The sequence below is a fragment of the Pseudomonas brenneri genome, assembly GCF_007858285.1.
Lineage (GTDB): Bacteria > Pseudomonadota > Gammaproteobacteria > Pseudomonadales > Pseudomonadaceae > Aquipseudomonas > Aquipseudomonas brenneri.
Map to the genome: position 1 here is coordinate 398,693 of NZ_VFIL01000003.1, position 57,671 is coordinate 456,363.

The following is a 57,671-nucleotide window of genomic DNA, read 5'->3' on the forward strand; positions in this document are numbered from 1 at the left end:
ACATGCAGTATGCTTCATTGGCCGACTTGACCAGTAGCGCTTTGGAGAGGGCGCGCGGACAGGTCCTCAAGGCCGAGTTATCCCCCGCGTTCTTGTGTTTTATTGCACAACTGTCTTTCTGGAAAGTCCATCTCAAACAGCAGTTTCCCCGTGAATTCGGATTGGTCACCGAACCGTTTGATGTGCAACAGCAGACGATCTTCGAGAACGGTCAAAACCTCACCGACGGGGAGTACCGCAGGCAAATAGAAGCCCTGCGTTCTCCTCGCCAGCAGGCGATAAACGAAGTACTGGAGCGCCTGACCCAGCAGATGATGAAGCACCAGGATCTGGGTATCTGTCATGTGTCTGAGGGCTGACCAACAAGCACGGCAATTGATCCACGGCAAGCCGTCTGGAATTGCTTGCCCGGCGTGCTGCCCAATCCGCTAGTCTTGATCCATCTTGGAAGGGAGTCGCCCATGTTCGAATCCGCAGAAATTGGTCACGCCGTCGATAAGGACACTTACGACGCTGAAGTCCCGGCGTTGCGTGAAGCCTTGCTGGAAGCACAGTTCGAGTTGCACCAGCAGGGACGCTTTCCGGTGATCGTGCTGATCAACGGCATCGAAGGGGCCGGCAAGGGCGAGACCGTCAAGCTGCTCAATGAATGGATGGACCCACGGCTGATCGAGGTGCGCACCTTCGACCAGCAGACCGACGAAGAATTGGCCCGCCCACCGGCCTGGCGCTATTGGCGGCAATTGCCGGGCAAGGGGCGCATGGGGGTGTTCTTCGGCAATTGGTACAGCCAGATGTTGCAGGCGCGCGTCCATGGTCAGATCAAGGACGCCCGCCTGGACCAGGCCATCGCCGGGGCCGAGCGCCTGGAGCAGATGCTCTGCGATGAAGGGGCGCTGATCTTCAAGTTCTGGTTCCACCTCTCCAAGAAGCAAATGAAGGCGCGGCTCAAGTCCTTGCAGGATGATCCGCTGCACAGTTGGCGCATCAGCCCGCTGGACTGGCAGCAGTCCGAGACCTACGACAAGTTTGTGCATTTCGGCGAACGGGTCTTGCGTCGCACCAGTCGCGACTACGCACCCTGGCACGTGATCGAAGGCGTGGATGCCCATTACCGTGGCCTGACGGTGGGCAAGATTCTTCTGGAAGGTTTGCAAAATGCCCTGAAGCTGGCCAAGGTCAAGGCCAGCGGAATTCACCCTGCGCCACTGCCGACTGCCGTCGATCAACGCAGCCTGCTCGATAGCCTGGACATGACCCAGCGCCTGGAGAAGGACGACTACGAGGAGCAGTTAATCACCGAACAGGCGCGGCTTTCCGGCTTGATGCGTGACAAGCGCATGCGCAAGCACGCGCTGGTCACCGTCTTTGAAGGTAACGATGCGGCGGGTAAGGGCGGGGCGATCCGTCGGGTGGCGGCGGCGCTGGATCCGCGCCAGTACCGCATCGTGCCGATTGCCGCGCCCACTGAAGACGAACGCGCCCAGCCGTACTTGTGGCGGTTCTGGCGGCAGATTCCGGCACGGGGCATGTTCACCGTGTTTGACCGCTCCTGGTATGGCCGCGTACTGGTGGAGCGGATCGAAGGCTTTTGCACCACGGCGGACTGGATGCGTGCTTACGCCGAAATCAACGATTTCGAGGAGCAACTGCGCGACGCCGGGGTGATCGTGGTCAAGTTCTGGCTGGCGATTGATAAGGACACCCAACTGGAGCGTTTCCAGGCCCGGGAAGAGATCCCGTTCAAACGCTTCAAGATCACCGAAGACGACTGGCGCAACCGCGACAAGTGGGATGCCTACCGGGCGGCCGTGGGTGACATGGTGGACCGCACCAGCACCGAGATTGCGCCCTGGACGTTGGTTGAGGCCAACGACAAGCGCTGGGCGCGGGTCAAGGTGCTGCGCACCATCAACCTGGCGTTGGAAGAGGCGTTTGCCAAGTCCGACAAGCACGACAAAAAGAAGAAGCACAAGTAGGAGCGAGCTTGCTCGCGAAAATCGTCAACGATAACGCGGGCATCCTGAATGAACGCGCAGCCCTTGCGTCTTTCGTCGGAACGCCGCCCGGAGCCAAGCTCGCTCCTACAGGGTTCGAGCCATGCTTTTGCATACGTCAGGTGAATGATCATCGCGATCACCCGGCGCTGGATCTATCCTCGATCTGTCTCCCAACAACGACAAGATTGAGGTAGTCCATGCGTGAAGTAGTGATCGTCGACAGCGTGCGAACCGGCCTGGCCAAGTCCTTTCGCGGCAAGTTCAACCAGACCCGTCCCGATGACATGGCGGCGCATTGCGTGAACGCGTTGCTGAGCCGCAATGGTCTCGACCCGGCCAGCGTCGAGGATTGCATTGTCGGCGCCGGTTCCAACGAAGGTGCCCAGGGTTACAACATCGGTCGCAACGTGGCAGTGCTGTCGCGCCTGGGCACCGGTACCGCGGGCATGACCCTCAACCGTTTCTGCTCCTCAGGGCTACAGGCGATTGCCATTGCGGCGAACCAGATCGCTTCCGGGTGCAGCGACATCATTGTCGCCGGCGGTGTCGAGTCCATCAGCCTGACCATGAAAAGCGTCAACACCGATAACCTGATCAACCCGCTGCTCAAGGAGCAGGTGCCGGGCATCTACTTCCCCATGGGCCAGACTGCCGAAATCGTCGCCCGGCGTTATAACGTCAGCCGTGAAGAGCAGGACCTGTACGCCCTGCAAAGCCAGCAGCGCACCGCCCAGGCCCAGGCCGACGGGCTGTTCGACGATGAAATCGTGGCCATGGCGGTCAAATACAAGGTTGAGGACAAGAACTCCGGTGAGGTGCAGATCCTTGACGGTGTGGTCGACCGTGATGATTGCAACCGTCCGGACACTACCCTGGCCAGCCTAAGTGGGCTCAAACCGGTGTTTGCCGAGGACGGCTCAGTGACGGCGGGCAACTCGTCGCAATTGTCTGATGGCGCGTCGATGACCCTGGTGATGAGCCTGGAAAAAGCCCTGGAGCTGGGTCTCAAGCCAAAGGCGTTTTTCCGCGGCTTTACCGTCGCCGGCTGCGAGCCGGACGAGATGGGCATCGGCCCAGTGTTCTCGGTACCCAAATTGCTCAAGGCCCGTGGACTGCAAGTGGCCGATATCGACCTGTGGGAACTCAACGAGGCATTTGCGTCCCAGTGCCTGTATGCGCGCAATCGCCTGGAGATCGACAATGCCAGGTACAACGTCAACGGCGGATCTATCTCGATTGGCCATCCGTTCGGCATGACCGGCTCGCGGCAGGTGGGGCATCTGGTGCGTGAGCTGCAACGGCGTAATTTGCGCTACGGTATCGTCACCATGTGCGTCGGCGGCGGGATGGGCGCCACCGGTTTATTCGAAGTCGTGCGCTAGTACATTGATAGTTTCCGCACTCCGGGTCGCTCGTATCCGGTGAAGATCCGAGGGGGAGTTTGCTCCCCCTTTGCATACCTGCTGTTTAGCAATCATCAGATCTTTCAGATTCGACTTTTTGCTTGTCTCCAGTTGCAGTCGTGTTTCATAGAGGTCTTAGTCGCCTCTCGTGCTTAATGAATTAATTATTGAGTGGCTTCCCTCTTGTAAATGTTGTTATTTTTTAGTGTGTGTAATCTGCTTCTTACGGATATGTGTGGCTATGAATTATTCTCATTAAATCACGCGTAGTCCAATTCCTTCAGCTACTTCTAAAGTTTTGGCAAAGTGCCATAAATTTCCTATGTCTTTTGGTGTAAAAGAGCTACGACATTAAGCGAAAAGGGTGGCTTCCTTATTCTTGTGGTAAGTGGAAACTTACCTGGCATTGGACAAGTTCTGACTTGCAATGCAAATAGTTGGAAAAGCCTGAAATAAAACAGTCGGCTAATGAGACTGGTTATGACCGCTTGTTTTATACGCCTTGCGCGCACCTGCGGTGGGGCTCCTTTAGTGACGTTTGTTTATGTGGGAATCTTTAAATGAAAGCAAAAATCAAAGCTGCGCTGTTATCTATCGGGTTGTTGGCGGGTTCGATCTCCATGGCTAATGCAGCGGATGGAACCGTTACGTTCTTGGGGTCGGTCCACTCGGGTGCCTGCTCTATTAAGCCTGACTCGGTAGATCAAACAATTCACCTAGGGGCGATCGCAAAACATCAGTTGCAATCGGGAGGCAAGTCTGAAGCCCGTCGTGTGCTTATAGAGCTTGAAGGCTGCAGTTTGTCTGACCTCACTGATAACACTGTGACAACCACCTTCACTGGTGCGCCATCGAGCGCTGTGCCGGGTGCATTGGGTACTGTCGGTAGTGCTGGCGGCATTGGCATCATGATGACCCATGCTAATGAACTCATTGAGTTGGGTGTCGCTACAGCCCCGCAGATCATTGGTGCTGGTGATAACACGCTGGAGTTCGGCGCCTATGTACAAGGTGCTGCTACGGATCCAATCATCCCCGGTGATTTCAGCGCGATCACCAACTTCACCTTGGCTTATCAGTAAGTTTTCCCCCCGCCACTTAGTGTGGCGGGGGGAACTGGCGGGGGATAGAGGTGAAAACATTTATAAGTCTCGCGGTTGCCTCTTCATTGACGATATTCATCAGCCCTTGTGCTTTTGCACAGGCCGCTGCGCAAGGCGAAGGGATCGTCACGCTGGGGGGGGAAGTCGTTGATTCAGCCTGCGGGCTGGAACTGGTCTCTGTCGATCAAACCATCGAGATGCCTCCCGAGCCAATAGGCCGGATTGTGCGAAACGCAAGGGGAGAACCACACCCCTTCCAACTGCGTCTGGTCAATTGCTCATTGACTCGCCCAGACCCGTTGCGTCCTGGTGAAACCCTGCCTGACTGGCAGCACCTGCAAGTGACGTTTGACGGCCCTACTGATAGGGACGGGCGCTCCTTTGCGGTCTTTGGTGGCTCGCAGGGAGTTGCGCTGCACATTGTGGACTCTGCTGGCCAGGAGAGTGTTCCGGGTGAGCGAATGGCACCGGCGCCATTAGCTGAGGGTGACATGACGCTGCACTACACCTTTCGCTTGGTGGGTAACGGATTGCCGATGGCCGTTGGAGCCCACAGTGCCGCTGTGCGGTTCAAGTTGGAATACTTCTGAATATTGATGGGCTGCTTTCATGTTGAATACGTTGAAGGTCAAAAATACGCTACGCCCAAGCCTCTTTGGCGGGTTGCTATCACTGGCAGGAACTGTAATGGGGGCCGGAGATATCGAGTTTAATACCGATGTTCTTGATCTGAGTGATCGCACTAATATTGACTTGTCTCGGTTTGCGCGCAGTGGCTTTATTCTGCCGGGCACCTACTTGATGACAGTGCAGATAAATACCCAGCCTATTCCAGAGCAATCGGTGGCGTTCTATCCTCCCGATAAAGATCCCAAAGGCAGTCAGGCATGTTTATCGCCCGGTCTTGTCGAACAGTTGGGCCTGAAGGCGTCTGAAGCCGACAAACTTGTGTGGTGGAAGGGCGGGCAGTGCCTGGATGTTAAAAGCTTGCCTGGCATGGAGGTCACGGGTGATCTGGCCACCTCCACGCTGAACATCAATCTGCCCCAGGCCTATCTTGAGTACAGCGCCATCAATTGGGATCCGCCCTCTCGTTGGGACGAGGGGGTGCCGGGATTGCTGATTGATTACAACATGACAGCGCAATCGAACTATCAAAAGAATGACGGGACCCGCAATAACCTCAGTGGTAACGGAACACTTGGAGCCAATGCCGGTGCCTGGCGCCTGAGGGCGGATTGGCAGGGGCGTGTCGAGAATAGTCGCGAGGGGGCGTCCGATTATCACAGGCTGGAATGGAGTCGTTATTATGCTTATCGAGCCATTCCTGCGCTGAAGGCACGCCTGGTAGTGGGCGAGGACTACCTGTATTCGGACTTGTTTGACAGCTTCCGTTTTACCGGGGCCGCACTCAAGTCGGATGAAAGCCAGTTGCCACCCAACTTGCGTGGTTATGCCCCGGAAGTGGTTGGGGTGGCCAAGACCAATGCAAGAGTTGTTATCAGCCAACAGGGCCGTGTGCTGTATGAAACCCTGGTGGCGGCAGGCCCCTTTCGCATTCAAGATCTTCAGGATGCGGTGACGGGCTCGCTGGATGTACGGGTGGAGGAACAGGATGGCTCGGTACACAGCTTCCAGATCGATACGGCAGGTGTTCCCTACCTGACACGCCCTGGACAAGTTCGTTACAAGTTGGCTACCGGGCGCCCGTCCAATCTTCAATATGGCGCTGATGGCGACTTTTTCGGCAGCGGAGAGTTTTCCTGGGGGATCAGCAATGGTTGGTCCCTGTTTGGTGGCGGTATAACAGACAACAACTATCGTGCGTTATCCATTGGTGCCGGGCGGGACTTGCTGATGTTTGGGGCTGTCTCACTGGATGTTACCCAGTCACGTGCAAACGTGTGGAACGAGACGCTCTCGGGTAAATCCTACCGCCTTCAATACTCGAAGAACTTTGAACAGTACGACAGCCAAGTAACCTTTGCCGGTTACCGGTTTTCCGAGAAGAACTTTCTGAGTATGAGTGAGTACCTGGATGCTCGTCATTACGGGTTGAACGGCGAACTCGGCGGGCGTGGAGAGGGTGATGACTGGAAGCCTATTGGTGCGAGCAAGGCCCTTTATACGGCGACGGTGAGCAAGCAGTTTCGTGATTTAGGGACCAGCGTCTACGCCAGTTACAACAAACAAACCTACTGGGATCGACCGGACACTCAGCGCTGGAACTTGTCGGTGTCGCGTTACTTCAATTTAGGGACAGTTAAAAACATGAGCCTGTCGCTGAATATGTACCGTAGCCAGGAGTACGACTATAAGGATAACGGTATGGCGCTGACGGTCAGTCTGCCGTTGGGGCGCACCGGTACATTGTCGTTGGATGCCAATAGAGCGGCAGGTAGCAACACGTTTTCAACGCGCTACAGTGACCGTCTGGATGAGCGCAATAGTTATCAACTCGGTGCAAGCAACAACGCCGTCAATGGTTATCTGAGTCATATGGGTGACCAGGTTGATATTGATCTGAGCGCCAGCCAGCAAGAAGGGAGTTACAGGAGCCTCAGCGTGTCTGCACGCGGCGGCGGAACACTCACGCCTTACGGTGCAGCCTTGCATCGGACCAATGGTACGGGTGGAACCCGCCTGATGGTTGATACCGCAGGTGTACCCGGTGTGCCAGTGCGGGGTTACGGTTCACCGACTCGCAGTAATGTCTTCGGCAAGGCCGTCATCTCCGATATCAGCAGTTATCAGCGTACGGCTGCCAGTGTCGATCTGGAGAACTTGCCGGGCAATGTCGAAGCGACTCAATCAGTGACGCAATTGACACTGACCGAAGGGGCTATTGGTTATCGATCACTGGAAGTGATTTCCGGTGAGAAGGCCATGGCTGTTCTTCGCCTGCAGGATGGTAGTTCACCGCCCTTCGGCGCGACGGTGAAGAACTTAAAACAGCAGGACACCGGGATTGTGAATGACGCTGGCAATGTCTACTTGAGCGGCATTAAAGCCGGCGAGCAGATGATCGTCAGTTGGGCTGGCGATGAGCAATGTGTCCTCACACTCCCAGGCATTTTGCCGGCTGATGGTTTGACGGATGCCCTGCAACTGCACTGCCAGAGCGTAACCACTGTTCAAGCTTTACCTGAGCCGGCAACGTTGCCCGGCAAGCATCCCGATACGGAGAATATATCCTCATGATGTTGAACCCACGTCTCACCCCCCAGGCTTTCGTGCTGCTCGCTCTAGGCTTGAGCCAGAGCGCTGGTGCCGCTGTCGGCCTGGATCGTACCCGAGTGATTTTTGATGGCGGCAAAGATGCCACCAGCGTGAACATCACCAATAACAATACCCAGTTGCCGTATTTGGCTCAGGGCTGGATTGAGGATGAAGAGGGTAAAAAGATTTCCACGCCCTTGATTGTGCTGCCACCGGTTCAACGGTTGGAGCCAGGGAAACAAAGCCAGGTGAAAGTTCAGGCGTTGCCGGCTGCCAAGTTGCTACCGCAGGATCGAGAGACGGTCTACTACTTCAACTTGAGGGAAATTCCTCCGCGCAGCGATAAGTCCAACACCCTGCAAATTGCCCTGCAGACCCGGATTAAATTGTTCTATCGGCCGCAAGCCATTACGCCAAGCCAGCAAGACTTTTCCAGCCCCTGGCAAGAAAAGCTGACCCTGACCCGCGAAGGCGACCGTTATCAGGTGAACAACCCTACGCCTTACTACGTGACGCTGGTGGATGCGCGCAGCAGCAAGGACGGCAAAACCGTGCAGGGTTTCGAGCCGCTGATGGTACCGCCCAAAGGCTTGCTGATCTTGGGCCCTACAGCCAAGGTCCTTGGCACCACACCTTATCTGGCCTACGTGAATGATTACGGCGGACGTCCGCTGCTGGCCTTCACCTGCACTGGCGATACTTGCAAAGTGAATGCGCAGGCGTCACCGCCTAATCAGTAGCGCCTGTTGGGGGAGAAACTCATGAAGTCGCAAATTGTGAAGGTCTTGGGCGGCCTGTTGCTGGCCTTGGGGGGAGGCGTTCATGCCCAGGATATCGATGGTCAGAATGGGCTGCTGAATGTTACCGGGTCCATGCATGAAACCCCTTGCAATCTGGAAATGGCATCACAGCATCAAACGATTGACTTGGGTGTCGTCTCGGCCAGTCAGTTGCAGCGCCCCGGTGACCAGGCGCCCGCCAGGCTATTTCAGCTGCGTTTTACCGATTGCCAGCGCACCGCCGGCAGCATCCGCAGTGAACGTACGGGGAATCTGACATGGAGTGCCTATCAGCCGGTGCTGTCGGTCGCGTTTATCGCACCGGCCGATGCCAATGACCCACGTCTGGTCAAAGTGCAAGGCATCACCGGCATGGGCCTGCGCTTGACTGATGCACTGGGGCGGGATGTACAGCTGGGCTCAAGAGGCGAGCCGTTATTTTTGACCCTCGGCAGCAACACGCAGACATGGAGTGTTCGGCCCACGCGCACCTTGGCGCCGTTGACCAGTGGGGTATTTCGCGCTGTCGTGGATTTCAGGCTCAATTATGAGTAAGGGCAAAAGAATGGCTAAGGCAACCGGCTCATGGGCCTTTCTTATTGCTGGCGGATTGCTGTGGGCCGTCAGCCAAGGTGTGCAGGCTGAGGTCAGTCTGATCATCCGTGCGGTGATCATCGCACCTCCACCGTGTGTCATTAATGGCGGCAGTACGCTCGATGTGCCTTTTGGGGCTGACCTTCTGACATCACGGGTTGACGGGGTTAATTATCGTCGGGATGTGCCTTACACCGTCACCTGCAGCGCCCCGTTCAGTAACGCGATGACCCTGGAGCTCAAGGGGCCGGGGGCTGCGTTCGATAACCGCGTGCTCTTGACCCGCAAACCGGACCTTGGGGTAAAGCTGTTCGTCAATGGCGCCGACTGGCCTCTGAATACGGCGGTGAATTTTACGTACCCCAACTTTCCAGTGGTGCAGGCGGTGCCTGTCAAACGCGTGGGCAGCAGGCTGACGGGAGGGGCGTTCGATGCCGCTGCCACCCTTGTGGTCGAATACCAATGAAGAGGAACGATCAATGACCTGTTGGCAGCAGCGAGCGTTGCTCGCCTTGTGCTCCATCGGCCTTTGCAGTGGTGCGTCGGCCAACTTAACGTTCAGCGGAACGCTTAATGAGCCTCCCCCCTGCACGATTGATGCTGGGAACACGATTGAAGTCGATTTTGGGGATGTCGGGGTAAAGCGCGTCGATGGCGTGAAATACCGCCGGGGCGTTGGTTACACCATCAGCTGTGGTACCGACACGCTCCCGTGGGAACTGAAGTTGAGTGTTAACGGTACATCCACCACGTTTGATGGCTCCGCGGTGCAAACCAGTGCGCCGGAACTGGGTATTCGGATTTTTCAGAATGGCGTGCCGTTTCTACTCAATACGCCACTGGACATCACCTTGTCATCACCGCCGACATTGGAAGTGGTCCCCGTCAAACGGCCAGGTGCAATTCTGACGCCCGCAAGGTTTACGGCGGTGGCCACGCTGTTGGCCGAATACGAGTAGGAGTTGAGTCCATGCGACACGCAATTGTTCATAAGTGTTGGTCCTGTGCCGGGCTGATATTTCTGCTCACCTTCGGTCTGATGCCCACAGGAAATGCGGCGGACAACCTGAGTTTCAAGGGCAACCTGGTTGAGCAGGCCTGCACCATTCGCCCTGGCGACGAGGCAATCACGCTGGAGCTCTGGGACTTGACCAGCAAGCATCTCTACATCAACACCCGTTCGCGGGGGAAGGCTTTCCGCCTGCACCTGGACGACTGTAATACCACGATCGGCAACACGGTCACCATCACGTTTGGCGGTAGGGAAAACATGGCGCTTCCTGGATTGTTCGCGCTGGATGGCGGCAGTGGTGCCTCAGGTATTGGGATTGGCCTTGAGACGCCGAGCGACAAGCCATTGCCCCTGAATGTCGTCAGTGACGAGCAGGTGTTGAGCAATGGCAACAACGTGATTGAGCTCAAGGCCTATGTGCAGGGTGAGCCGAATGCCATCAGGGATCAAACCATAGGGCATGGCCCGTACACGGTGACCTCTACGTTTACGTTGGATTACCCGTAGCGATGAACCGTCATTCATAGGCTGAAAACAGCCTCGGACAAACCTCAAACCTCCGCCGGGTGGCTTTAACACACGAACCGCGTGTTCGATGGGCCGTGCCTGGGTGGAGGTGCAACGAGAGATCGAAATGAAACGACTATATGGGGCCTTTGTGCTTCTTGTCCTGACTGCTGTGACTACGACTGCGCAGGCTGTTGATTGTCGGGTCAATGGAGGGCCTTGGCAAAATGGCAATCCAAACCTGCAAGTCCCCGTTACGGTAACCCTGAGTGCAGACCGCACCAGGGTATTGCTGGAAGGGGCAAGGCTGGAATGTCGATTTACCTATAGCGGAGGCCCTGCTTGGCATGCGGACTATTGGGTAAGTGGGAGTGCAGCAGGTACCGCTTGGACTCCGGGACCAAAATTTGCCGGCGAAGGGACCGGTTTGCGAATCAACGGAAATTTCCTGAACACGCCGGTGCCGTCTGCTATTGGGATAGTTACCATACCCAATAATGGGATCTCTTACTTGATCAATGTCACCCCCTATATTCTTCTGCGTAACTACCCGTCCAATCCGTTCGATGTTCGAATAGGCGACAACTTAGGTCTGTTACGCCTTACTAGTTCGAACAATTACGACAGCACCCGACCACAACTCACCGTCACATACACCGCTGCCAACAACTTCACCATCTCCCCATCAACCTGCACTATCAACAATAACAATCCAATCGAAATCAACTTCGGCAACGTACACCAGCGAGCAATCGGCACTGACCCGCTGACATCGACCATCGTCAGCAACCGCAGACTCACTTACTCATGCCCGGATGGGGGGATTAACACACCGATTACCATTACCTACAAAGGCAATTCCTCGGCGTTCGACTCACGCTTACTGATGATGACTAACCCTGACGTGGGCACGGCACTAGTGCGTGCAGGCTCTGCGGTTCAAGTGAACGGTTCGTTCCTGACCCGCATTACCAACAGCGTAGGAGGCGACGATGTGACATTTTCTCTCGTTCGGCGAGCCGGATCCCTGCCGACTCCCGGAGCCATTAGCGGCAGCGGTGTCCTCGTGATGGGGGTGCCATAAGGCCGAGCCTTGCTAAAGGCTCGAAGCTCCGAGCCGGGCACGCCTGCCATGGGTGCCCGGTCAAAATCAGAGGGCCTTCAGTGCGTGGGAATGATCGATATCCAAAACGCACCGCATCCCCCTAGAATGCCTGCTCCTCCACCTCTGGTTTTTTTGGGGCGCTCATGCACATCTCCTCCGGCCGCTGGGTTTACGGTTTATCCCTGACCCTGCTGACCGCGCTGCTCTGGGGTATTTTGCCGATCAAGCTCAAACAGGTCCTGCAGGTGATGGACCCGATCACCGTGACCTGGTTTCGCCTGATGGTGTCCGGTACGTGCCTGTTTGTGTACCTGGCCGCCGTCAAACGCCTGCCCAGCCCGAAAGTCCTGGGCAAGCGCGGTGGCTGGCTGGTGGCAATGGCGGTGTGCGGCCTTGTGGGCAACTATGTGCTGTACCTGGTCGGGCTGAAGATGCTGAGTCCCGGTACGGCGCAACTGGTGGTGCAGATGGGGCCGATCTTCTTGATGATCGCCAGTGTGTTCCTGTTCAAGGAGCGTTTCAGCCTGGGGCAGGGTGTGGGCCTGCTGGTGCTGATCATCGGTTTTGCGCTGTTCTTCAACCAGCGCCTGGCAGAGCTGTTGACGTCCCTGGGCACCTACACCGCCGGGGTCCTGACCATTCTGCTGGCAACCACCATCTGGGTGTTCTATGCCCTGGGCCAGAAGCAATTGCTGACGGTGTGGAATTCATTGCAGGTGATGATGGTGATCTACCTGTGCTGCGCGTTCCTGCTGCTGCCCTGGGTACATCCCATGGAGGCGCTGCAATTGAGCCCATTGCAAGGCTGGCTGTTGCTGGCGTGCTGTTTCAATACGCTGATTGCTTATGGCGCGTTTGCCGAGGCGCTGGCCCATTGGGAAGCATCGCGGGTCAGTGCGACCCTGGCGATTACGCCGCTGGTGACGTTCGTGGCGGTGGCGATTGCAGCCTGGCTGTGGCCCGACTATGTACACGCCGAACAGATCAACGGCCTGGGGTATGGTGGTGCGGTACTGGTAGTGCTGGGGTCGGCATCGGTGGCGTTGGCGCCGTCCTTGATCGCGGGGCTCAAGGCCCGGCGCGCAAGGTTGATACAACCCTTGTAGGAGCCGGCTTGCCGGCGAAAAACCCGAGGGCAACGCGGGGCATCAGACACCCCGCGTTATCGTTGACGTTTTTCGTCGGCAAGCCGGCTCCTACAAGGAAGGTCAATGCCCCGCTTCGAGCATATTCTCCGGACGTACCCACTGGTCGAACTCGGCATCGGTGAGGTAGCCCAGGTCCAGCGCCGCTTCGCGCAGTGTCAGCCCCTCGGCATAGGCTTTCTTGGCAATCTCTGCTGACTTGTCATAGCCGATATGCGGGTTCAACGCCGTTACCAGCATCAGGCCCCGTTCCAGGTGCTCGGCCATTTGCTCGGCGTCGGGCTCAAGGCCGGCGATGCAATGTTCCTGGAAGTTGCGACAGCCGTCGGCGAGCAAGCGGATCGACTCCAGCAGGTTGTGGATAATCACCGGCTTGTACACGTTCAATTGCAAATGCCCTTGGCTGGCGGCAATGCCGATAGTCACGTCGTTGCCCAGGACCTGGCAGGCCAGCATCGACAGCGCCTCGCACTGGGTCGGGTTGACCTTGCCGGGCATGATCGAACTGCCCGGCTCGTTGGCCGGCAGGCGCACTTCAGCAAGCCCAGCGCGCGGGCCCGAGCCCAGCAGGCGCAGGTCGTTGGCGATTTTCATCAAGGCCACGGCCAGGGTTTTCAGGGCGCCGGACAGGGTGGTCAGCGGCTCATGGCCCGACAGCGCGGCGAATTTGTTCGGCGCGGTGACAAATGGCAATCCGGACAGCGCAGCGATTTCTGCGGCAATCGCCTCGCCAAAACCATGGGGCGAGTTCAGGCCGGTGCCCACCGCCGTACCGCCCTGTGCCAATTCGTAGACGGCGGGCAGGGCACTGCGAATGGCGCGCTCGGCGTAGTCCAGTTGCGCGATAAACGCCGAGACCTCCTGGCCGAAGGTAATCGGCGTGGCATCCATCATATGGGTGCGGCCGGTCTTGACCAGCTTCATATGGCGCGCCGACAACTCTGCCAGGCCACCGGACAGTTCACGCAGCGCCGGCAGCAACTGCTCGTGCACCGCCTGCACGGTGGCAATGCTCATGGCGGTGGGGAAGCAGTCGTTGGAGCTCTGGGAGCGGTTGACGTGATCGTTGGGGTGTACCGGGCTCTTGCCGCCACGGGGCTGGCCCGACAGCTCGTTGGCGCGACCGGCGATCACTTCGTTGGCGTTCATGTTGCTTTGGGTGCCGCTGCCGGTCTGCCAGACCACCAGCGGGAATTGGTCGTCGTGCTGGCCATCAAGTACTTCATCGGCGGCCTGTTCGATCAGCCGGGCGATATCGGCGGGCAGGTCGCCATTGCGGTCGTTGACCCGTGCCGCGGCTTTCTTGATCAAGGCCAGGGCGTGCAATACCGCCAGTGGCATGCGTTGCTCGCCGATGGCGAAGTTGACCAGCGAACGTTGGGTCTGTGCGCCCCAGTAAGCGTCATCCGGGACCTGTACTTCGCCCAGGCTGTCGGTTTCGATACGGCTCATCGCGGGGACCCTCCTTGTAGTCGGTTTGCGCAGTTTAGGCCCTGGGCGCGCGTTTGGGTTCCATAAAACCCATTTCATCGGCCAAACTCCCGCAAAACCAGGCCCTACAAGGCGTGGGGTTGAGTGCCAGCGTTTTTTAGGCGCAGAATGGTCGCCCTTGGGGTCTTACCTCGCCTGCTAGAAAAGGAAACTCGATGACTCGTCTTCGTGCCATCTGTACCGCGGTTGCTCTGGTATGTGCCAGCGGCCAGGTTCTTGCCGATACCGCCAGCCACAACGCCAGTGCCGAAGCCTTCCTGACCCTGGCCCACGCAGACAAGCTGGGCACCCCGGTGTACATGCAAGTGCAGCAAATGTTTGCCCAGCGTTTCGAGCAGACCAAGGCGCCTGCCGCCAAGCAAACCGTTCTGGACACCTACCAGGCCAAGGCCAACGCCGCCCTGGACCAGGCCATTGGCTGGAACAAGCTCAAGCCGGACATGGTCAAGCTGTACACCAGCAACTTCAGCGAGTCCGAACTCAAGGACCTGGTTGCCTTCTACAAGTCGCCACTGGGCAAGAAAGTCCTGGAGAAAATGCCGCAACTGACCCAGCAATCGGCCCAGTTGACCCAGGCCAAGCTGGAAAGCGCAGTGCCGGTGGTGAACAAACTGTTGGAAGACATGACCAACGAACTGGCTCCGGCGAAAAAAGCCGCCGCGCCTGCCAAGAAGTAAGTGGAGCCAGCAATGACCATGCAACAGCGCATCGAGACGGCGCTTGACGCCCTGAGCCCGGAACACCTGAGTGTGCTGGACGAAAGCCATATGCACAGCCGTGGATTGCAGACGCACTTCAAGGCCGTGCTGGTCAGCCAGCAGTTCGACGGGCTCAATCGCGTCAAGCGCCACCAGAAGGTCTACGCCACCCTGGGCGACCTGATGGGCGAGTTCCATGCGCTGGCGCTGCATACCTACACGCCTGAAGAATGGGCGAAAACCGACGCAGCCCCGGCCTCGCCGACCTGCGCTGGCGGACATTGATGGGTAACGGTCAACCTCTGTAGGAGCGAGCTTGGCTCCGGGCGGCGTTCCGACGAAAAACGCAAAGGCGCCGCGTTTACCCAGGGTGCCAGCGTCATCGTTAACGAGCTTCGCGAGCAAGCTCGCTCCTACAGTTCAGGGTTTATCCCTGATAGAATCCGCAACGCGCCGCTCAGTCGGCGCGTTTTTTTTGCATCCGGTTCACCCTTTGCGAGGGTAGCCACCTGGAGAGAACACCCATGACACAACCCATCGTCGTGGCGGCACTGTATAAGTTCGTCACCCTCGAAGATTACGTCACCCTGCGCGAGCCTCTGCTGCAAGCCATGGTCGACAACGGCATCAAGGGCACCTTGCTGATCGCCGAAGAAGGCATCAACGGCACCGTTTCCGGTAGCCGCGAAGGCATTGATGGCCTGATGACCTGGCTGAAGAACGACCCGCGCATGGTCGACATCGACCACAAAGAGTCGTACTGCGACGAGCAGCCGTTCTATCGCACCAAGGTCAAGCTCAAGAAAGAGATCGTGACCCTGGGCGTCGAAGGCGTCGACCCCAACAAAAAAGTCGGCACCTATGTTGATCCACAAGACTGGAACGCGTTGATCAGCGACCCAGAAGTGCTGTTGATCGACACCCGTAACGACTATGAAGTGTCGATCGGCACCTTCGAAGGCGCGATTGACCCGAAAACCACGAGTTTTCGCGAATTTCCCGACTACATCAAAGCCAACTTCGATCCAGCCAAGCACAAGAAAGTTGCCATGTTCTGTACCGGCGGCATTCGCTGTGAAAAAGCTTCGAGCTATATGCTCAGCGAAGGCTTCGACGAGGTGTATCACCTCAAGGGCGGCATCCTCAAGTACCTCGAAGAGGTACCGCAGGAAGAAACCAAATGGCAGGGCGACTGCTTTGTTTTCGATAATCGCGTGACCGTACGCCACGACTTGAGCGAAGGTGACTACGATCAATGTCATGCTTGCCGCACACCGATTAGCGTAGAGGATCGCGCATCCGAGCATTATGTGGCTGGCATCAGTTGCCCGCATTGCTGGGATAAGCTGTCCGAGAAGACCCGTCGCAGTGCGATCGACCGCCAGAAGCAGATCGAACTGGCCAAGGCCCGCAACATGCCGCACCCGATTGGTTACAACTACAAGCAATCATCCACCGAGGCTTGAACCATGTCTGCACGCCTGCTCTATGTAATGGACCCGATGTGTTCCTGGTGCTGGGGTTTTGCCCCGGTGGCCAAGGCCTTGGTCGAGCAGGCCCAGGCGGCGGGCGTGGAGCTGCACCTGGTGGTGGGCGGTTTGCGTACCGGCAGTGGCGCGGCGCTGGAGCCGGCCACCCGGCGCTATATCCTGGAGCACTGGCAGGCGGTGACTGAGGCCACTGGCCAGCCGTTTCGCCTGGAGGGCGCCTTGCCTGACGGTTTTGTGTATGACACGGAGCCGGCATGCCGCGCGATAGTCACAGCGCGCAGCCTGGCGCCGGATTGCGCCTGGACGTTGCTCGGGCTGATCCAGCAGGCGTTTTATGTCGAAGGTCGCGATGTGACCCGCGCCAGTGTGCTGGTGGAGCTGGCCGAGACTGCGGGCGTGCCGCGTATCGAATTTGCCGAGGCCTTTGACCGCGCTGAACAGCATGCCGCCACGGCCGCCGATTTCACCTGGGTGCAGGACCTGGGCATCGCTGGGTTCCCCACGTTGCTGGCCGAACGCAATGGTCAGTTGGCGTTGTTGACCAACGGCTACCAGCCGCTGTCCGAGCTGTCGCCTTTGCTCGGTCGCTGGCTGGAGCGAGCTGCCTGTGCATGACCCGTCTCATACCGGCGAGCCACGCGCACGCATCGATCGGCTGACCTGGGCAGAAATTCGCCGCCTGGCCCTGCGCCATAAAAAAGCCCTGTGGATTGCCAATGGGGTCGCGGTATTGGCGACCTTGTGCAGCGTACCAATTCCCTTGCTCCTGCCCCTGCTGGTGGATGAGGTACTGCTGGGCAATGGCGATGCCGCGTTGAAGGTGATGAACCACGCATTGCCTACGGCCTGGCAACAGGCTGCTGGCTATATCGGCCTGATGCTGCTGATCACCCTGATCCTGCGTTGCGCGGCGTTGGTATTCAACGTGGTCCAGGCGCGCTTGTTTGCAGGGCTGGCCAAGGACATTGTCTACCGGATCCGTGTGCGGCTGATCGAACGGCTCAAGCGCGTCTCCCTGGGCGAATACGAAAGCCTGGGCAGCGGCACCGTGACCACGCACCTGGTCACTGACCTGGACACTGTGGACAAGTTTGTCGGTGAAACCTTGAGTCGTTTCCTGGTGGCCATGCTGACCCTGGTTGGCACCTCCGGGATCCTGATGTGGATGCACTGGCAGCTGGCGCTGTTGATCCTGCTGTTCAACCCGCTGGTGATCTACGCCACGGTGCAGTTGGGCAAGCGGGTCAAGCACCTCAAGAAGCTGGAAAACGACAGCACCTCGCGGTTTACCCAGGCCCTGACGGAAACCCTCGATGCTATCCAGGAAGTACGCGCTGGCAATCGCCAGGGCTTTTTCCTCGGGCGCCTGGGGCAGCGCGCCCAGGAAGTGCGCGATTTTGCCATCAACTCCCAGTGGAAAAGCGATGCCTCCAGCAGGGCCAGTGGCTTGCTGTTCCAGTTTGGCATCGATATTTTTCGTGCGGCGGCGATGCTCACCGTGCTGTTTTCCGACCTGTCCATCGGTCAGATGCTCGCGGTGTTCAGCTACCTGTGGTTCATGATCGGTCCGGTGGAGCAACTGCTGAACCTGCAATACGCCTACTACGCCGCCGGTGGCGCGCTGACGCGGATCAACGAACTGCTGGCCCGTGCCGACGAACCGCAATATACCGGGGGCGAGGATCCGTTTACCGGGTGCGAAACCGTGGGCATCGAGGTGCGGGGCCTGGATTTCGGCTACGGCGAGGAGTTAGTGCTCAATCAGCTGAACCTGGCCATTGCGCCGGGCGAGAAGGTCGCGATTGTCGGCGCCAGCGGCGGCGGTAAAAGTACCTTGGTGCAACTGCTGCTGGGGCTCTACACCCCACAAGCGGGCACGATCCGTTTCGGTGGCGCGACTCAGCAGGCGATTGGCCTGGAAACCATCCGCGAGCATGTCGCGGTGGTGCTGCAACATCCCGCGCTGTTCAATGACACCGTGCGCGCCAACCTGACCATGGGCCGCGAACGCAGCGACCAGGCCTGTTGGCAGGCCCTTGAAATTGCCCAGTTGGATGCTACGGTCAAAGGGTTGCCTCAGGGCCTGGACAGCATTGTCGGGCGCTCGGGGGTACGTTTGTCCGGTGGCCAGCGCCAACGTCTGGCGATTGCCCGGATGGTGCTGGCCGAGCCAAAGGTGGTGATTCTCGACGAAGCCACCTCGGCCCTGGATGCGGCCACCGAGTACAACCTGCACCAGGCGCTGGCGCGGTTTCTCAGTGGGCGTACTACACTGATCATTGCTCACCGTTTGTCGGCGGTGAAGCAGGCTGATAGGGTGTTGGTGTTTGACGGTGGGCACATTGCCGAAGATGGCGACCACCAGCAACTGATTGCCGATGGCGGTTTGTACGCCAAGCTTTATGGACACTTGCAACAAGTTCGCTGAATCGATCCTGGCCCCTATCCTGGAGGGATCGCGTTTGGCCTCGGCTGTGCTGTCAGGAGCAGTTTTTACTCGCCTGTGCTGATGCAAGGGACCTCATGAAGCAGAAGCGAACTCTCGGAACACCCCGGTTACTGGGTATTGTCTGGCCCTTTATTGCTGTCGTGCTGTTCCAGGCATTGCTGGGGTGCGTCAGTCTTTACATGCTGTCGGCCGTGCGCGGCTATGTGGCGGGCGAGAGCCTGTGGTCCAAGGGCCAGAAAGACGCCATCTACTACCTGACCCTGTACGCCGACAACCGTGACCAGGCGACTTTTCTCAAATACCAGAACGCCATTGCCGTGCCACAGGGCGGGCATGAGTTGCGTGTGGCCCTGGATCGCCCCAGCCCTGACCTGACGGCCGCGCGCCTGGGCATTCTCAAGGGTGGCAATCATCCTGATGACGTATCGAGCGTGATCTGGCTGTACCTCAACTTTCGCCATTTCAGCTATCTGGAGAAGGCCATCGAGTTGTGGACCGTGGGCGATGGTTACCTGGTGCAACTCGATGACCTGGCGCAGGAGATGCACCGGGCAATCCTGGCCAACCAGGTCAGCAGCAGCGAGATCCGTGCCTGGAAAGAGCGCATTATCGCGATCAACGATGGCGTGACGCCGGCGGCCAAGGCCTTCAGTGATGCGTTGGGCGAAGGCTCCAGGATGATTCTGCGCCTGTTGCTGATCACCAACCTGGCCACCGCCCTGGGCCTGATTGCCTTGGCGTTGTTGCGCACGCGCAAACTATTGGCCCAGCGTCATGCGTTTGCCGATGCCTTGCAACTGGAGAAGGAGCGGGCACAGATCACCCTGGAGTCCATCGGCGACGGAGTGATCACCACCGATGTCGATGGCGCGATTGCCTATATGAACCCGGCGGCGGAATTCCTGACCCACTGGAATGCTGCCCAGGCCCAGGGCCTGCCTTTGGCCGCGTTGTTCAACCTGCTGGATGAAAACGCCCAGGCCGATGGGTTTACCCTGATCGATCACATCCTGGGTGGCCAGCTCAGCGGTGGCAGCGAGCATTCCAAGCTGATCCAGCGCCTGGATGGCAGCACCGTCTCCGTGACCCTGGTCGGTGCGCCGATCCGCAGTGCCGGTAAAGTCAGCGGTGCAGTGCTGGTGTTGCACGACATGACCCAGGAGCGCCAGTACATTGCCAATCTGTCCTGGCAGGCGACCCATGACGCCTTGACCGGGCTTGCCAACCGACGCGAGTTCGAATACCGCCTGGAGCAAGCGCTGCATGGCGTCGGGCGCCAGCAATCGGGGCACCACGCCTTGATGTTTCTCGACCTGGACCAGTTCAAGCTGGTCAATGACACCTGTGGCCACGCGGCGGGCGATGAGTTGCTGCGCCATATCTGCGCCCTGCTGCAATCGGACCTGCGCGAAGGCGATACCCTGGCCCGCCTGGGGGGCGACGAGTTCGGCATTCTGCTGGAGAACTGCCCGGCGTCGGTGGCCGAAAAGATCGCCGAAAGCCTGCGTCACACCGTGCAAAACCTGCACTTCGTCTGGAAAGGGCGGCCATTTGTCACCACGGTCAGTATCGGTCTGGTGAATATCTCGCACACCCCGACCACCCTGGAAACCTCATTGCGGGCCGCGGATATGGCCTGCTACATGGCCAAGGAGAAAGGCCGCAACCGGGTGCAGGTCTATCACGCTGATGACACCGAGTTGTCCTTGCGCTTTGGCGAGATGGCCTGGATCCAGCGCTTGCACATGGCCCTGGAAGAGGACCGTTTTTGCCTATATGCCCAGGAAATTGCACCCTTGGGCCACACCGTGGCGGGTGCCGGGCATATCGAGATCCTGCTGCGCCTGCACGATGAAGCGGGGCGGATCATCTTGCCCGACAGCTTTATCCCAGCCGCTGAACGTTACGGGTTGATGACCTCGTTGGACCGCTGGGTGGTAGAAAACGTGTTCAAGCTCATTGCCCGTTGCATGATCGAACGCCCGGGCAGGCCGATGGCGATGTGTGCGATCAACCTGTCGGGCATTACCATCGGCGATGACGACTTCCTGCGCTTCCTGCGGGAGAAGTTCGCCGCCTATGACATTCCTCCGGGCATGATCTGTTTTGAAATCACCGAAACCAGTGCCATCTCGAATTTGGGTAGCGCCATTCGTTTTATCAACGAACTCAAAGCGTTAGGTTGTTGCTTCTCGCTGGATGACTTTTGCGCCGGAATGTCCTCATTCGCCTACCTCAAACATTTACCTGTAGACTTCCTGAAGATCGATGGAAGTTTCGTAAAGGATATGCTGGACGACCCGATTAACCGCGCCATGGTCGAAGTGATCAATCACATCGGCCATGTCATGGGTAAACGTACGATTGCCGAGTTTGTCGAGACACCGCACATCGAGCAGGCATTGCTTGAGATTGGCGTGGACTACGCTCAGGGCTACCTGATTGAACGCCCGCAATTGTTTACCTTTGATAGTTTGCAGTGTCGACCTGCGCGCCCGCAGCCCCTGTTATTCAGGGCGCCCGGCACGTTCCGCTGAAGCATCTGCCGGTCTGTACACATCACACATCAAAAGGAGCCCGACAGTGATCGACACATTCAGCAGAACCGGCCCGCTTATGGAGGCCTCAAGCTACCCCACCTGGGCTCAGCAATTGATCCAGGACTGTAGCGAGAGCAAGCGCCGGGTTGTCGAACACGAACTGTACCAGCGCATGCGCGATAACAAGCTCAGTGCCAAAACCATGCGCCACTACCTGATTGGTGGATGGCCGGTGGTTGAACAGTTTGCGTTGTACATGGCACAAAACCTGACCAAGACCAAGTTTGCCCGTCATCCTGGCGAGGATATGGCGCGGCGTTGGCTGATGCGCAATATCCGCGTGGAACTGAACCATGCCGATTATTGGATGCACTGGGCACGCGCCCATGGCGTTGGCCTGGAGGAGTTGCAGGCGCAGAACGTACCGCCAGAGTTGCATGCACTGAGCCATTGGTGCTGGCACACCAGTTCGGCAGATTCGTTGATCGTGGCCATTGCCGCTACCAACTACGCCATTGAGGGGGCCACTGGGGAGTGGTCTGCGCTGGTGTGTTCGACGGGCGTCTATGCCGCAGCTTTCCCCGAGGAAGATCGCAAGCGCGCCATGAAGTGGCTGAAGATGCATGCCCAGTATGACGACGCCCATCCATGGGAAGCGTTGGAGATCATCTGCACCCTGGCCGGGATGAACCCGAGCAAGGCGCTGCAAGTGGAACTGCGCCAGGCCGTGTGCAAGAGCTACGACTACATGTATCTGTTTCTGGAGCGCTGCATGCAGTTGGAGAAAACCCCGGTGACCCGCGAGCGCCAGGTGCTGGCGGCCAGCGAAGCCTGACCCAGGCATGGCGGGGTAGCGTTTACCCCGCCATTGCCAGGCGGTTGCGGCCTTCGCGCTTGGCCACATACAAGGCATTGTCGGCCCGGCGCAGCAGGCTTTCGGCTGACTCTCCGGTCAACAGGGTCGAGCAACCCAGGCTCACCGTCAATTCGATACGCGTGGTGTCCGCCCAATAGTCCTGGGCCTGCGCTGCCTGGCGCAGACGTTCGCCCACCATGGCTGCGGCATCCCGGCCGGTGTTGGAAAGCAGGATCAGAAACTCTTCCCCGCCAAACCGAAACACCATGTCCACATTGCGCAATTGGCTCTTGATCGAGGCGGCGACGGCCTTGAGCACCTTGTCGCCCGTGGCATGGCCGTGGCTGTCGTTGATACGCTTGAAGTGATCGATGTCGAGCATCAGCAAGGACAGCGGATGCAGGTGCCGCTTGGCCATCTCGATTTCTCGGCCCAGGGTCTGGTCCATGGCGATGCGGTTGCCGGTCTCGGTCAGTGGGTCACGCAGGGCGCTGCGGGTCGCGGCGCGATACAGCAAGGCGTTGCGCATGGGATAGAGCAAACTGGCCAGCAGCGACTCCAGATTGCCCTGTTCCTCTTCGCTGAAACGCTGGTTGCGGCGAAATACCAGTTCGCCCAGGTGCTCACCCTGATGGCTGAGGCTATAACTCACTGAATGATGGCCGCGCTGGCCATATTCCAGGCGCAGGTCGCTGGTTTCATGACTGTATTGCAGGGCATCCAGGGGCACCAGGCGCTGCACTTCGCGAAAGAACAGGCCAAGGATCCGCTCGGGTTCCAGGCTGGTCTGCAATTGCAGGTTCAACTGCTGACGCAACTGCGCGAGGCTGATGGGGCGCCGTGCAATCAGGGAAGGCTGGCCAAAGCCCAGGCGCTGCAATTTGGCACTGTCGAAGTCAATTGCGTTGGTCTGGGTCGGTGTTTTCATAAGCAGGTAGGCCTCTAAGCACTTAATGCTGTCTTACAGGCTCGGTGGGAGCGGCGTTTTACTGTTCCTTCAGTTCCGTAAAACATAGGTAACAGTCTAGTCCGCTTTACCGGGGGTTATAACCCCTGATCCCATGCCACACGTCTTGACGTCGCGCCGCCTGCTTAAACAAACTTGAGCGAAAAGCGTGCCATTTCGTGCAATGTTTTTTATTGCTTGTAAAACAATGGGATAGGATTTTATTGCGTATGCACAGTGCTGGAAATTTGGCGCCGGCCCCTTGTGGGGGCGGGCTTGCTCGCGAAGGCTGTGTATCAGTCAATAAATTTGGTACTGACATACCGCCTTCGCGAGCAAGCCCGCTTCCACAGGAAACCAGTGCTAGCCGTAGGGTTATTGCGCGTCAAACGCCTGCCCATTGATCCCTGAGCTGTCCGGGCCCATCAGGTACAGATAGACCGGCATGATCTCTTCCGGCAGCGGGTTGTTGGCCGGGTTTTCTCCAGGGTAAGCCTGGGCGCGCATGCTGGTGCGGGTGGCGCCGGGGTTGATGCTGTTGGCGCGCACTGCGGCGACGGTGTCGAGTTCGTCGGCCAGGGTCTGCATCAGGCCTTCGGTGGCGAATTTCGACACGCCATAGGCGCCCCAATAGGCGCGACCCTTGCGTCCGACGCTGCTGGAGGTGAACACCACCGAAGCGTCCTGGGACAGCTTGAGCAACGGCAGCAAGGTCGCGGTTAGCATAAACATGGCATTGACGTTGATATGCATGACGCGCATGAAGTTTTCGCCCGACAGCTGTTCGATCGGGGTGCGTGGGCCAATGATCGAGGCGTTGTGCAGTAGGCCGTCGAGATGGCCGAACTCTTTTTCGATCATTGCCGCCAGCTCATCGTATTGATGAGGCAGGGCCGTTTCCAGGTTGAACGGAATCACCACCGGCTGCGGGTGGCCGGCGGCTTCGATTTCATCGTAGACCTGGGCCAGGTTGGCTTCGGTCTTGCCCAGCAACAGCACGGTGGCACCGTGGGCGGCATAGGTCTTGGCCGCCGCTGCACCAATCCCGCGACCGGCGCCGGTGACCAGGATGACCCGGTCCTTGAGCAATTCTGGGCGTGCGGAGTAATCAAACATAATCGACCTCAACAAAATTCAGTGGGGCAGCACATATCTGAATGTGGGAGCTTCATTTAACCTGTCAGCAACTGCAGAGTGCGCTATCGAGCACCTTGCGCAGCTCCAGCGGGTGATCGACCACGACGTCGGCGCCCCAGTTACGGGCATTGTCGTCGGGGTGGATGTAGCCGTAGGTGACGGCAGCGGTGCGGGTGCCGGCGTCGCGGCCCGACTCGATATCGCGCAGGTCATCGCCGACGAACAGCACGCTGGCCGGGTCCAGGTCGAGCATCTTGCAGGCCAGGATCAGTGGCTCCGGATCGGGCTTGCTGTTCTTCACGTGGTCCGGGCAAATCAACAGGGCCGAGCGCTCGGCCAGGCCCAGTTGCTGCATGATCGGTTCGGCGAAGCGCAGTGGCTTGTTGGTGACCACGCCCCAGATCAGCTTGGACCGCTCGATGTCTTCCAGCAGTTCGGCCATGCCATCAAACAACTTGCTGTGGATCGCGCAGCCCTTGAGGTAGCGTTCGAGGAACTCCAGGCGCAACGCTTCAAAGCCTGGGGACTCGGGGTCCATGGAGAATGTCACGGCAACCATGGCCCGGGCGCCGCCGGAGATTTCATCACGGATATGCTGGTCGTTGATCGGCGCAAGCCCGCGCTCGGCGCGCATGGCCTGGCAGATGGCGATAAAGTCCGGCGCGGTATCGAGCAGCGTACCGTCCATGTCGAAAAGAACCGCTTTCAACTTCACAGGCTTATTCCTCTCGCAGGGTCTGGATCATGTAGTTGACGTCCACGTCGCTGGCCAGCTTGTAGTGCTTGGTCAGTGGGTTGTAGGTCAGGCCGATGATGTCCTTGACTGTCAGCCCGGCCTGGCGGCTCCAGGCGCCCAGTTCGGAAGGACGGATGAATTTCTTGAAGTCATGGGTGCCGCGCGGCAGCAGCTTCATGATGTATTCGGCGCCGATGATCGCGAACAGGTAGGCCTTGGGGTTGCGGTTGATGGTGGAGAAGAACACCTGGCCGCCCGGCTTGACCATACGGAAACACGCGCGGATCACTGATGAGGGGTCTGGAACGTGCTCCAGCATCTCAAGGCAAGTCACCACGTCGAACTGCTCGGGCAACTCTTCGGCCAGGTCTTCGGCAGTGATCTGCCGGTATTCCACACTCACGCCCGACTCCAACTGATGCAGTTGGGCCACGGCCAGCGGCGCTTCGCCCATGTCGATGCCCATGACCGTGGCGCCACGCTGGGCCATGGCTTCGCTGAGAATGCCGCCACCGCAGCCTACGTCGAGGACTTTCTTGCCGGCCAGGTTGACGCGCTCGTCGATCCAGTTGACCCGCAACGGGTTGATGTCGTGCAGGGGCTTGAACTCGCTCTCGCGGTCCCACCAGCGATGGGCCAGGGCTTCGAATTTGGCGATTTCGGCGTGGTCGACGTTACTCATGGGTAGTCCTCTAAATCCGATAAAACGGTTTGCCGGGCCTGGAATGCTGATCCAGGGCCGGCGTTATTCGTGGTGTCCGCTGATGCGCCGGCCCCAGGCAGCGGCTGTGGCGCTCAACTGCTGTTCATCCATACGTGTCAGTTGCCGGTCGTCGAGCAGTTGCTTGCCGCCGACCCAAAGGTGTTTCACACAATCGCGTCCGGTGGCATATATAAGCTGCGAGACCGGATCGTAGATCGGTTGCTGGGCCAGTCCCGACAGGTCGAAGGCCACGATATCCGCGGCCTTGCCTACTTCCAGCGAGCCGATTTCAGCTTCCAGGCCCATCGCTCGCGCACCGTTGAGGGTGGCCATGCGCAACGCACGATGGGCATCCAGGGCGCTGGCCGAGCCGGCGACGGCTTTGGCCAGTAGCGCAGCGGTGCGGGTTTCGCCCAGCAGATCCAGGTCATTGTTGCTTGCCGCGCCGTCGGTGCCTACTGCCACATTGACGCCGGCCTGCCACAGGCGTTCCACCGGGCAGAAGCCGCTGGCCAGTTTCAGGTTGGATTCCGGGCAGTGGATTACGCTGCTGTTGCTTTCTACCAGCAATGCCAGGTCGTCTTCGCTGATTTGGGTCATATGAACGGCCTGCAGGCGCGGGCCGAGCAACCCCAGGCGGGCGAGGCGGGCCAGGGGGCGTTCGCCGTACTGCTCAACGGACTGCTGCACTTCAAAGGCGGTTTCGTGGATGTGCATATGAATGGCTGCGTCCAACTCCTCGGCGATCACCCGGACTTTTTCCAGGTTGGCATCGCTGACGGTATAGGGCGCGTGGGGGCCAAAGGCGATTTTGATCCGTGGGTGGTGCTTGAGGTCGCCAAACAGTTCGATGCCCTGGCGCAGGGCCTCGTCGGCGGTGGCAGCGCCAGGGATCGCAAAGTCGAGGATCGGAATCGCGATCTGCGCGCGGATACCACTGTTGTGCACGCGTTCGCTGGCGATCTTGGGGAAGAAGTACATGTCCGAGAAGCAGCTAATGCCGCCCTTGATCTGTTCGGCGATCGCCAGGTCCGTGCCGTCGCGCACGAAGGCTTCATCGACCCACTTGGCTTCGGCGGGCCAGATGTGTTTTTCCAGCCAGGTCATCAGCGGCAGGTCATCCGCCAGGCCGCGAAACAGGCTCATCGCCGCGTGGCCATGGGCATTGACCAGGCCCGGGCTGAGCAGTATGCCCGGCAACTCGCGCACTTCGTGGGCCGCCAGCTTCAGGGCCTGCGTACGCGGCCCGATATACGCAATGCGACCGTCGCGGATACCCAGGCCATGCTCCTTGAGCACCACGCCGGCAGGCTCGACCGGTACCAGCCAGGTTGGCAGTAGCAAGAGGTCGAGCGGGGCAACGGGTGGTGTCATGGCGAGCAGCGTCCGGGGCGGTGATATAAAGAGGGGCGAAGTATACCCGAGCGTCCTGGCTGGCGGATCGCTATAATCGGCGGCTTTTGTTCACGAGTGCGGGGTTAGGGATGCGCGATCGACTGTTGGCAGCGGAGAAGGTGAAGGCCATCGATTGGCGTGATGGCGCACTGCACCTGCTCGATCAGCGTGCGTTGCCGTTTCGGGAAAGCTGGGTCGTGTGCTCGACTGTCGAAGAGGTGGCCGCAGCCATTCGCTCGATGGTGGTGCGTGGCGCTCCGGCCATCGGCATCAGCGCTGCCTACGGGCTGGTGCTGGCCGCGCGCGGGCGGATCGCCGAGGGTGGTGACTGGCAGGCCTCGTGGGAAGAGGACTACGCGCTACTGGCGAACTCCCGTCCTACTGCTTCAAACCTGTTCTGGGCCCTCAAGCGTATGCGCGATCGCCTGGACCGCCTCCGGAAGCACGCCGACCCGCTGGCGGTGCTGGAGGCCGAAGCTGTCGCAATTCATGAAAGCGACCGCGAAGCCAACCTGACGATGGCGCAATTGGGCGTCGAGTTGATCCGCAAGCACCAGGGCAACGCCCAGGCCATCCTGACCCATGGCAATGCGGGGGCCTTGGCCAGCGGCGGTGTGGGCACGGCTCTCGGGGTGATCCGTGCGGCTTTCCTGGAAGGTATGGTCGAGCAGGTCTACGCCAACGAAACCCGCCCGTGGCTGCACGGATCGCGGTTGACCGCCTGGGAGCTGGCGGGCGAGGGCATTCCGGTCACGGTGAACGCCGACTCGGCGGGCGCGCATATTCTCAAAACCAAGGGCGTGACCTGGGTGATCGTTGGTGCCGACTGCATCGCCGCTAATGGTGATGTCATCAGCAAGATCGGCACTTATCAGTTGGCGGTGTGCGCCATGCACCATGGCGTGCGCTTTATGGTGGTGGCGGCGAGTTCGACCCTGGACCTGATGATGGCTACTGGCGATGACGTCGCCCTGGAAGAGCGCGATGCCGGCGAGTTGCTGGAGGTTGCCGGGCAGCGCTTTGCTGCCGATGTCAATGCCTTCAACCCCGTGTTTGACGTGACCCCTGCTGACTTGATCGACGTGATCGTGACGGAAAAAGGCATCGTCGAGCGGCCTGATAGCGCAAAGATGGCCAAGTTGATGTGCCGTAAGCGCCTGCACTAAGGGCGTTGGTGTCTGGCAGATTGCAAGCGCGAGCAAGCCCGCTCCCACCCTTGATCTGTGAATACAGTCAAAATGTGGGGGCGGGCTGGCTCGCGATTGGCCCGAAAAGCCAACAAAACCCTCGGATTCATACGCAAATCCGAGCCTTGATCCAGCTCTGAGCCCCTCTCGTCGTCCTCAAGCCTGTCATCCGTCAACTTACTACGCTCCATGCGCATCTGGGGGATAGGTGCGTGGCGGCGATTGTGATACCATTCGGCGGTTTCCAAGGTCACCCCGAGGGGCGGCCTTTAATGCGCAGATCCGTGTCATAACTCGTTGATTTGTCGTAAGTCGTTGCCAGGCATCATGTCGGCGGCGGCGAGCTTCGTTTGTCCCGTATGGATGTGACGAAGTTTCACCCGAAAAAGGAATCAGGCTTCTCATGGGCGAACTGGCCAAAGAAATCCTCCCGGTCAATATCGAAGACGAGCTGAAACAGTCCTACCTCGACTACGCAATGAGCGTAATTGTCGGGCGGGCACTGCCTGATGCGCGCGATGGCTTGAAGCCCGTGCACCGGCGTGTGCTGTTCGCGATGAGCGAGCTGGGTAACGACTGGAACAAGCCGTACAAGAAATCTGCCCGTGTTGTCGGTGACGTGATCGGTAAGTATCACCCTCACGGCGACACTGCGGTGTACGACACCATCGTTCGGATGGCCCAGCCGTTTTCCCTGCGCTACCTGCTGGTAGACGGCCAGGGCAACTTCGGTTCGGTGGACGGCGATAATGCTGCGGCCATGCGATACACCGAAGTGCGCATGACCAAGCTGGCGCACGAACTGCTGGCCGACCTGCATAAAGAAACCGTGGACTGGGTACCGAACTACGACGGCACCGAAATGATCCCGGCGGTCATGCCGACCCGTATTCCCAACTTGTTGGTCAACGGCTCCAGCGGTATCGCCGTGGGCATGGCCACCAACATCCCGCCACACAACCTCGGTGAAGTCATCGACGGTTGCCTGGCCCTCATCGACAACCCCGAGCTGACTGTCGATGAGCTGATGCAATACATCCCTGGCCCGGACTTCCCGACTGCCGCGATCATCAACGGTCGCGCCGGCATCATCGAAGCCTATCGCACCGGTCGCGGGCGCATCTATATGCGCGCCCGCTCGATGATCGAAGACATCGACAAGGTCGGTGGCCGCCAGCAGATCGTCATCACCGAACTGCCTTACCAGTTGAACAAGGCGCGTCTGATCGAGAAGATCGCCGAGCTGGTTAAAGAGAAGAAACTGGAAGGCATCACCGAACTGCGCGACGAGTCCGACAAAGACGGTATGCGCGTGGTGATCGAGCTGCGTCGTGGCGAAGTGCCTGAGGTGATCCTCAACAACCTCTACGCCCAGACCCAGCTGCAAAGCGTGTTTGGTATCAACGTTGTGGCCCTGATCGACGGTCGCCCGCGCATCCTGAACCTCAAGGATCTGCTGGAAGCCTTCGTGCGTCACCGTCGCGAAGTGGTGACCCGTCGTACCGTATTCGAGCTGCGCAAGGCTCGCGAGCGTGGGCACATCCTGGAAGGCCAGGCGGTTGCGCTGTCGAACATCGACCCGGTTATCGCCCTGATCAAGGCTTCGCCGACCCCGTCGGAAGCCAAGGAAGCACTGATCAAGATGCCGTGGGAATCCAGCGCCGTTGTGGCGATGGTTGAGCGCGCCGGTGCCGATTCGTGCCGTCCGGAGACCCTGGACCCACAATACGGCCTGCGCGACGGCAAGTATTTCCTGTCGCCGGAACAGGCCCAGGCCATCCTGGAACTGCGCCTGCACCGCCTGACCGGTCTGGAGCATGAAAAGCTGCTGGCCGAGTACCAGGAGATTCTCAACCAGATCGGTGAGTTGATCCGCATCCTCAACAGCGCTGTGCGCTTGATGGAAGTGATCCGCGAAGAACTGGAAGTGATCCGCGCCGAATATGGCGACGTGCGCCGCACCGAAATCCTCGATGCCCGCCTCGACCTGACCCTGGGTGACATGATCCCGGAAGAAGAGCGCGTGGTGACCATTTCCCACGGTGGCTACGCCAAGACTCAGCCATTGGCTGCGTACCAGGCCCAGCGCCGTGGTGGTAAAGGTAAATCGGCTACCGGCGTCAAGGATGAGGACTACATCGCTCACCTGCTGGTTGCCAACAGCCACACCACGCTGCTGCTGTTCTCCAGCAAAGGCAAGGTGTACTGGCTCAAGACCTACGAAATCCCGGAAGCGTCCCGCGCCGCCCGTGGGCGTCCGCTGGTCAACCTGCTGCCGCTGGACACTGATGAATACATCACCACCATGCTGCCGGTTGAGGAATACACCGAAGGTCACTTCATCTTCATGGCAACCGCCAAAGGCACCGTGAAGAAGACCCCGCTGGAATCCTTCAGTCGTCAACGCAGCGTGGGCCTGATTGCCCTGGAGCTGGACGAAGGCGACGTGTTGATCTCCGCCGCCATCACCGATGGCGAGCGTGAAGTCATGCTGTTCTCCGACGGTGGCAAGGTGACGCGCTTCAAGGAATCCGACGTGCGTGCCATGGGCCGTACCGCCCGTGGTGTGCGTGGCATGCGTTTGCCGGAAGGGCAGAAGCTGATTTCCATGCTGATCCCGGAAGAAGGCAGCCAGATCCTCACGGCTTCGGCGCGTGGTTATGGCAAGCGTACCGCTATTGGCGAGTTCCCCGAGTACAAGCGTGGCGGCCAGGGCGTTATCGCCATGGTCAGCAATGATCGCAACGGCCGTCTGGTTGGCGCGGTCCAGGTGCTCGATGGCGAGGAAATCATGTTGATTTCCGACCAGGGCACCCTGGTGCGTACCCGGGTTGATGAAGTGTCGAGCCTGGGTCGTAACACCCAGGGCGTGACCTTGATCAAGCTGGCCAGCGACGAGACCCTGGTGGGCCTGGAGCGTGTCCAGGAACCGTCGGAAGTCGAAGGTGAGGAGCTGGAGGGTGAGGCATTCGATGGCGAGGTGATCGCAGCCGGCGATGACAACGTCGACGAGCCAACCCTCGATGCCGCCGCAGACGAAGAAGAGCCGCAGGCGTAAGCGGACAAACAAGGGGGCGGATGAAGATTCGCCCCCTTGTTATTTGTCCCTTTTGAAAGTTTGCGATACTGCGCATTCCCCTGTGGGAGAGGTCTTGCAGGGGTTATGTGTCGAACACGAATTATGTGACCAACAGATCAGAGCGAGATTGGATGTGAGCAAGAGAGCCTATAACTTCTGTGCTGGTCCCGCGGCACTTCCTGAAGCGGTCCTGCAGCGCGCGCAGGGTGAACTCCTCGACTGGCATGGCAAAGGCCTCTCCGTGATGGAAATGAGCCATCGCAGTGATGAGTTCGTGTCCATTGCCACCAAGGCCGAGCAGGATCTGCGTGACCTGCTGGACATCCCGTCGGACTACAAGGTGCTGTTCCTGCAAGGCGGCGCCAGCCAGCAGTTCGCCCAGATCCCGCTGAACCTGCTGCCGGAAGACGGCACTGCCGACTATATCGATACCGGTATCTGGGGGCAGAAGGCCATTGAAGAGGCCTCGCGCTACGGCAACATCAACGTGGCCGGCACCGCCAAGCCGTATGACTATTTCGCCATTCCAGGTCAGAACGAATGGAAGTTGTCGAAAGACGCGGCCTACGTGCACTACGTGCAGAACGAAACCATCGGTGGCCTGGAATTCGACTGGGTACCTGAAGTGGGTGATGTGCCTCTGGTGTGTGATATGTCCTCGGACATTCTCTCGCGCCCGATGGATGTGTCCCGCTACGGCATGATCTACGCCGGCGCCCAGAAGAACATCGGCCCGAGCGGCATCCTGGTCAACATCATCCGTGAAGACCTGCTCGGTCGTGCCCGCTCGGTGTGCCCGACCATGCTCAACTACAAGGTCGCGGCCGACAACGGCTCGATGTACAACACCCCGCCGGCCTTTGCCTGGTACCTCTCGGGCCTGGTGTTCGAGTGGCTCAAGGAGCAGGGCGGTGTCGCGGCCATGGGCAAGCTCAACGAAGAGAAGAAGCGCACCCTGTACGACTTCATCGACGCCAGCGGCCTGTACAGCAACCCGATCAGCCTGAGCGCCCGTTCGTGGATGAACGTGCCATTCCGCCTGGCCGACGACCGCCTGGACAAGCCATTCCTGGCGGGTGCCGACGCGCGTGGCCTGCTGAACCTCAAGGGTCATCGTTCGGTGGGTGGCATGCGTGCCTCGATCTACAACGCCGTTGATATCAATGCCATCAAGGCGCTGGTGGCTTACATGGCAGAGTTCGAAAAGGAACACGGCTAATGTCTGAGCAAGAACTCAAGGCCCTGCGCGTGCGCATTGACGCCCTGGACACCAAAGTCCTGGAGCTGATCAGTGAGCGGGCGCGCTGTGCCCAGGAAGTGGCACGGGTCAAAATGGCCTCCCTGGCTGAAGGCGAAGTGCCGGTTTTTTACCGTCCGGAGCGTGAAGCCCAGGTGCTCAAGCGCGTCATGGAGCGCAACCAGGGGCCGCTGGGCAATGAAGAAATGGCGCGGTTGTTCCGCGAGATCATGTCTTCGTGCCTGGCCCTGGAGCAGCCATTGAAAGTGGCTTACCTCGGCCCCGAGGGCACCTTCACCCAGGCGGCGGCCATGAAACATTTCGGCCACGCGGTGATCAGCAAACCCATGGCGGCCATCGACGAAGTGTTCCGCGAAGTGGCTGCGGGTGCGGTGAATTTTGGCGTGGTGCCGGTGGAAAACTCCACCGAAGGTGCGGTCAACCATACCCTCGACAGCTTCCTTGAGCACGACATGGTGATCTGTGGCGAAGTCGAGCTGCGTATTCACCACCATTTGCTGGTGGGCGAAAACACCAAGACCGACAGCATCAGCCGTATTTACTCCCATGCCCAGTCGCTGGCCCAGTGCCGCAAGTGGCTGGATGCCCATTACCCGAATGTCGAGCGCGTGGCGGTGTCCAGCAACGCCGAAGCGGCCAAGCGGGTCAAGGGTGAGTGGAATTCGGCTGCGATTGCCGGGGATATGGCGGCGGGTCTGTATGGCCTGACACGCCTGGCCGAGAAAATCGAGGATCGCCCGGACAACTCCACGCGTTTCTTGATGATCGGCAGCCAGGAAGTGCCACCGACCGGCGACGACAAAACCTCGATCATCGTCTCCATGAGCAACAAGCCCGGCGCGCTGCATGAGCTGCTGGTGCCGTTCCATGACAACGGGATTGACCTGACGCGCATTGAAACGCGTCCTTCACGCAGCGGTAAATGGACCTATGTGTTCTTTATCGACTTCGTCGGCCACCACCGTGATCCGCTGGTCAAGGGTGTGCTGGAGAAAATCAGTCAGGAAGCCGTGGCACTCAAGGTGCTGGGCTCCTACCCGAAAGCGGTTTTGTGAGGCTTTGACATGAGTGGCAACTTCCTCGCCCTGGCACAGCCGGGCGTGCAACAACTGTCGCCTTACGTTCCAGGCAAGCCTGTGGACGAGTTGGCGCGCGAGCTGAACCTGGATCCGGCAAAGATCGTCAAGCTGGCGAGCAATGAAAACCCCCTGGGTCCAAGCCCCAAGGTGCTGGCGGCGCTTCGCGAAGAGCTGGCCGAGCTGACGCGTTACCCTGATGGCAATGGTTTTGCCCTCAAGTCCCTGTTGGCCGAGAGCTGCCGGGTTGAGCTGGCTCAGGTCACCCTGGGCAACGGTTCCAACGATATTCTGGAACTGGTGGCGCGTGCCTATCTGGCGCCGGGCTTGAATGCAGTGTTCAGTGAGCATGCGTTTGCGGTCTATCCGATTGTCACCCAGGCCGTCGGTGCCGAGGCGCGGGTGATTGCCGCCAAGGACTGGGGGCATGACCTGCCGGCCATGTTGGCCGCCATCGACGCCCAGACCCGGGTGGTGTTTATCGCCAATCCGAACAACCCGACCGGCACCTGGTTTGGTGTCGAGGCGCTGGACGAGTTCCTGCAAGACGTGCCGGAACATGTGCTGGTGGTGCTGGACGAGGCCTATATCGAGTATGCCGAAGGCAGTGATCTGCCCGACGGCCTGGACTTCCTGGCGGCCTACCCGAACCTGCTGGTCTCACGCACCTTCTCCAAGGCTTATGGCCTGGCGTCGTTGCGGGTCGGTTACGGGTTATCCACAGCCATTGTCGCTGATGTGCTGAACCGGGTGCGCCAGCCGTTCAACGTCAACAGCCTGGCGCTGGCGGCGGCTTGTGCGGCGCTCAAGGATGCCGAGTACCTGGAAGAAGGGCGGCGGATCAACGAGAGCGGTATGCAGCAACTGCAGCAGGGCTTTCGTGAGCTGGGCCTGGGTTGGATTCCCTCCAAGGGCAATTTCGTTTGCGTCGACCTTGGCCAGGTGGCAGCCCCAGTGTTCCAGGGCCTGCTGCGCGAAGGCGTGATCGTGCGTCCGGTGGCCAATTACGGCATGCCGAACCACTTGCGTATCACCATTGGTTTGCCGGCTGAAAACAGCCGCTTCCTTGAGGCGTTGGCCAAGGTTCTGGCCCGTGGTTGATGTGATTGCAAAGCAACTTGCTGTGCCTGTGATCGGTCGCCTGGTGGTGGTCGGTCTGGGATTGATTGGTGGCTCCTTTGCCAAGGGCCTGCGTGAAAGCGGCTTGTGTGGCGAAGTGGTTGGCGTGGACCTGGACCCGCAATCGCGCAAACTGGCGGTTGAGCTGGGCGTGGTGGACCGCTGCGAGGCGGACCTGGCGGTTGCCTGTCAGGGAGCTGATGTCATTCAGTTGGCGGTGCCAATCCTGGCTATGGAAAAACTGCTGGCATTGTTGGCCAGCATGGACCTGGGCCAGGCGATCCTGACGGATGTCGGCAGCGCCAAGGGCAATGTGGTGCGCGCGGCACGGTTGGCGTTTGGCGGTATGCCGGCGCGTTTCGTGCCGGGGCATCCGATTGCCGGCTCCGAGCAGAGCGGGGTGGAAGCCTCCAACTCGCAGTTGTTCCGTCGGCACAAGGTGATCCTCACGCCATTGGCCGAAACCGACCCGGCGGCCTTGGCAGTCGTGGACCGCCTGTGGCGCGAACTGGGTGCGGATGTCGAGCATATGCAGGTCGAGCGCCACGACGAAGTGCTGGCGGCGACCAGTCATTTGCCGCATCTGCTGGCATTTGGCCTGGTTGATTCCTTGGCCAAACGTAACGAGAATCTGGAAATTTTCCGTTACGCAGCCGGTGGTTTCCGCGACTTTACCCGGATCGCCGGCAGTGATCCGGTGATGTGGCACGACATCTTTCTCGCCAATCGCGAGGCGGTGCTGCGGACTCTAGATACTTTTCGCAGCGACCTCGACGCCTTGCGCGACGCGGTCGATGCTGGCGACGGGCACCAGTTGCTGGGTGTCTTCACCCGTGCGCGGGTCGCACGTGAGCACTTCAGCAAAATTCTGGCGCGCCGGGCCTATGTGGATGCGGCAGTGAACGCCGATGATGTGGTCTTTGTCGCCAGTCCGGGTGGGCGTTTGAGCGGAACGGTCCGAGTGCCGGGTGACAAGTCCATTTCCCATCGATCGATCATGCTGGGGTCGCTGGCGGAGGGTGTGACTGAAGTCGAAGGTTTCCTGGAAGGGGAGGATGCCCTGGCGACCTTGCAGGCGTTCCGTGATATGGGCGTGGTGATTGAAGGCCCGCATCATGGGAAGGTGACCATCCATGGTGTCGGCTTGCATGGCTTGCAGCCTGCGCCGGGCCCTATCTATCTCGGTAATTCGGGCACTTCCATGCGCCTGTTGTCGGGATTGTTGGCGGCGCAGCGTTTTGACAGTGTCTTGATCGGCGATGCTTCGCTGTCCAAGCGGCCGATGAATCGGGTAGCCAAGCCGTTGCGGGAAATGGGGGCAGTGATCGAGACTGGCCCTGAAGGCCGACCACCACTGACCATTCGCGGCGGGCAAACCCTCAAGGGCTTGAGCTATATGCTGCCGATGGCCAGTGCCCAGGTTAAATCCAGCCTGCTGTTGGCCGGGCTGTATGCCGAAGGGCGTACGGCAGTCACCGAGCCTGCGCCAACCCGTGATCATACCGAGCGGATGTTGCGCGGCTTTGGCTGCCCGGTGGAAGTCGCAGGCGCGACGGCAGCCATTGAGTCAGGTCATGCATTGGTGGCAACGCGTATCGAAGTGCCGGGCGACATCTCTTCTTCGGCATTTTTCTTGGTGGCAGCCTCGATAGCCGAGGGTTCGGAGTTGCTGCTTGAGCATGTGGGGATCAATCCGACCCGTACCGGAGTGATCGATATCCTGCGCCTGATGGGGGCTGATATCACCCTGGAAAACCCGCGCGAAGTCGGGGGTGAGCCTGTGGCCGATCTGCGCGTGCGTGCGGCACCGCTCAAGGGTATCGAGATTCCGGAGGCGCTGGTGCCCCTGGCAATCGACGAGTTTCCCGTACTGTTTGTTGCCGCCGCCTGCGCGCAAGGGCGCACGGTATTGCGGGGTGCCGAAGAGTTGCGGGTCAAGGAGTCCGACCGGATCCAGGTCATGGCCGATGGTCTCCTGGCGCTGGGCGTGAAGTGTGTGCCGACACCTGATGGGATTATCATTGACGGTGGCAGTATGGCGGGTGGCGAGGTGCATGCACACGGTGATCATCGGATTGCCATGGCATTCAGTGTGGCTTCCTTGTGTGCCACTGGGCCGATTCGTATCCATGACTGTGCCAACGTAGCAACATCTTTTCCGAATTTTCTTACACTGTGTGCCCAAGTCGGCATTCGTGTTGCCCAAGAGGCTCAATTGTGAATATCAAAGCACCGGTGATTACCATCGACGGGCCAAGCGGTTCTGGCAAAGGCACGGTTGCGGGCCTTTTGGCCAAGCGTCTGGGGTGGTGCCTGCTGGATTCCGGGGCGCTGTATCGCCTGCTGGCTTTCGCAGCGCGCAACCATGGCGTCGACCTGACCAACGAAGAGTCGTTGGTGCTGCTGGCGGCTCACCTTGACGTGCAGTTCGTCGGGGCGACCGAAGGTCACTCGCTGCGCATTATCCTCGAAGGCGATGATGTGACCGATGACCTGCGTAACGAGCAGGTCGGCTCCTGGGCCTCCCAGGTCGCCGCATTGCCGGCTGTGCGTGATGCCTTGCTGCAACGCCAGCGGGCTTTCCAGGAGCCGCCGGGCCTGGTGGCCGATGGCCGCGACATGGGCACCGTGGTGTTTCCCGAGGCGCCGCTGAAGATTTTCCTGACGGCCAGTGCCGAGGAGCGGGCGCGCCGCCGTTACTTGCAGTTGAAGGGCAAGGTAGATGGTGTTAGTCTGTCGAGTCTGCTAGATGAGATTCGTGCACGCGATGAGCGTGACACCCAGCGTGCGGTAGCCCCGCTCAAACCGGCGGCTGACGCCATACAGCTGGATTCCACGGAATTGTCCATCGAGCAGGTGTTGGAACGCATCTTGAGTGAAATCGCTCTTCGCGATATCGCCGGATGACTCAGAGGAAGTGCAGGGGACCAGTCCTAGACCTGCGCTTCTTCTCTTATATGAACGTAACCCACACCGTCTGGGGTGTGGCAGATGGGCGTATTCTTCGCCCTTATCAACAGGAATTAAAATGAGCGAAAGCTTTGCGGAACTCTTTGAAGAAAGCCTAAAAACCCTGAACCTTCAGGCAGGCTCCATCATCACCGGTGTTATCGTTGATATCGATTACCAAGCTCGCTGGGTAACCGTTCACGCTGGTCTGAAGTCTGAAGCACTCATCCCGCTTGAGCAGTTCTACAACGACGCTGGCGACCTGACTATCAATGTCGGTGACGAAGTTCACGTTGCTCTGGACTCGGTTGAAGACGGTTTCGGTGAAACCAAGCTGTCCCGTGAAAAAGCCAAGCGCGCTGAATGCTGGATTGTTCTCGAAGCAGCCTTCGCAGCTGAAGAAGTGGTCAAGGGCGTTATCAACGGTAAGGTTAAAGGCGGCTTCACTGTCGACGTTAACGGCATCCGTGCGTTCCTGCCAGGTTCTTTGGTCGACGTTCGTCCTGTGCGCGACACCACGCACCTGGAAGGCAAAGAACTCGAATTCAAGGTCATCAAGCTCGACCAGAAGCGCAACAACGTTGTCGTTTCCCGTCGCAGCGTCCTGGAAGCAGAGAACTCCGCCGAGCGTGAAGCTCTGCTGGAATCCCTGCAGGAAGGCCAACAAGTCAAAGGTATCGTCAAGAACCTCACCGATTACGGCGCATTCGTCGATCTGGGTGGCGTCGATGGCCTGCTGCACATTACCGACATGGCTTGGAAGCGTATCAAGCATCCTTCCGAAATCGTCAATGTTGGCGACGAGATCGATGTCAAGGTTCTGAAATACGATCGCGAGCGCAACCGTGTTTCCCTGGGCCTGAAGCAACTGGGTGAAGATCCATGGGTTGCTATCAAAGCCCGTTACCCAGAAAGCACTCGCGTAACCGCGCGTGTTACCAACCTGACCGACTACGGCTGCTTCGCAGAGCTGGAAGAAGGCGTGGAAGGCCTGGTACACGTTTCCGAAATGGACTGGACCAACAAGAACATCCACCCTTCGAAAGTCGTACAAGTCGGCGACGAAGTGGAAGTTATGGTTCTGGACATCGACGAAGAGCGTCGTCGTATCTCCCTGGGCATCAAGCAGTGCAAATCTAACCCATGGGAAGATTTCTCTGGCCAGTTCAACAAGGGCGATAAAATCTCCGGCACCATCAAGTCGATCACCGATTTCGGTATCTTCATTGGTCTGGACGGCGGCATCGACGGCCTGGTTCACCTGTCCGACATCTCCTGGAACGAAGTTGGCGAAGAAGCTGTTCGTCGTTTCAAGAAGGGCGACGAGCTGGACACCGTTATCCTGTCGGTTGACCCAGAGCGCGAGCGCATCTCCCTGGGTATCAAGCAACTGGAAAGCGATCCGTTCTCCGAGTACGTTCAAGAGAACGACAAGGGTGCAATCGTTAAAGGCATCGTGAAGGAAGTTGACGCTAAAGGCGCCATCATCACTTTGGGTGACGATATCGAAGCGACTCTGAAAGCCTCCGAAATCAGCCGTGATCGCGTTGAAGACGCTCGTAACGTTCTGAAAGAAGGCCAGGAAGTAGAAGCCAAGATCATCAGCGTTGACCGCAAGAGCCGTGTAATCCAGCTCTCCATCAAGTCGAAAGACGAGATCGAAGAGAAAGAAGCAATCCAGAGCCTGCGCGATAAGCCAGCTACCTCTGACATTGCTTCGGGTCCGACCACTCTGGGCGACCTGCTGCGTGCACAAATGGAAAAACAGAACTAAGTTCTGTTAGACCATAGAAAAAGGGCGACTTCGGTCGCCCTTTTTTGTGTCTGTGATTTGGGTTTTACGGGGCGGGAGGTTGGTAGGTGTAGCGCGATCGTCCTGAGGCTGCTTGCAGGCGGCGATCTTGCTATTGAGGCACACTTCCAGTGCTTTTCTGGGGAGGGGGCTCCTGCGCTTTCCTGGGGTGAGCCTGCTCGCGTCCTTGGTCTTGTTGGGGTTGCCATAATTTGCGCAAGATAAGTCAAGCCACAGGCTGTTCAAATTCATCTGGTCATGCTAAAACCTTCGGAGCGCTTTTCCTAGCTGCTTGAAAAAGAAGGGAAAAATATGACGAAGTCGGAGTTGATCGAACGAATTGTCACCCATCAAGGGCTGCTCTCATCCAAGGATGTGGAGTTGGCCATCAAGACCATGCTTGAGCAAATGTCCCAGTGCCTGGCCACGGGCGATCGAATCGAGATTCGTGGGTTTGGCAGTTTTTCGCTGCACTACCGTGCGCCACGTGTGGGCCGCAACCCAAAAACCGGCCAGTCCGTCAGCCTCGACGGCAAATTTGTGCCCCACTTCAAACCGGGCAAGGAATTGCGCGATCGAGTGAACGAAGACGAAGAAGAAAGCGTCTGAGTTTTTTTGGGGATAGGAGAAGTTTATGCGCGGTGTAAAGCGCGTCGCCCTGGTACTGATTGTGCTAGTCGTCACCTTGGTGATCCTGGCATTCGTACTGGAAAACCAGCAAGGCGTCGCCCTGGCGTTTTTGGGATGGTCTACGCCAGAGCTGCCAGTTTCGGTGTTTGTGACATTGGCGTTGATTGTTGGGATGCTGGTGGGGCCGATCCTGGGGTTGCTAGTGCGCCGCAAGAAGCGCCTAAAGCCAGTGTTGTAGGGTTGGACTGACGGCTTAGACCGTTTGTCGACTGTATTGTAGGGTTGAGCCTTCCCTTTGGTGTCGGTTCCCTAGGCGGTTAAGCGCTTCTCTGTGTTCGGGAAATAGTGGCTTTAATAGGCTCTCTGGCCTTAATTCTTACAACTTCTTCGATGTTTGAGAATTGCCTTAAAGTTATGTCAACTCTTGCAATGTGACGGCGAGATGGCAAAATGCAACCTGTTCTCGATACCAGTCATTTTGTGTGTCCAAGGCTAGGCAGCGACGCTGGGCTTTTGGTCGACCCTTATAAATATAAAATCACCACAAGATCGTCTGCATAACGAGCCCGCAGTTTCTCCTTGAAGGCAGGTTTTTGTTGTGAGTAGTAGCTTCCGCGCGCCCCCCGTTCCCTCGTCCGGCGAGATCGACCTCGTTGCGTTGTTTAATATCGTTTGGCGGCAGAAGAAGCTCCTTGCGGCGGTGACCGCTTGTGTCGGCTTGCTGGCAGCCGCTTATGCGTTTCTAGCGACTCCGGAGTATCAGGTCAGTACTGTCCTGCGCCCGGCTGCGCTCAATGAGCTCGATGCGTTGAATCGCTCTGAGGTTTATCAGCTTCCTCCTCCGGACGCGCTGCTCAAGGTGGGTGCATCCCTTGAGTCGTACGATACTCGTCTGGCTTTTTTCAGGGCCAATCAAAATCTGTTCAAAGAGTTCGAGCGACCAGGCCGGACCTTGGAGCAGAGCTTTGAGGAGTTCAATCGCAATTCGATCAAGTTGGTTTTGCCGGACGCAAGCAAGAAAGATTCCTTGAGTGCCTTTATCAGACTTGATATGAACTACCCAAAAGGGATTGATGGAGTTTCGATCCTTAATGGCTTTGTCGATTATGCAATTGCCAATGAGCGGGAGCAAATAGCCGCAGATTTAAAGGTGATTGTAAAAAACCGCCTGAATGAGCTTGAAGGAAGGTACGACTCCGCACGCAAGAACTACGATATTGAGAAAGAAGCAAAAATTGCTTCTTTACAGGAGGCTGATGCGACTCGGCGTGCGCAATTGCAGGATGAGTTGAAAGCACTGCGCGTCCAACTGAAAACCCATCGAGGTGATCGGATGGCTCAGTTAAACGAAGCCATCGGAATCGCAAAGTCTTTGGGTATTCAAAAGCCAGCGACACCATCCTCCCTGGGCGAGTCGATGCGTTCCGGTGCTTCGAGCGTAATGCGCACCGAGATCAACAATCAGCAAATCCCGCTTTATTTTATGGGGGTAGAGGCGCTCAAGGCTGAACTGACGGCTCTGCAGCAGCGTAAAACCGATGATTTCACGGAAGGCCGCATTGCGCAGATTGCCAAGGAGCTTCAGATGTTGGCGACCAATCGCGAAATTGAAGTGCTCAACCGTCGGGAAAATGAAGACATCTTCCTTGCTGGCGTGCAGCCAATACGGGCCGAAATGACTCGTCTGAATAATTTGAATATTGATATGAGCCGATTGAAGCTCGTGACCATCGACCAGCAGGCGCTTGAACCGCTGTCGCCCGTCAAACCAAATCGCCCTTTGGTGGTACTGATTGGATTGTTTCTGGGCGCTATCCTTGCGGTGTTTATTGCCTTGGCCCGCCATGCTTTCCGCAGCTCGGACAATAAAGACGTGCAGCAGGTGAGTCTGGTGCAGGCGTCTTTACCGAATCCATCTGAAGGTGTTCAGCGCGAACTTTCCAAAAGCTGACTGTGATGGGTAAGATAAGCAGTTACTGCTGTCGGAAAATGAATATAAAACAGCCCACGTTGAGTGGGCTTTTTTATGTTTGCTCGATTATGGTCTGGCCACAGGGAATATTCGATCAAATGCAACCCTTTGAATACGCTCATGCATAAAGTGATACGTCACACTGGAAGCTTCACTCTGAGGGTGGGCGGCAACCGTGGTAAAGCCCTTGGTCAGGCTGAGTGAGCGGCGTAGTACGCAAGCACGGATCCACGGATCAAAGAAGGCGTAGGTGGCCCTGTAGAGTGTTTTCAGCTCTGTTTCGGTTGTTGCGGTAGCAAACTTCAGCGTGGGTAGGTAGGCCGCGAAAATAACATCACCGTCGTCAATGCCGGGTGCCATGTAAAAGCATGTAGCCGAAGTTCGGCCTTTCATGAGGTGTGACCACAGCGCGCAATCTGCGCCACGTACATCTGGCAGGTAGCCGGGATGTATATGAATGAACTTGAGCGAGCTGATTTCCAGCAGCTTTTTGGGAACAATACCCCCACCGGTGAACAGGATTTGTGTTTGGGGGAGGGCGGTCAATCGAGTAGAGAGGGCTTCGTCAGCCAGATTGTCAATCATCAGTGTTTCGACATCGGCGCAATACTCTTCCAGATCACCGAGAGCTAAAGCGTCGTCGAGCACGTCCTTCGAGAAAGCCAGGCTGCTTTCGATGGTGCCCCTTACCTTCTGATACAGGGCGGTTTCGGTTTTCTGCAGTGTCGCTGACCAGTGGTGGATACTGTTTTTCTGCTTGGATTGCGCGTACGCCAATTTCATCAAGCCTGGCAGGAAGCGCCCCACTGGCTTTTTGGTCGACAGATCGTTCTTGGCTACCAGATGGATAATCTTTTTGGGCTTGAGCCCCATACTTTTCAGTGTTGCCAGATAGGCGCGTGCAATCGGGCCTTCCCAGAACAGTACGGTCAGAGGGAGGGCGCCTGCTGGCATCACCTCTGGCGTAACAAGAGCTTCGGTTGGTTGGGTATTCGCGTGTTGCAGTGCCTGAAGAAACTGCTCGGCTTTTGTATTTATAAGGGAGAGCAGTTCTTCGGCCAGCACGACTTTATTGGTGCTTAGATAATCGAGCAATCTGAGTATGGCGTTCAGCCGCTTGATGGCGCTGTTGTCGTTCCCGGCAGCAGACAGGCGCTGGAAGTCCTTGAATAGCAGCAGCAAGGCCAGAGGCTGTAGTTCGGCGACTAGTAGAGTGGAGGACGCGCGTGCACCGCTCTCAAGATAACTGTCGTAGATGCAACGGGAAATTTCGATTCGTTTGGACAGAAATTCCAGGGTCTGGAGTTCTGTATCTGCCCAGTCGTGTTTGCTCGCGCACGCCGCTAGCCTGGAGGCGGTATCAAAATAGACGCCTGGCTTGGTAGCGGCGACAGAGGCTGGCAAATAGTTATCCATGTATCGTTCGAGCATCATTCAGATCACCCTGCCTTGGCTAATTTTTGATGGACAACCTGCAAAATGTTGGCGACGGTCCAATACAGAACCATCCCGGAAGGGAAAGAGTAAAACAGCAGGAAGAACCCAAGGCCCATCAAGCCGGTTGTCAGGCTCTGACGAAGTGAGGACTTGCCATCTGCAGTAGGTGTGGGGTTCAGCTTGATGCTCAGCAGGGTGGTCAGCGACATCAAAACTGGCAGCAGGTTGAAGTAAGAGCCGAACAGTGGCAAGTCGATGCCCAGCGAGAACAATTGATCAGGCTCAGCCAGTGTCTTCATCCAGAGGAATGACGCGTCGCGCAACTCGAATGTCTGGCCCAGCAGGTGATAAAGCGAGACAAAGATAGGTACTTGAATCAGTACGATCAAAAGTGGTTTTAACCCTGCCAAAGGACTTACTTTATGACTTTCGTAAAGTTGCAGGATGCGCTCACTTTGCTCGCCGCCTTTATAGTTCCTACGGATTTCCTGCAACTCCGGCTGAATTCGCGCTTGAATAGCGGCAAATTTCTTTTGCGCGGAGATCGCATTTTTGGCAATAGGGTAAACGGCCAGGCGTACCAGGAAGGCCAGTAGGATAATCGCGACTCCCCAACTGCCGACCCACTGCTGGATAAAGTGCAGTATGTGCATGATCCCCAGGCTTAGCCCGCGCATCCAATCCCACAGCCCGGAGAACAGTAGTCCTCCCAGATCAGGGTCCTGGGCGGTCAATGCTTTGTAGGCTTTGCCGCCACCGAACACACTCCACTGATAGCTTTGCTGTTGGCCGTTGGTGCTGTCGAAAAGCGGTAGGGAGATGTCGATGGAGGTTTCGAAGGCCGCGTGTTTGACATCACCTTCTGGCTCAGTTGGGGTGCTGGCAAGCCAGGGTGAGCGTCTGGCTGGATCGTTGGAAGGGGTCAGGATCAGAGCCAGATAGCGGCTTTGCAGGCCTATCCAGTTCCATTTTTCCTCCTCTTGGGAGCTATAGCCCTGTGGCATATCCTGATTGTTCAGGCGCAGGGTCATCACACCATCAGGTGTGCCATAAGCCAGCTCGGTAAACGAATAGATACTTTGGCCCATTCCCAGGCCAACCGCCGGGACTTCCCCGATGCCAGGGCCTATCACTAGGTCAAGACGATCGGCTTTGCTCAGCTCAATCTGTTTGAAGTCCAGGTCCAGGGTGAAATCGGTACGCCAGTGATGGTCAAGCAAATGCCAGGTTTTCTTGAGGCTGAATGGCAGGTCGTTGCTTTCGAGGCCAAGTACCAGGGTGTCATGATTCTGGGACAGGACTTTCCAGCCGCCGGCCAGTTGCTCCCAGTCCTTGACACTCTTGCCTGCTAACTCGCCGCGTAGCAAAAACAGCTGGCCCTTGGGGGCCGCCATATCTTGGGTATGTCCCTGGGTGCCATGAAGCTGAGGTAGCGACCAATGCCGAACGGTGCCCGACTCTAAGTTGAACTCCAAGTGTAAACTTGAATTGCTCAGGATAATGGGCGGTTGGTCAGCGGCACTTGCAATATTGATAAAAAGCAGGAATAACCAGCCGAGCCAATTACACTGATAGAGTTTCTTTGACTTTTGCATAAGAGTAACTTTTGGCAGCGTTCGGTGAAGGCAGAACTTGAGTGGGTGTCTCAACTCATAGATGAGCGAATGCATATGCCAGCCTGCGATATACATTTAGGTATGGCAGGCTGGACTCCGGGATCCGGCGGTCTTACTTTTTGTCAGTGTCGGACTCTTTCTTCATCACATCTTTGCGTAGGCCGAGCATGCGCAGGAGGCGGTGCCAGTAGAGCTTCAGCACCATGGCAATGGCTGCCAGCGCCCCCAGGATGCCCTGCAGCATGGCGCTACCGGTTCCCGGATCTAGGTAGGCAAAGGCGTTGATTGGCAGCAGTACCAGGCAGAGCAAGGCAAGCACGGAGAAATTAGATTTTTTCATGATAAAGCGCCCCATCATTGTTTAATTAAAGAAACCAAGTAATCGGCGGCTGTATCGCCGCTTCGACCGCTGTTATAGATCCAACGCTGACGCGTCTGGTGCAGCGTTGTTTGCCACTTATGCGAGTCAGTTGCCATTGTTTGCGCAATTTCACCTAACTTCGCCAATTCATCCGTTGATACAACAACACCAACCTGGTCGCGTATCTGTACCTCAATAGGTTCAAGACCGACTGCGGTATATTCGGGGTTCAGCACTTTGCGGGGAACATCGGCAAAGATGACCGGTCGCTCCAACCCGAATGCGAACTCCAATGCCGCACCGGACCAATCGCTGAGCATGATATCCGAATCACGTAGTGACGTGGTGCCATCACTGTCTTCGTCCATCTGAAATCGCGGCTCGTCGCGAAAATAGGTACAGATTTCGTCAAGGGTCCGCGGAGCCAATTTTCGTGTGCGTGGGTGCGGACGCAGGATGACTCGTAGGCCTGCTTCGATAAGAGGTTGGATTGCATCGATCCCGTGCCGCTCGATCAGGCCATTTTCGCCCCAGGTTGGAGCCACAAGGATCTGTGCAGGGATATCACTGCGCGCAGGTGGGCCTTGAAGACCACTCTCCATAATAGTGTCCAGTCGCCCGTATCCATGCTCGACCAGCGTCTTGGCAGGTAGGCCAAGTGCCTGTTCCCGGGCTCTGGTCTCGGCGATGTGGTGCGGGCCTACACATAAGATGGAGTCGAAATGGTCGAATGCTGCCGCACGGTAGATCATGTGGGTGCTGACGATCGAGTGGTGCAGATAGGTGTAGTGGACGGAAAAAGGTGAGCGCTTGATGTGGAAGCTCTGCAGGTCCGGCATGGTCATCAGCAGAACATCGGCATCCAGTGAGGCGAAGAACAGCGTGCGCACGCTGTTTTCGCCAATGTAGAAGGAGCGCATGCCTGCGGGTGGATTCTGCAGTAGCGGGTCGTTCTCGGCTGACGTCACGTAAAGCACTGGCGCTGCGTGACGGTTTTGCAGTGCGGTAAAGACAGGCTCAAAGTATGACCAGTAGCCTCGGCCCTCCGAGTAAAACACGATCTGACGCTCACTACGGGGCACGCGCTTGAACGCTTGCATGCCCTGCCATTCCCTCAGCATCTTGCGTAGTCCGGCAAACATGCTCAATCCTCAAGTCGGATGAAGGTATCCAACTGACCGCGTTTAAACATCTCGTGGTACTGGTTGAGGTCGTCCACGGTGTCGACTTCAAGCCAGCCGTTGTCCGTAAAGGCGGCGCGTGCGGTCCACCCGGTGTCTATAAGGTGTTGTAGATACGTGGTCATATACATGTTGTCGAAGTCTTTGCCATCGCGCTGGATCGTACGATCCAGGTTATGCCAGGCATCACGAAATGCCTTTACTTGGTCGCCCCGGACTTTGATCAGCCCCATGTATTGGCCTTGGACTTCGCTATAGTCCTTGGGCTTTTTTCCCAGTTCGGTAATGCAATTGTCATCATCGAGCTTTAATGTTTCTGCGTCGGATAAAGGATTGTCCATACGGATAGCCCAAAATCTGCGCCACTCTCGATCAATCGAAATGGCCAGCGGCGCTTCAGTACCTAGCAGGCTTTCAAGCACCGACGGTGTGTAGATGATGTCGCCATAGGCAATCAGCAGATCCTCGCCCTCGACCATCCACTCTTCTGCGCAAAACAGCGTGGAGACCATGTTGGTTTCGGCAAAGCGGGGGTTATGCAGCACCTCGACACCTTGACCTTCGAGGCAATCGGCGCGATATCCACCTACCAGTGCAATGTCCGTCAGGCCGGCAGCTCGCAGTACATCCAACTGGCGGTGCAGTAGGGCGCGTCCGTTCAATTCGACCAGGCACTTTGGCCGGTCATCAGTGAAGGGGCGTAGGCGTGTGCCTTGGCCTGCAGCCAGAATAATTACGCGCATGGTGTGTCCTTACCGAAGAAAAACTGACGAATGAGCTTGGCGTCATAAAGGGTGTTGCTGGATGGGCGCTCGGGGTGCCACATGATGGCCATCCAGGGTAAATGGGTGTGAACAAAAGCTTCGATTGTGCCGTCGTCGGCCCAGACTTGGGCAAGCAAGTTATCTGCCAAGTCCGCAGGGTTAACTCCCCAGTTGTGGAAGCTATTAACATTGCTGTAGGCGAGAAACTGCTCCTGCGTCTCGGACCGGCTATGAACGGCATGCACGCAACTTACATGGCCCGTAACGGGTGCAAGCGTGCCGCCCAAGAAGTGGTTGAGCGCTTGCATGCCGCGGCAAACACCCATCACTGGCAGGTTCAGCTCCCTTGCTTTGGTCAGCAACGAGCGTTCGGTGAAGTCGCGCTCTGGTGAAATGTTGGTGGCATTGGATAGGTGGCAGAGGTCATTGCCGCCACTCAATATCAGTCCAGCAACTGCTTGGCGCTCCAGCCAGGAGGCGGGAGATTTCAGGCCGTTGGGGATGGGCAGCAGATCAATACCCAGCTCCTCCATTAAAGAGGTCCAGCGCTGATCAAGGCAGTCCCGGCGCTCTTCATAGCCGGGTACTTGCTCGACCCGTTGTGTAATTGCAATACGCATTAACGAATCACCCGAATCATCCGGTTGCTGGCGTCCAGTTCCAGGGTGTGAGCCGAAGCTAGTGCACGGTATTCGGTTTCCCCTACGCCCAGTGCTGCCGGCAGGCCGAACTCTGCAGCCCGGATGGCCATGTGGGAGTTGGCTCCACCGTACATAGTGATCAGGCCGGCAATCTGGCGGCCAAACAGCCAGTCGTAACCAGGATCGGCCTGGGGAATCAGGGCGATTTTTCCGGCAAGGTTCTGCTCGCCTTTGCTCTGGCTCAAATCCACGCAAGCCCCGCGTACTCTGCCGGTGCCGACAAAGTTGGGTTGAGTGGCGGGATAGAGGAATACATTGAAGTCTTCTTCTGTACACAGCAGAGGAGGCAGTTCGATGACTTGGATCTGTTCATGCGTGCTCTTGCCCTGTTGTGCTTTAAGCAACAGTTTCTTGCCTGTTTCTTCTATGTCCAGTGTTTCGGTTCGTAACGCCAACAGTGTCTGGATATCGATGTAAGCCAGATCCTCTCGTGAAACACCCAGCGGTTCGGCCCATTCCACCAGGATATCCAGTGCAAGGGAAAGGTTGCGGGTAAAGGCGAACTTCCCATACTCCCGACCTTCAATGGCTTGCCGCAAAAAGAGCTCCAGTTCGTCGACTTCACAAACGATGCCTTGCTCGGCCAATGCACCGGTAAAGCGCTCGCGGGCTTGATGCCAAAGTGCGCCATTGGCCATAAGTGGCGCAGGTAAAGCCTTTGCACTTTCAACTATTGGCTTGAGGTAGCGATCGGGATCTGCGCGGTAGCTTAATGAGTTGATGTCGTAGGTTCCGGGGCGCAGGTGTCCATACTTGTGGACAAAAACATCCCAGGACATTTCATTGCGTGCGCAGTCATGGGCGTCATGGGTCAGCATATGGCTGACCGTGCGGATGGAGCCCAGGAAGTCTTCCATCTCGGCCTCTGTCAAAGCCCCCGTGCTCACGGCGGAGCGTAGGAGGGTGACGGCCACAAAGGCACTGCGTGCCAAATGCGCAAATGGCAGTGCGCCATAGCGTCGGCAATCGAGCAGGAGCGTCCACACTTTTTCCAGTGGGGCCATGGGGGTGGCGGCTAGTTGCTCGAAACGTCGTTCCAGTTCCTCAATCACTGCCAGGTCATTGCTATTACGCTTGATCGCGTTTGCGCTGATCTCGCGCAGCGCGGCGCGCAGTTGCTCGACTTCCTGTGACGAAAAGCCACCTTCCTGGGTCAGCCGCTCATGCCAGCGTTCGAAGTCCAGGGCGAAGCAGGTCGGCACAACGTCAAACTCGACTTTATCGTGCAGGTGCGGATTGCGCTCCAACCATGCCAGATAGAATTCAACCAGGCGGCCAGCCAAGGCCTCATCGATTGACTTGGGCACGAACGAGTTAAAGCTGGCGCGGATATCCACATAGGGGTGACCGGCAAAGCTGGTCAGCAGGGGCTGGGGCCGTACGTCCCGATATCCGTATTCAGCGCGCTGGGTCGCCCATGTTTCGTCCATGATCAAATGGCGATAGAGGCTGACAGATAGCGGAGTGGGTTTGGTACCGATGATCTCTGCCGGATTCCAGTCGGGCATGATGCCGAAGAGGGCGCGCTGACCTGCAATAAATGGGGCCGGTTGTTGCAGCTTCTTGAACAGGTCGCGAGCGCTGTCCAGGCGCGCCATGATGTCCTCGTCACTACCGTCCCACTTGGAGTGGTCGACTGCGATGGGGCGTACCTGAAGGATATGCAAGCCACCATTGGCGGTGATGGCGAACTCGACGTCCAGCGAGTCATAGCCGAGCAGTGATTCAATCTCGCGTAGGGCTGGCAGCAAACCCTGCAATCGATCCGGAATGTTCGCACTTTGAATGCTGGCATTACGGCGGATCATCAGGGTTTTGTGATCCTGGCTGGTACCGCTGGTGATCGACTCGGTGCTACCGCTGATGTCGTCGTAATTGACGATGTAGTAGGGCGCGCCACTGCTCAGGCTGCGGGTAAACACCACGCCGCTGGCGAGGACCTTCTCCAGCATCGGCTGCACCAGGACCTGATTCTCAGGGTTGGTGTCGCTGTAGGAGTTGATGACGTGTTCGATTGACTCGCGCAGATGGTTGGCATTGTCGCCATCAATATTGAGCAGGCTGATGTAGGCGCCGGCATTGGAGTTGACGAAACCATCCTCGGACAACGCGCTACTGCGGATGACCAACCGCTGATCAGGGAAGCTTTGTTGGATGGTGCCAATCAGTGAATCAGGGATTTCTCGCCACTGGGCGACGGTAAAGCTCACCTGGTCTTCGATTCGACTTAGCCGGACCATGCGGCGTAAGCGCCTGAGTGTCTGTGCTTTGGTCCCTAAAACAAAGTGTGCGAGATCCTGGGGCTCATTCAATTCGGCCCAGTCGCCTTGCACGTCTACGGCTTGTACGTTCATGCCTTGGCAGCGCAGTGCCTCTACCAGATCGGAGAGGTGGCCTTTTTGGAAGCGCTGCTGCAGATCGGTCCTGAACTCTTGCAGGTATTGGATGGCGCGGGGGCCAAAGTGTACGCAGCCAACAAATTCGGCTGAAGCGAGACTGGATGGGATATCCGGCCCCAGACGCGTAACCGAATCGCCGTAGAGGCAAACCTTCTCACAACGCTGCAAGTCAGAGCGCGTACGACCGGCGTAGCGAGTGCGCCAATGGCTATCCACGGCAACACTGACGTCAGCTTGCGATTCAGCCATGGCATCGACCAGGCTGCGCCGAAAAAGGATATCGGAGTAAGAGGCCAGGCTTCTGTTCTTGTCGGTAAGGTCGACCTGCAAGAACGAATAGGCCGATTGCGTCACCTGCCAGTCAGCGTTGATGTAATAGTTGAAATCGGGGTAGCGCCGCTTGATCGAGTCGATCTTGTAGCCGCCGACGAAGTGAACGTCGGACATGCGCGATGTCGTGGCGTGCAGCAGCCAGTCGATGACGCGCGTATGACCAGAGGCACTGCGCAGGGCGGCGTGCTCATCGCCCTGAAAGGGCTTACCTGCCCCGAGAAAAATTACTGCTGACTGCATGGTGGTCTTCTCGTTAATCCGTGGATCGGTGTAGCGGGTGAATCGTAAAGCGAGCAAATATGCTGCCAGGATTTACCAGTCTTTGGCTCCGGGGGTCCAGAAGCCGAACGCATAGGTTTTACGAGTGGGATCGACTAGTTGCGCTTCGAGTCTTTGCGCAATCGAAGTAGAGGCTCCGGCACCGTGTGAAAGCAATTTGTAGTCCGTTCCGTTGGAGTAATAGATGTATTGAGGGGTCTTCTCTTCGCTGAGGCTAGGGTCTCGAGGCAGCGTTTTGAGAAATTTTGGCGTAAGCCCTGGGATCCAGTTCTTATCCGAGCTTCCCCAAATGCTATAGAGGCCGTTAAAACCCTGGCTTAGTGGGTAGCTACCTTTGTCATTATGATACTTTTCTAAGGCAGCTTTCAGGTTCTCGAGATCTTGCTTGCGCTGCAAGTATCTAGCCATCTCAGACTCTTTGAAGTTTATTTTTCCTGTGCTTTTTAGGGCTTCCAGAAAATTATTTTTTCTAGGGACTTCGATTGTCATTTGAGTGTCGAAATCAAAAGAGGATATTGGGTCCTTTACAATGTCCATGTATAGAAAAGGACTTTCTTGTTCGTTTGGCGTGCCCAATAAGTCTAAGCCTTCAAATACATTGCATTTCAAGTTTTCGGGTGAGTGAAGGCACAGTGTCTTGGCTAGATCGCTCAAGCTCGTCAAGTTACTGTTGTAAGTTATCGAGGTGTTCTCGTTTTCACGTGCTTTGATCATCATTAGAGGGCGATATCGATTGTAGCCCCACAGTGAGTTGCCGTTGAAGGTGATGCCATCAGGGTCTGAGTCAAAGTAGTTTGCAGGGGCCCCGTGATCGCTTTTAACGACAAGCATAGTTTTGTCATAAATATTCAGGTCTTTGAGCTTTGTAAGAAGGTCTGCGGTCTGTTGTAGTGCGCAATGAGTTTCTTTTTTCAGGCCTTCATAGTTTTGGTTGGCTGAAAACCACTCTGTACTGTCGCTTCTATATATGCACTTCTCATCAAAATCGACTGGGAAGTGCGTATGTAGGAGGTGCATATATCGGACGGATCGTGTGGAGCTAGTTGCGTGTAAATTTTGCGTGAGGGCGACGAACTCGCCGCTCTGGAGAGTGTTTAGCGCGTCCCAGGCTTCTCCTCGGTGGTGGGCAATTCGCTCTGCCTTAGAGTCGTATAGGTACTCCTGTTGGAATGCTTGGAGTTTTTTACCTATGAATTGGGTAAGTGCAGGCGTGCCAATGCGCGCAGCTATATGTGGATAAAAGCTGAGCGCAATTGAGGAGCGCTCACTCAAACTGCTTGTTGTGAGTGTTCCGGGGATAATGATATCTGAGGGTGTTTCATTAAATACGCTGTACACTCCATAGGTCATGACGTCCGAAGATGCCACCTGTTCGCGTTTTATTGAGTTTAGAGTGTTAGCTAGCTTTGGCTTTAATTTGCTTGATGTGGTAGCTAGTTCTCTGAATTTTATATTTCCATAAACTTCAGAGCGTAGTGACGCAAGGGTGGCAGGCGCTAGCGATACAGCATTGTCATAAAAAATGAAGTCTTTGAATATTTCTTTTAGCTCCGGAGTTTCTTCAATCACTTCTTTTGCGACATTGCTCGCGAGGCCGTCAAGGCTCAAGATGATGACGTTGTCGTTGCTGGATAATCCGGAAAAGCGACTCATGGAGGAGCCGGTTTCATATAAAGTGTATGCTGCTGAGCCTAAAGAAGTCGATATTAGGATGACTACGAAAGCCAGTGTGGCGGACTTTAGTTTAGTATAGGTGAGTAGTGTCAATGCAAGTGAGAGGCTTGCCACTAATATCAGATTTTGATAGTTGGTTGGCAGGTTTTCAGGAGATGTCATACCTGCTTTACCAGCTAGAGGTAGCAGAAGCCCGGCGAGTGATACCCAGAATATTAAGAAATAAAGTAAGCCATTAGCAAACCAGCTCAATCGAAAAAAAGTCAGTAAAAGGTGGATTGCAAAAAATAAAAGTCCGAATATTACCGTCATCATAAGTGAGAAAACAAAGAAGCCACTTATGCTGAAGTTGATATCGCCCAGTGATAAATATAATGAATAGAGTGGTATCCAAAGGAATAAAGTGGATGCGGAAAAAATACTAAGGGTTAAGCGGTTTAGATAAGCTGGCATGCAGTTTCCAGGTCCCTACGGAAATTAATAGTTCGTGCTTTTTGTAGCTAGGATCAGCACTTTATAGGAAATGGCCTACGGATTCACCCATTTTGAACTGATTTGTCTTTTTGTTGTCATCTCGAGCATCCTGCCTACTGCGCATGGTGTCGGTGCAGGTTGGGAAATGAAAACATACATACGGGCCTCGCTAGGGTTGCCTGGGGCAACGTCAGAACAGATGTATCTGGCCCGTGGGTATTCCGTTCACTGGTACAGGTCTTGGTAGCGGAGATCAAAGGTTACTGAAAATCTCCAATAGCCGTATAATCGACCAGTTAAACCTTGTGGTGTCGAGTAGAGGCACGGTGCCACGCATGCTTAGGCTGAGCATGCGTAAGCGCGTTGGATATCAAAGGGCTACGAAGGCTGGTCTAGGCATGGAGGATTCTTCGGTGAAATACACATGGATCTGAGGCACAGTGACGGCTCGGCTGTTATCAGCGTCTCCCCGATGTCTGCCTGGTATCTGGTGCAATGCAAACCAAGGCAGGATGGGCGTGCCGAGGAGCATCTCACTCGTCAGGGCTATAGCTGTTGTCGCCCCATGTGCGATCGAGAAAAGATCGTACGTGGTCGCCGCCAGGTTCTATCTGAGTCTCTGTTTCCTGGTTATCTGTTCATACAAATAACGGATGATGCAGGCTGGTCTCCCTTGCGCTCTACTCGCGGCGTGAGCCATGTGGTGAAGTTCGGTGGAAAGCCGCTTGCAGTCAATGACGGGCTCGTGAGCCAGTTCCAAAGCCGCGATGGTGTGTTGTCGATAGCCTTTCAGGCAGGCGACAAGGTTCGGATCCTGGATGACGGTTTTGCTGGTGTCGAGGCCATTTTCAAGGCCGCAACCGGTGATGAGCGTGTTGTGCTGCTTATAAAGCTACTTAATCGTGCACAGGAACTGACGCTGCCACTCAAAAGCGTCGCTTCATACTGAGGTCGAAGAGGGATGTTGATATCGTAGGCTGTGCGTCCTCAAGGCTATGACGATAAATCTTGGGGCGGTAGCGTGTCTGGTTCATGTACTCTTTTCTGTCTTTTAATCAAACTTTTCAAGAACGAACTGCAATCACCATGTCAACCGTAACCCTGTCTAATGAAAAGACATTTATCTGTGAGCCGGGCGTAACGCTCCTGGACAGTGCGAAAAAGCATGGTGTAGTGCTGGAGTACAGCTGCCGTTCGGGACGCTGCGGCGTCTGTCGGTCCCACGCTGTTGGGGAGACCCAGGTCATTCATCATGATGAGTCTGTGCTGACCCCGGAAGAGCTGGCGGCCGGCTTTATCCTGACATGCTGCCGGACCGCCGTTGCCGATGTGCGACTAGATATTGAAGATCTCAGCCTGTTCGCGGACATCCAGAGCAAGACACTGCCTTGTCGAGTCGACGGGGTCAGGCGGCTCGCAGGTGATGTGGTAGAGGTCGTTCTCAGGCTACCGCCGAACAATCCGCTCAGGTACCTTCCCGGTCAGTACGTTGATGTCATCGGCAAAAATGGTGTGAGAAGAAGCTACTCCGTGGCCAACGCTCCTCGTTCGGACGGAAAGCTGGAGTTGCAGATCCGGCAAGTCGCCGATGGTGTGATGAGCCAGTACTGGTTTGAAGAAATCGCTACGAATGACTTGCTTCGTCTGGAAGGGCCTCAAGGTACGTTTGCACTTCGCAACACATCGCCAACCAACCTGGTATTCCTGGCTACTGGGACGGGTATTGCACCGGTGAAGGCCATTCTTGAGCAGTTGATTGCGGATCCGGCGCAGGTAGTGGGCAAAAGCATACGCATCTACTGGGGGGGGCGTCGTGAGGCTGATCTCTATTGGCAGCCGGAGCTGGGCTCACTTCCGGCCACATTTATCCCGGTGCTGTCGCGTCCAGGCGACGGCTGGAGTGGGCGGATCGGTTATGTGCAGGATATTGTCGAGAATGATGCTGTCGAACTTGCAGACGCAGTTGTTTATGCTTGTGGCTCCGAGAGCATGATTCATAGCGCCAAAGAGAAACTCCTGGCCCTTGGCCTACCACACAAGAATTTCTACTCCGACGCTTTTGTAAGCTCGAATTAATTAAGGATAAACGATGAAAGCTGTGATTTTGGCTGGCGGGCTAGGCACAAGGTTGAGCGAAGAAACCAGTACCCGGCCCAAGCCAATGGTGGAAATTGGTGGGAAGCCGATCTTGTGGCACATCATGAAAATGTATTCTGCGCACGGTATTAATGACTTCATTATTTGCTGTGGCTACAAGGGCTATGTCATTAAAGAGTACTTCGCCAACTACTTCCTTCATATGTCAGATGTCACTTTTAACATGCGTGACAACACCATGGAAGTTCACGACAAGCGTGCAGAAGCTTGGAATGTGACGCTGGTCGATACTGGCGATGAGTCGATGACCGGTGGTCGACTGCGCCGCGTCGCTGAATATGTAAAAAATGAAGAGTCTTTTTGTTTCACTTACGGTGATGGTGTTGGTGACATCGATATCAGCGCGACGATCGATTTTCACAAAAAGCACGGCAAGGCCGCTACGTTGACGGCGACCTATCCACCAGGTCGTTTCGGCGCCCTGGACATTCGCCAAGGGCAAGTCCTCAACTTCAAGGAAAAACCCAAGGGTGACGGCGCCATGATCAATGGCGGCTTTTTTGTCCTGAAGCCTCAGGTTCTCGACTACATTGGTGACGACAGCAGTGTATGGGAGCAGGAGCCCTTGATGACCCTCGCAGCCGATAATCAACTGATGGCGTACGAGCATCAAGGCTTCTGGCAGCCGATGGATACCCTGCGAGATAAACATTTGCTTGAAGAGCTTTGGACATCGGGCAAGGCGCCGTGGAAAAGCTGGGAGTGAAAATGAAAGCCTCTGTCACTCCGGCCTTCTGGAAAGGCAAAAAGGTATTCCTGACGGGCCATACCGGTTTCAAGGGAAGTTGGCTTTCCCTGTGGCTGCAAAGCATGGGGGCCGAGGTCAAGGGTTATGCCCTGGCTCCGCCTACCACTCCGGCGCTTTTCGATGAGGCGCGAGTCGAGGGTGGTATGCAATCGCAGATCGGTGATATCCGCGACCTGCAGGCTGTGACTCAGAGCATGGTCAGCTTTGGCCCCGATATCCTGATTCATATGGCGGCGCAACCGCTGGTACGACTGTCTTACAAGCAGCCGGTCGAAACCTATGCCACCAACGTGATGGGGACCGTGCATGTACTTGAGGCAGCGCGCCAATGTCCCGGCCTGCGCGCAATCGTCAATGTCACGACAGACAAATGCTACGAGAATCGTGAGTGGGAGTGGGGTTATAGAGAAGACGAACCTATGGGGGGCCATGACCCTTATAGCAACAGCAAAGGCTGCGTCGAACTTGTAACTTCGGCCTATCGCAACTCTTTCTTCGGCAGTGGGCAACCCACTGCACTTGCGTCTGCGCGCGCCGGGAATGTAATCGGCGGCGGCGATTGGGCCGAAGATCGGTTGATTCCAGATATACTTGCCGCCTTTGAAAAGCAGCAGTCGGTAGTTATTCGCAATCCCCAGGCGACACGACCATGGCAGCATGTGCTGGAGCCACTCAGTGGTTATCTGGTCCTGGCTGAAAATCTGTGGGAGCGTGGTCAGGCAGTGGCTCAGGGCTGGAACTTCGGTCCGAAAGATGAAGATGCTCGGCCAGTCGACTGGATCCTGGACCATATGGTCCAGACGTGGGGGGAGGGCGCCAGTTGGGCCCTGGATCAAAACCCTCAGCCTCATGAAGCACGCTATCTGAAACTTGATGTATCAAAGGCCCGTGCTCACTTGCACTGGTCGCCGACGTGGTCCCTGGAGACAACATTGGCCTACATCGTTAATTGGCACAGAGCCTGGCTGGCCGGGGATGATGTTCACTCCCTGTGTCTGCAGGAAATCGACGCCTATATGGCCGCCATGTCTTCATGCGGCAAGTAACCCAAATTTTTCAAGCAGGAAACGCCATGACACCCGATATGCTTCGCCAGGAAATCAGTAAACTCGTTGAGCAGTACGCTCAAGCCGCCCTGGCGCCCAAACCTTTTGTTGCTGGCGAAAGCGTTATTCCG

Annotated in this window: 50 protein-coding genes (2 of these 50 running past the window's edge); 36 read left to right on the plus strand and 14 right to left on the minus strand. The window is 57.2% G+C overall.

Annotation, left to right across the window (positions count from 1 at the left end; genetic code table 11):
* The 13 genes from FJD34_RS08440 to FJD34_RS08505 all read left to right on the plus strand — a co-directional run.
* On the plus strand, positions 1 to 359 hold the end of the coding sequence (locus tag FJD34_RS08440) for an NEL-type E3 ubiquitin ligase domain-containing protein (protein ID WP_090291615.1). 4,486 nt of this gene lie to the left of the window's left edge; the window shows 359 of its 4,845 coding nt (coding positions 4,487-4,845); its start codon lies off the left edge, out of view; its stop codon occupies positions 357 to 359.
* Between the two features lie 102 nt (positions 360 to 461).
* Complete coding sequence (pap, locus tag FJD34_RS08445) at positions 462 to 1,979, plus strand: polyphosphate:AMP phosphotransferase (RefSeq protein WP_032863201.1); 1,518 nt, start codon at positions 462 to 464, stop codon at positions 1,977 to 1,979.
* 218 nt (positions 1,980 to 2,197) lie between these two features.
* Positions 2,198 to 3,382: a thiolase family protein gene (locus tag FJD34_RS08455; RefSeq protein ID WP_032863199.1), complete on the plus strand. Its 1,185-nt coding sequence runs from the start codon at positions 2,198 to 2,200 to the stop codon at positions 3,380 to 3,382.
* Between the two features lie 581 nt (positions 3,383 to 3,963).
* The gene (locus tag FJD34_RS08460; RefSeq protein WP_032863197.1) at positions 3,964 to 4,485 is read left to right on the plus strand and encodes a fimbrial protein; all 522 of its coding nucleotides are present in this window, start codon (positions 3,964 to 3,966) and stop codon (positions 4,483 to 4,485) included.
* Positions 4,486 to 4,535: 50 nt separating this feature from the next.
* Positions 4,536 to 5,096, plus strand: coding sequence for a fimbrial protein (locus tag FJD34_RS08465; protein ID WP_032863195.1), 561 nt, complete (start codon positions 4,536 to 4,538; stop codon positions 5,094 to 5,096).
* 19 nt (positions 5,097 to 5,115) lie between these two features.
* Positions 5,116 to 7,707, plus strand: coding sequence for an outer membrane usher protein (locus FJD34_RS08470; RefSeq protein ID WP_149830636.1), 2,592 nt, complete (start codon positions 5,116 to 5,118; stop codon positions 7,705 to 7,707).
* The gene (locus tag FJD34_RS08475; protein ID WP_090291613.1) at positions 7,704 to 8,465 is read left to right on the plus strand and encodes a fimbria/pilus periplasmic chaperone; all 762 of its coding nucleotides are present in this window, start codon (positions 7,704 to 7,706) and stop codon (positions 8,463 to 8,465) included. Before FJD34_RS08470 ends, FJD34_RS08475 begins: the two co-directional genes overlap by 4 nt.
* A gap of 21 nt (positions 8,466 to 8,486) precedes the next feature.
* On the plus strand, positions 8,487 to 9,059 hold the full coding sequence (locus FJD34_RS08480; protein WP_032863188.1) for a fimbrial protein: 573 nt from the start codon (positions 8,487 to 8,489) through the stop codon (positions 9,057 to 9,059).
* A 10-nt stretch (positions 9,060 to 9,069) separates the two neighbouring features.
* Complete coding sequence (locus tag FJD34_RS08485; RefSeq protein WP_032863440.1) at positions 9,070 to 9,564, plus strand: fimbrial protein; 495 nt, start codon at positions 9,070 to 9,072, stop codon at positions 9,562 to 9,564.
* Between the two features lie 13 nt (positions 9,565 to 9,577).
* Complete coding sequence (locus tag FJD34_RS08490; RefSeq protein WP_032863185.1) at positions 9,578 to 10,057, plus strand: fimbrial protein; 480 nt, start codon at positions 9,578 to 9,580, stop codon at positions 10,055 to 10,057.
* An 11-nt stretch (positions 10,058 to 10,068) separates the two neighbouring features.
* On the plus strand, positions 10,069 to 10,617 hold the full coding sequence (locus FJD34_RS08495) for a fimbrial protein (RefSeq protein WP_032863183.1): 549 nt from the start codon (positions 10,069 to 10,071) through the stop codon (positions 10,615 to 10,617).
* 127 nt (positions 10,618 to 10,744) lie between these two features.
* The gene (locus FJD34_RS08500; protein WP_082445677.1) at positions 10,745 to 11,701 is read left to right on the plus strand and encodes a fimbrial protein; all 957 of its coding nucleotides are present in this window, start codon (positions 10,745 to 10,747) and stop codon (positions 11,699 to 11,701) included.
* A gap of 164 nt (positions 11,702 to 11,865) precedes the next feature.
* Positions 11,866 to 12,828, plus strand: a complete 963-nt coding sequence (locus tag FJD34_RS08505; RefSeq protein ID WP_032863181.1) for a DMT family transporter — start codon at positions 11,866 to 11,868, stop codon at positions 12,826 to 12,828.
* A 102-nt stretch (positions 12,829 to 12,930) separates the two neighbouring features.
* Here the strand turns inward: FJD34_RS08505 and FJD34_RS08515 are convergent, their stop codons facing one another.
* Complete coding sequence (locus tag FJD34_RS08515) at positions 12,931 to 14,319, minus strand: class II fumarate hydratase (protein ID WP_065942629.1); 1,389 nt, start codon at positions 14,317 to 14,319, stop codon at positions 12,931 to 12,933.
* Between the two features lie 194 nt (positions 14,320 to 14,513).
* On the opposite strand from FJD34_RS08515, the gene FJD34_RS08520 reads away from it, so the two are divergent.
* The 7 genes from FJD34_RS08520 (at position 14,514) to FJD34_RS08555 (ending at position 22,370) form a co-directional block, all read left to right on the plus strand.
* Complete coding sequence (locus FJD34_RS08520) at positions 14,514 to 15,035, plus strand: DUF2059 domain-containing protein (RefSeq protein WP_029298732.1); 522 nt, start codon at positions 14,514 to 14,516, stop codon at positions 15,033 to 15,035.
* Positions 15,036 to 15,047: 12 nt separating this feature from the next.
* Positions 15,048 to 15,341 (plus strand): BolA family protein, encoded by a 294-nt coding sequence (locus tag FJD34_RS08525; RefSeq protein ID WP_032863177.1) that lies wholly within the window; start codon positions 15,048 to 15,050, stop codon positions 15,339 to 15,341.
* 239 nt (positions 15,342 to 15,580) lie between these two features.
* Positions 15,581 to 16,522 (plus strand): oxygen-dependent tRNA uridine(34) hydroxylase TrhO, encoded by a 942-nt coding sequence (gene trhO / locus FJD34_RS08535; RefSeq protein WP_032863175.1) that lies wholly within the window; start codon positions 15,581 to 15,583, stop codon positions 16,520 to 16,522.
* 36 nt (positions 16,523 to 16,558) lie between these two features.
* A complete protein-coding gene (locus FJD34_RS08540; protein ID WP_174553309.1) occupies positions 16,559 to 17,161 on the plus strand; it encodes a DsbA family protein in 603 nt (200 codons plus the stop codon).
* The gene (locus FJD34_RS08545) at positions 17,154 to 18,974 is read left to right on the plus strand and encodes an ABC transporter ATP-binding protein (protein ID WP_090291609.1); all 1,821 of its coding nucleotides are present in this window, start codon (positions 17,154 to 17,156) and stop codon (positions 18,972 to 18,974) included. The genes FJD34_RS08540 and FJD34_RS08545 overlap by 8 nt, the downstream gene beginning before the upstream one ends.
* Before the next feature lie 95 nt (positions 18,975 to 19,069).
* Entirely contained in the window at positions 19,070 to 21,532 is a 2,463-nt protein-coding gene (locus FJD34_RS08550) for an EAL domain-containing protein (RefSeq protein ID WP_032863172.1), read from the plus strand.
* A gap of 79 nt (positions 21,533 to 21,611) precedes the next feature.
* On the plus strand, positions 21,612 to 22,370 hold the full coding sequence (locus tag FJD34_RS08555) for a TenA family transcriptional regulator (RefSeq protein WP_229752182.1): 759 nt from the start codon (positions 21,612 to 21,614) through the stop codon (positions 22,368 to 22,370).
* Between the two features lie 22 nt (positions 22,371 to 22,392).
* On the opposite strand, the gene FJD34_RS08560 is transcribed toward FJD34_RS08555, so the two are convergent.
* The 5 genes from FJD34_RS08560 to FJD34_RS08580 form a co-directional block, all read right to left on the minus strand.
* A complete protein-coding gene (locus FJD34_RS08560; RefSeq protein WP_090291607.1) occupies positions 22,393 to 23,319 on the minus strand; it encodes a GGDEF domain-containing protein in 927 nt (308 codons plus the stop codon).
* Between the two features lie 393 nt (positions 23,320 to 23,712).
* Positions 23,713 to 24,453, minus strand: a complete 741-nt coding sequence (locus tag FJD34_RS08565; protein ID WP_032863166.1) for a YciK family oxidoreductase — start codon at positions 24,451 to 24,453, stop codon at positions 23,713 to 23,715.
* Between the two features lie 64 nt (positions 24,454 to 24,517).
* Positions 24,518 to 25,189 (minus strand): N-acetylmuramic acid 6-phosphate phosphatase MupP, encoded by a 672-nt coding sequence (mupP, locus tag FJD34_RS08570; protein WP_032863164.1) that lies wholly within the window; start codon positions 25,187 to 25,189, stop codon positions 24,518 to 24,520.
* 4 nt (positions 25,190 to 25,193) lie between these two features.
* Positions 25,194 to 25,892 carry a bifunctional 2-polyprenyl-6-hydroxyphenol methylase/3-demethylubiquinol 3-O-methyltransferase UbiG gene (gene ubiG, locus FJD34_RS08575; RefSeq protein WP_032863162.1) on the minus strand — a complete coding sequence of 233 codons (699 nt, stop codon included), beginning with the start codon at positions 25,890 to 25,892 and terminating at the stop codon, positions 25,194 to 25,196.
* Positions 25,893 to 25,955: 63 nt separating this feature from the next.
* Positions 25,956 to 27,287, minus strand: a complete 1,332-nt coding sequence (locus FJD34_RS08580; protein ID WP_065942628.1) for a TRZ/ATZ family hydrolase — start codon at positions 27,285 to 27,287, stop codon at positions 25,956 to 25,958.
* A gap of 110 nt (positions 27,288 to 27,397) precedes the next feature.
* Here FJD34_RS08580 and mtnA point away from each other — a divergent pair, with 110 nt between their 5' ends.
* From mtnA to FJD34_RS08635, 11 genes are all read left to right on the plus strand, one after another.
* Positions 27,398 to 28,474: an S-methyl-5-thioribose-1-phosphate isomerase gene (gene mtnA / locus FJD34_RS08585; protein ID WP_090291605.1), complete on the plus strand. Its 1,077-nt coding sequence runs from the start codon at positions 27,398 to 27,400 to the stop codon at positions 28,472 to 28,474.
* 424 nt (positions 28,475 to 28,898) lie between these two features.
* The gene (gene gyrA / locus FJD34_RS08590; protein WP_032863156.1) at positions 28,899 to 31,553 is read left to right on the plus strand and encodes a DNA gyrase subunit A; all 2,655 of its coding nucleotides are present in this window, start codon (positions 28,899 to 28,901) and stop codon (positions 31,551 to 31,553) included.
* Between the two features lie 154 nt (positions 31,554 to 31,707).
* Positions 31,708 to 32,793 (plus strand): 3-phosphoserine/phosphohydroxythreonine transaminase, encoded by a 1,086-nt coding sequence (serC, locus tag FJD34_RS08595; RefSeq protein WP_032863438.1) that lies wholly within the window; start codon positions 31,708 to 31,710, stop codon positions 32,791 to 32,793.
* The gene (pheA, locus tag FJD34_RS08600) at positions 32,793 to 33,887 is read left to right on the plus strand and encodes a prephenate dehydratase (RefSeq protein WP_029298704.1); all 1,095 of its coding nucleotides are present in this window, start codon (positions 32,793 to 32,795) and stop codon (positions 33,885 to 33,887) included. The genes serC and pheA overlap by 1 nt, the downstream gene beginning before the upstream one ends.
* A 9-nt stretch (positions 33,888 to 33,896) precedes the next feature.
* Entirely contained in the window at positions 33,897 to 35,009 is a 1,113-nt protein-coding gene (hisC, locus tag FJD34_RS08605; RefSeq protein ID WP_090291604.1) for a histidinol-phosphate transaminase, read from the plus strand.
* Positions 35,010 to 35,037: 28 nt separating this feature from the next.
* Positions 35,038 to 37,248 (plus strand): bifunctional prephenate dehydrogenase/3-phosphoshikimate 1-carboxyvinyltransferase, encoded by a 2,211-nt coding sequence (locus FJD34_RS08610; RefSeq protein ID WP_229689202.1) that lies wholly within the window; start codon positions 35,038 to 35,040, stop codon positions 37,246 to 37,248.
* The gene (gene cmk / locus FJD34_RS08615) at positions 37,245 to 37,934 is read left to right on the plus strand and encodes a (d)CMP kinase (protein WP_032863151.1); all 690 of its coding nucleotides are present in this window, start codon (positions 37,245 to 37,247) and stop codon (positions 37,932 to 37,934) included. The genes FJD34_RS08610 and cmk overlap by 4 nt, the downstream gene beginning before the upstream one ends.
* A gap of 121 nt (positions 37,935 to 38,055) precedes the next feature.
* Complete coding sequence (gene rpsA / locus FJD34_RS08620) at positions 38,056 to 39,750, plus strand: 30S ribosomal protein S1 (protein ID WP_029298694.1); 1,695 nt, start codon at positions 38,056 to 38,058, stop codon at positions 39,748 to 39,750.
* Positions 39,751 to 40,080: 330 nt separating this feature from the next.
* A complete protein-coding gene (gene ihfB / locus FJD34_RS08625) occupies positions 40,081 to 40,377 on the plus strand; it encodes an integration host factor subunit beta (protein WP_008437689.1) in 297 nt (98 codons plus the stop codon).
* 25 nt (positions 40,378 to 40,402) lie between these two features.
* Positions 40,403 to 40,636, plus strand: a complete 234-nt coding sequence (locus tag FJD34_RS08630) for a lipopolysaccharide assembly protein LapA domain-containing protein (protein WP_065942625.1) — start codon at positions 40,403 to 40,405, stop codon at positions 40,634 to 40,636.
* Positions 40,637 to 40,996: 360 nt separating this feature from the next.
* Positions 40,997 to 42,349, plus strand: coding sequence for a Wzz/FepE/Etk N-terminal domain-containing protein (locus tag FJD34_RS08635; protein ID WP_090291600.1), 1,353 nt, complete (start codon positions 40,997 to 40,999; stop codon positions 42,347 to 42,349).
* 87 nt (positions 42,350 to 42,436) lie between these two features.
* Here the strand turns inward: FJD34_RS08635 and FJD34_RS08640 are convergent, their stop codons facing one another.
* The 8 genes from FJD34_RS08640 to FJD34_RS08675 form a co-directional block, all read right to left on the minus strand.
* Positions 42,437 to 43,804, minus strand: a complete 1,368-nt coding sequence (locus tag FJD34_RS08640; RefSeq protein WP_090291598.1) for a formyltransferase family protein — start codon at positions 43,802 to 43,804, stop codon at positions 42,437 to 42,439.
* Between the two features lie 5 nt (positions 43,805 to 43,809).
* Positions 43,810 to 45,402, minus strand: a complete 1,593-nt coding sequence (gene yidC / locus FJD34_RS08645) for a membrane protein insertase YidC (RefSeq protein WP_157695989.1) — start codon at positions 45,400 to 45,402, stop codon at positions 43,810 to 43,812.
* A gap of 133 nt (positions 45,403 to 45,535) precedes the next feature.
* On the minus strand, positions 45,536 to 45,763 hold the full coding sequence (locus tag FJD34_RS08650) for a hypothetical protein (RefSeq protein WP_090291594.1): 228 nt from the start codon (positions 45,761 to 45,763) through the stop codon (positions 45,536 to 45,538).
* 14 nt (positions 45,764 to 45,777) lie between these two features.
* Complete coding sequence (locus tag FJD34_RS08655; protein ID WP_090291590.1) at positions 45,778 to 46,926, minus strand: CDP-glycerol glycerophosphotransferase family protein; 1,149 nt, start codon at positions 46,924 to 46,926, stop codon at positions 45,778 to 45,780.
* Between the two features lie 2 nt (positions 46,927 to 46,928).
* Positions 46,929 to 47,708, minus strand: a complete 780-nt coding sequence (locus tag FJD34_RS08660; RefSeq protein WP_090291588.1) for a phosphocholine cytidylyltransferase family protein — start codon at positions 47,706 to 47,708, stop codon at positions 46,929 to 46,931.
* Entirely contained in the window at positions 47,699 to 48,349 is a 651-nt protein-coding gene (locus FJD34_RS08665; protein ID WP_090291586.1) for a gamma-glutamyl-gamma-aminobutyrate hydrolase family protein, read from the minus strand. Before FJD34_RS08665 ends, FJD34_RS08660 begins: the two co-directional genes overlap by 10 nt.
* On the minus strand, positions 48,349 to 51,402 hold the full coding sequence (locus FJD34_RS08670; RefSeq protein WP_090291584.1) for a PEP-utilizing enzyme: 3,054 nt from the start codon (positions 51,400 to 51,402) through the stop codon (positions 48,349 to 48,351). The genes FJD34_RS08665 and FJD34_RS08670 overlap by 1 nt, the downstream gene beginning before the upstream one ends.
* A gap of 72 nt (positions 51,403 to 51,474) precedes the next feature.
* The gene (locus FJD34_RS08675; protein ID WP_090291582.1) at positions 51,475 to 53,568 is read right to left on the minus strand and encodes a sulfatase-like hydrolase/transferase; all 2,094 of its coding nucleotides are present in this window, start codon (positions 53,566 to 53,568) and stop codon (positions 51,475 to 51,477) included.
* Positions 53,569 to 54,013: 445 nt separating this feature from the next.
* On the opposite strand from FJD34_RS08675, the gene rfaH reads away from it, so the two are divergent.
* The 5 genes from rfaH to rfbH all read left to right on the plus strand — a co-directional run.
* Positions 54,014 to 54,538 (plus strand): transcription/translation regulatory transformer protein RfaH, encoded by a 525-nt coding sequence (gene rfaH, locus FJD34_RS08680; protein ID WP_223232709.1) that lies wholly within the window; start codon positions 54,014 to 54,016, stop codon positions 54,536 to 54,538.
* Between the two features lie 83 nt (positions 54,539 to 54,621).
* Positions 54,622 to 55,665, plus strand: a complete 1,044-nt coding sequence (locus FJD34_RS08685) for an FAD-binding oxidoreductase (protein WP_223232708.1) — start codon at positions 54,622 to 54,624, stop codon at positions 55,663 to 55,665.
* Between the two features lie 13 nt (positions 55,666 to 55,678).
* Complete coding sequence (gene rfbF, locus FJD34_RS08690) at positions 55,679 to 56,452, plus strand: glucose-1-phosphate cytidylyltransferase (protein WP_065942621.1); 774 nt, start codon at positions 55,679 to 55,681, stop codon at positions 56,450 to 56,452.
* Positions 56,453 to 56,454: 2 nt separating this feature from the next.
* Positions 56,455 to 57,540, plus strand: coding sequence for a CDP-glucose 4,6-dehydratase (gene rfbG, locus FJD34_RS08695; protein WP_090291580.1), 1,086 nt, complete (start codon positions 56,455 to 56,457; stop codon positions 57,538 to 57,540).
* Positions 57,541 to 57,566: 26 nt separating this feature from the next.
* A protein-coding gene (gene rfbH / locus FJD34_RS08700) for a lipopolysaccharide biosynthesis protein RfbH (protein WP_065942619.1) crosses the window boundary here: on the plus strand, positions 57,567 to 57,671 show its 5' end (the start). 1,209 nt of this gene lie beyond the right edge of the window; the window shows 105 of its 1,314 coding nt (coding positions 1-105); its start codon is at positions 57,567 to 57,569; its stop codon lies beyond the right edge, outside the window.

Excerpts from the sequence above, each read along its gene's own strand:
- pap (WP_032863201.1), top strand. The coding sequence starts at position 462 with ATGTTCGAATCCGCAGAAATTGGTCACGCCGTCGATAAGGACACTTAC.
- FJD34_RS08455 (WP_032863199.1), top strand. The coding sequence starts at position 2,198 with ATGCGTGAAGTAGTGATCGTCGACAGCGTGCGAACCGGCCTGGCCAAG.
- FJD34_RS08460 (WP_032863197.1), top strand. The coding sequence starts at position 3,964 with ATGAAAGCAAAAATCAAAGCTGCGCTGTTATCTATCGGGTTGTTGGCG.
- FJD34_RS08470 (WP_149830636.1), top strand. The coding sequence starts at position 5,116 with ATGTTGAATACGTTGAAGGTCAAAAATACGCTACGCCCAAGCCTCTTT.
- FJD34_RS08475 (WP_090291613.1), top strand. The coding sequence starts at position 7,704 with ATGATGTTGAACCCACGTCTCACCCCCCAGGCTTTCGTGCTGCTCGCT.
- FJD34_RS08480 (WP_032863188.1), top strand. The coding sequence starts at position 8,487 with ATGAAGTCGCAAATTGTGAAGGTCTTGGGCGGCCTGTTGCTGGCCTTG.
- FJD34_RS08485 (WP_032863440.1), top strand. The coding sequence starts at position 9,070 with ATGGCTAAGGCAACCGGCTCATGGGCCTTTCTTATTGCTGGCGGATTG.
- FJD34_RS08490 (WP_032863185.1), top strand. The coding sequence starts at position 9,578 with ATGACCTGTTGGCAGCAGCGAGCGTTGCTCGCCTTGTGCTCCATCGGC.
- FJD34_RS08495 (WP_032863183.1), top strand. The coding sequence starts at position 10,069 with ATGCGACACGCAATTGTTCATAAGTGTTGGTCCTGTGCCGGGCTGATA.
- FJD34_RS08500 (WP_082445677.1), top strand. The coding sequence starts at position 10,745 with ATGAAACGACTATATGGGGCCTTTGTGCTTCTTGTCCTGACTGCTGTG.
- FJD34_RS08505 (WP_032863181.1), top strand. The coding sequence starts at position 11,866 with ATGCACATCTCCTCCGGCCGCTGGGTTTACGGTTTATCCCTGACCCTG.
- FJD34_RS08515 (WP_065942629.1), bottom strand. The coding sequence starts at position 14,319 with ATGAGCCGTATCGAAACCGACAGCCTGGGCGAAGTACAGGTCCCGGAT.
- FJD34_RS08520 (WP_029298732.1), top strand. The coding sequence starts at position 14,514 with ATGACTCGTCTTCGTGCCATCTGTACCGCGGTTGCTCTGGTATGTGCC.
- FJD34_RS08525 (WP_032863177.1), top strand. The coding sequence starts at position 15,048 with ATGACCATGCAACAGCGCATCGAGACGGCGCTTGACGCCCTGAGCCCG.
- trhO (WP_032863175.1), top strand. The coding sequence starts at position 15,581 with ATGACACAACCCATCGTCGTGGCGGCACTGTATAAGTTCGTCACCCTC.
- FJD34_RS08540 (WP_174553309.1), top strand. The coding sequence starts at position 16,559 with ATGTGTTCCTGGTGCTGGGGTTTTGCCCCGGTGGCCAAGGCCTTGGTC.
- FJD34_RS08550 (WP_032863172.1), top strand. The coding sequence starts at position 19,070 with ATGAAGCAGAAGCGAACTCTCGGAACACCCCGGTTACTGGGTATTGTC.
- FJD34_RS08555 (WP_229752182.1), top strand. The coding sequence starts at position 21,612 with ATGGAGGCCTCAAGCTACCCCACCTGGGCTCAGCAATTGATCCAGGAC.
- FJD34_RS08560 (WP_090291607.1), bottom strand. The coding sequence starts at position 23,319 with ATGAAAACACCGACCCAGACCAACGCAATTGACTTCGACAGTGCCAAA.
- FJD34_RS08565 (WP_032863166.1), bottom strand. The coding sequence starts at position 24,453 with ATGTTTGATTACTCCGCACGCCCAGAATTGCTCAAGGACCGGGTCATC.
- ubiG (WP_032863162.1), bottom strand. The coding sequence starts at position 25,892 with ATGAGTAACGTCGACCACGCCGAAATCGCCAAATTCGAAGCCCTGGCC.
- FJD34_RS08580 (WP_065942628.1), bottom strand. The coding sequence starts at position 27,287 with ATGACACCACCCGTTGCCCCGCTCGACCTCTTGCTACTGCCAACCTGG.
- mtnA (WP_090291605.1), top strand. The coding sequence starts at position 27,398 with ATGCGCGATCGACTGTTGGCAGCGGAGAAGGTGAAGGCCATCGATTGG.
- gyrA (WP_032863156.1), top strand. The coding sequence starts at position 28,899 with ATGGGCGAACTGGCCAAAGAAATCCTCCCGGTCAATATCGAAGACGAG.
- pheA (WP_029298704.1), top strand. The coding sequence starts at position 32,793 with ATGTCTGAGCAAGAACTCAAGGCCCTGCGCGTGCGCATTGACGCCCTG.
- hisC (WP_090291604.1), top strand. The coding sequence starts at position 33,897 with ATGAGTGGCAACTTCCTCGCCCTGGCACAGCCGGGCGTGCAACAACTG.
- rpsA (WP_029298694.1), top strand. The coding sequence starts at position 38,056 with ATGAGCGAAAGCTTTGCGGAACTCTTTGAAGAAAGCCTAAAAACCCTG.
- ihfB (WP_008437689.1), top strand. The coding sequence starts at position 40,081 with ATGACGAAGTCGGAGTTGATCGAACGAATTGTCACCCATCAAGGGCTG.
- FJD34_RS08630 (WP_065942625.1), top strand. The coding sequence starts at position 40,403 with ATGCGCGGTGTAAAGCGCGTCGCCCTGGTACTGATTGTGCTAGTCGTC.
- FJD34_RS08640 (WP_090291598.1), bottom strand. The coding sequence starts at position 43,804 with ATGATGCTCGAACGATACATGGATAACTATTTGCCAGCCTCTGTCGCC.
- yidC (WP_157695989.1), bottom strand. The coding sequence starts at position 45,402 with ATGCAAAAGTCAAAGAAACTCTATCAGTGTAATTGGCTCGGCTGGTTA.
- FJD34_RS08650 (WP_090291594.1), bottom strand. The coding sequence starts at position 45,763 with ATGAAAAAATCTAATTTCTCCGTGCTTGCCTTGCTCTGCCTGGTACTG.
- FJD34_RS08655 (WP_090291590.1), bottom strand. The coding sequence starts at position 46,926 with ATGTTTGCCGGACTACGCAAGATGCTGAGGGAATGGCAGGGCATGCAA.
- FJD34_RS08660 (WP_090291588.1), bottom strand. The coding sequence starts at position 47,708 with ATGCGCGTAATTATTCTGGCTGCAGGCCAAGGCACACGCCTACGCCCC.
- FJD34_RS08665 (WP_090291586.1), bottom strand. The coding sequence starts at position 48,349 with ATGCGTATTGCAATTACACAACGGGTCGAGCAAGTACCCGGCTATGAA.
- FJD34_RS08670 (WP_090291584.1), bottom strand. The coding sequence starts at position 51,402 with ATGCAGTCAGCAGTAATTTTTCTCGGGGCAGGTAAGCCCTTTCAGGGC.
- FJD34_RS08675 (WP_090291582.1), bottom strand. The coding sequence starts at position 53,568 with ATGCCAGCTTATCTAAACCGCTTAACCCTTAGTATTTTTTCCGCATCC.
- rfaH (WP_223232709.1), top strand. The coding sequence starts at position 54,014 with ATGGATCTGAGGCACAGTGACGGCTCGGCTGTTATCAGCGTCTCCCCG.
- FJD34_RS08685 (WP_223232708.1), top strand. The coding sequence starts at position 54,622 with ATGTACTCTTTTCTGTCTTTTAATCAAACTTTTCAAGAACGAACTGCA.
- rfbF (WP_065942621.1), top strand. The coding sequence starts at position 55,679 with ATGAAAGCTGTGATTTTGGCTGGCGGGCTAGGCACAAGGTTGAGCGAA.
- rfbG (WP_090291580.1), top strand. The coding sequence starts at position 56,455 with ATGAAAGCCTCTGTCACTCCGGCCTTCTGGAAAGGCAAAAAGGTATTC.